Annotated in this window: 48 protein-coding genes (1 of these 48 cut by a window edge); 34 read left to right on the forward strand and 14 right to left on the reverse strand. The window is 62.3% G+C overall.

From position 1 onward, the window contains the following. Positions 1-524: 524 nt before the first annotated feature. Entirely contained in the window at positions 525-2,384 is a 1,860-nt protein-coding gene (locus AC07SI_RS16235) for a sigma-54-dependent Fis family transcriptional regulator (RefSeq protein ID WP_495006080.1), read from the reverse strand. Positions 2,385-2,693: 309 nt separating this feature from the next. Between AC07SI_RS16235 and AC07SI_RS16240 the strand changes: the two genes are divergently transcribed. Genes AC07SI_RS16240 through AC07SI_RS16250 form a run of 3 tightly spaced genes read left to right on the forward strand, consistent with a single transcriptional unit; the run spans position 2,694 to position 5,817 of the window. Then, on the forward strand, positions 2,694-3,671 hold the full coding sequence (locus tag AC07SI_RS16240) for a thiamine pyrophosphate-dependent dehydrogenase E1 component subunit alpha (RefSeq protein ID WP_495006081.1): 978 nt from the start codon (positions 2,694-2,696) through the stop codon (positions 3,669-3,671). Between the two features lie 26 nt (positions 3,672-3,697). Then, a complete protein-coding gene (locus AC07SI_RS16245) occupies positions 3,698-4,717 on the forward strand; it encodes an alpha-ketoacid dehydrogenase subunit beta (protein ID WP_495006082.1) in 1,020 nt (339 codons plus the stop codon). Then, complete coding sequence (locus AC07SI_RS16250) at positions 4,714-5,817, forward strand: acetoin dehydrogenase dihydrolipoyllysine-residue acetyltransferase subunit (protein ID WP_495006083.1); 1,104 nt, start codon at positions 4,714-4,716, stop codon at positions 5,815-5,817. Before AC07SI_RS16245 ends, AC07SI_RS16250 begins: the two co-directional genes overlap by 4 nt. Before the next feature lie 114 nt (positions 5,818-5,931). Here the strand turns inward: AC07SI_RS16250 and AC07SI_RS16255 are convergent, their stop codons facing one another. Further along, the gene (locus tag AC07SI_RS16255; protein ID WP_120448314.1) at positions 5,932-6,828 is read right to left on the reverse strand and encodes a helix-turn-helix domain-containing protein; all 897 of its coding nucleotides are present in this window, start codon (positions 6,826-6,828) and stop codon (positions 5,932-5,934) included. Positions 6,829-6,967: 139 nt separating this feature from the next. On the opposite strand from AC07SI_RS16255, the gene AC07SI_RS16260 reads away from it, so the two are divergent. Genes AC07SI_RS16260 through AC07SI_RS16270 form a run of 3 tightly spaced genes read left to right on the forward strand, consistent with a single transcriptional unit; the run spans position 6,968 to position 10,729 of the window. Further along, positions 6,968-8,326, forward strand: a complete 1,359-nt coding sequence (locus AC07SI_RS16260; protein ID WP_065906254.1) for a glutamine synthetase family protein — start codon at positions 6,968-6,970, stop codon at positions 8,324-8,326. 25 nt (positions 8,327-8,351) lie between these two features. Further along, entirely contained in the window at positions 8,352-9,440 is a 1,089-nt protein-coding gene (locus AC07SI_RS16265; protein ID WP_065906256.1) for a polyamine ABC transporter substrate-binding protein, read from the forward strand. After that, positions 9,437-10,729, forward strand: coding sequence for an NAD(P)/FAD-dependent oxidoreductase (locus AC07SI_RS16270; protein ID WP_495006084.1), 1,293 nt, complete (start codon positions 9,437-9,439; stop codon positions 10,727-10,729). Before AC07SI_RS16265 ends, AC07SI_RS16270 begins: the two co-directional genes overlap by 4 nt. Positions 10,730-10,897: 168 nt before the next feature. Here the strand turns inward: AC07SI_RS16270 and AC07SI_RS16275 are convergent, their stop codons facing one another. Beyond that, positions 10,898-11,794, reverse strand: coding sequence for a LysR substrate-binding domain-containing protein (locus AC07SI_RS16275; RefSeq protein WP_065906259.1), 897 nt, complete (start codon positions 11,792-11,794; stop codon positions 10,898-10,900). A gap of 113 nt (positions 11,795-11,907) precedes the next feature. Between AC07SI_RS16275 and AC07SI_RS16280 the strand changes: the two genes are divergently transcribed. Genes AC07SI_RS16280 through AC07SI_RS16290 form a run of 3 tightly spaced genes read left to right on the forward strand, consistent with a single transcriptional unit; the run spans position 11,908 to position 14,168 of the window. After that, positions 11,908-12,912 (forward strand): aldo/keto reductase, encoded by a 1,005-nt coding sequence (locus AC07SI_RS16280; RefSeq protein ID WP_495006085.1) that lies wholly within the window; start codon positions 11,908-11,910, stop codon positions 12,910-12,912. Between the two features lie 15 nt (positions 12,913-12,927). After that, positions 12,928-13,725, forward strand: coding sequence for an SDR family NAD(P)-dependent oxidoreductase (locus AC07SI_RS16285; RefSeq protein WP_120448318.1), 798 nt, complete (start codon positions 12,928-12,930; stop codon positions 13,723-13,725). 26 nt (positions 13,726-13,751) lie between these two features. Then, the gene (locus AC07SI_RS16290; RefSeq protein ID WP_065906262.1) at positions 13,752-14,168 is read left to right on the forward strand and encodes an SRPBCC family protein; all 417 of its coding nucleotides are present in this window, start codon (positions 13,752-13,754) and stop codon (positions 14,166-14,168) included. A gap of 139 nt (positions 14,169-14,307) precedes the next feature. Here the strand turns inward: AC07SI_RS16290 and AC07SI_RS16295 are convergent, their stop codons facing one another. After that, the gene (locus AC07SI_RS16295) at positions 14,308-15,702 is read right to left on the reverse strand and encodes a sensor histidine kinase (RefSeq protein ID WP_065906264.1); all 1,395 of its coding nucleotides are present in this window, start codon (positions 15,700-15,702) and stop codon (positions 14,308-14,310) included. Then, positions 15,680-16,363 carry a response regulator transcription factor gene (locus AC07SI_RS16300; protein ID WP_003219726.1) on the reverse strand — a complete coding sequence of 228 codons (684 nt, stop codon included), beginning with the start codon at positions 16,361-16,363 and terminating at the stop codon, positions 15,680-15,682. The genes AC07SI_RS16295 and AC07SI_RS16300 overlap by 23 nt, the downstream gene beginning before the upstream one ends. Positions 16,364-16,800: 437 nt before the next feature. Between AC07SI_RS16300 and AC07SI_RS16305 the strand changes: the two genes are divergently transcribed. Next, the gene (locus AC07SI_RS16305; protein ID WP_495006086.1) at positions 16,801-17,706 is read left to right on the forward strand and encodes a hypothetical protein; all 906 of its coding nucleotides are present in this window, start codon (positions 16,801-16,803) and stop codon (positions 17,704-17,706) included. A 153-nt stretch (positions 17,707-17,859) separates the two neighbouring features. On the opposite strand, the gene AC07SI_RS16310 is transcribed toward AC07SI_RS16305, so the two are convergent. Next, complete coding sequence (locus AC07SI_RS16310; protein WP_495006087.1) at positions 17,860-19,089, reverse strand: multidrug effflux MFS transporter; 1,230 nt, start codon at positions 19,087-19,089, stop codon at positions 17,860-17,862. 92 nt (positions 19,090-19,181) lie between these two features. Here AC07SI_RS16310 and pdxR (AC07SI_RS16315) point away from each other — a divergent pair, with 92 nt between their 5' ends. The 5 genes from pdxR (AC07SI_RS16315) (at position 19,182) to AC07SI_RS16335 (ending at position 26,602) form a co-directional block, all read left to right on the forward strand. Beyond that, positions 19,182-20,603, forward strand: coding sequence for a MocR-like pyridoxine biosynthesis transcription factor PdxR (gene pdxR / locus AC07SI_RS16315; RefSeq protein WP_495006088.1), 1,422 nt, complete (start codon positions 19,182-19,184; stop codon positions 20,601-20,603). A 26-nt stretch (positions 20,604-20,629) separates the two neighbouring features. Then, positions 20,630-20,968: a hypothetical protein gene (locus tag AC07SI_RS16320; RefSeq protein ID WP_495006089.1), complete on the forward strand. Its 339-nt coding sequence runs from the start codon at positions 20,630-20,632 to the stop codon at positions 20,966-20,968. A 96-nt stretch (positions 20,969-21,064) separates the two neighbouring features. Continuing rightward, positions 21,065-22,294: a TolC family protein gene (locus AC07SI_RS16325; RefSeq protein WP_495006090.1), complete on the forward strand. Its 1,230-nt coding sequence runs from the start codon at positions 21,065-21,067 to the stop codon at positions 22,292-22,294. Then, entirely contained in the window at positions 22,287-23,501 is a 1,215-nt protein-coding gene (locus AC07SI_RS16330; RefSeq protein WP_495006091.1) for an efflux RND transporter periplasmic adaptor subunit, read from the forward strand. The genes AC07SI_RS16325 and AC07SI_RS16330 overlap by 8 nt, the downstream gene beginning before the upstream one ends. Beyond that, a complete protein-coding gene (locus AC07SI_RS16335) occupies positions 23,498-26,602 on the forward strand; it encodes an efflux RND transporter permease subunit (RefSeq protein WP_495006092.1) in 3,105 nt (1,034 codons plus the stop codon). The genes AC07SI_RS16330 and AC07SI_RS16335 overlap by 4 nt, the downstream gene beginning before the upstream one ends. A gap of 244 nt (positions 26,603-26,846) precedes the next feature. On the opposite strand, the gene AC07SI_RS16340 is transcribed toward AC07SI_RS16335, so the two are convergent. Continuing rightward, entirely contained in the window at positions 26,847-27,755 is a 909-nt protein-coding gene (locus AC07SI_RS16340; RefSeq protein ID WP_065906283.1) for a MurR/RpiR family transcriptional regulator, read from the reverse strand. 284 nt (positions 27,756-28,039) lie between these two features. Between AC07SI_RS16340 and AC07SI_RS16345 the strand changes: the two genes are divergently transcribed. The 14 genes from AC07SI_RS16345 to AC07SI_RS16410 all read left to right on the forward strand — a co-directional run bounded on the left by AC07SI_RS16345 (position 28,040) and on the right by AC07SI_RS16410 (position 43,766). After that, positions 28,040-29,977 (forward strand): bifunctional 5-dehydro-2-deoxygluconokinase/5-dehydro-2-deoxyphosphogluconate aldolase, encoded by a 1,938-nt coding sequence (locus AC07SI_RS16345; protein ID WP_495006093.1) that lies wholly within the window; start codon positions 28,040-28,042, stop codon positions 29,975-29,977. 161 nt (positions 29,978-30,138) lie between these two features. Continuing rightward, complete coding sequence (gene iolE, locus AC07SI_RS16350) at positions 30,139-31,032, forward strand: myo-inosose-2 dehydratase (RefSeq protein ID WP_495006094.1); 894 nt, start codon at positions 30,139-30,141, stop codon at positions 31,030-31,032. Further along, positions 31,029-31,817: a 5-deoxy-glucuronate isomerase gene (iolB, locus tag AC07SI_RS16355; protein ID WP_065906288.1), complete on the forward strand. Its 789-nt coding sequence runs from the start codon at positions 31,029-31,031 to the stop codon at positions 31,815-31,817. Before iolE ends, iolB begins: the two co-directional genes overlap by 4 nt. 25 nt (positions 31,818-31,842) lie before the next feature. Next, on the forward strand, positions 31,843-32,664 hold the full coding sequence (locus AC07SI_RS16360; RefSeq protein WP_495006095.1) for a TIM barrel protein: 822 nt from the start codon (positions 31,843-31,845) through the stop codon (positions 32,662-32,664). A 148-nt stretch (positions 32,665-32,812) separates the two neighbouring features. After that, a complete protein-coding gene (gene iolD / locus AC07SI_RS16365; protein ID WP_213550752.1) occupies positions 32,813-34,744 on the forward strand; it encodes a 3D-(3,5/4)-trihydroxycyclohexane-1,2-dione acylhydrolase (decyclizing) in 1,932 nt (643 codons plus the stop codon). Positions 34,745-34,763: 19 nt separating this feature from the next. Continuing rightward, entirely contained in the window at positions 34,764-35,774 is a 1,011-nt protein-coding gene (gene iolG, locus AC07SI_RS16370; RefSeq protein ID WP_106804222.1) for a bifunctional inositol 2-dehydrogenase/D-chiro-inositol 1-dehydrogenase, read from the forward strand. 136 nt (positions 35,775-35,910) lie between these two features. Then, complete coding sequence (locus tag AC07SI_RS16375; protein ID WP_495006096.1) at positions 35,911-36,939, forward strand: Gfo/Idh/MocA family protein; 1,029 nt, start codon at positions 35,911-35,913, stop codon at positions 36,937-36,939. 128 nt (positions 36,940-37,067) lie between these two features. After that, positions 37,068-37,247, forward strand: coding sequence for a hypothetical protein (locus tag AC07SI_RS16380; protein ID WP_083221446.1), 180 nt, complete (start codon positions 37,068-37,070; stop codon positions 37,245-37,247). Positions 37,248-37,295: 48 nt separating this feature from the next. Continuing rightward, positions 37,296-38,225 carry a sugar ABC transporter substrate-binding protein gene (locus AC07SI_RS16385; protein ID WP_065906304.1) on the forward strand — a complete coding sequence of 310 codons (930 nt, stop codon included), beginning with the start codon at positions 37,296-37,298 and terminating at the stop codon, positions 38,223-38,225. Between the two features lie 65 nt (positions 38,226-38,290). Further along, positions 38,291-39,844, forward strand: a complete 1,554-nt coding sequence (locus tag AC07SI_RS16390; protein ID WP_065906305.1) for a sugar ABC transporter ATP-binding protein — start codon at positions 38,291-38,293, stop codon at positions 39,842-39,844. A gap of 59 nt (positions 39,845-39,903) precedes the next feature. Continuing rightward, complete coding sequence (locus tag AC07SI_RS16395; protein ID WP_065906306.1) at positions 39,904-40,926, forward strand: ABC transporter permease; 1,023 nt, start codon at positions 39,904-39,906, stop codon at positions 40,924-40,926. A gap of 338 nt (positions 40,927-41,264) precedes the next feature. Next, entirely contained in the window at positions 41,265-41,669 is a 405-nt protein-coding gene (locus AC07SI_RS16400; RefSeq protein WP_010564800.1) for a TraR/DksA family transcriptional regulator, read from the forward strand. Positions 41,670-42,214: 545 nt separating this feature from the next. Continuing rightward, positions 42,215-43,447: a methyl-accepting chemotaxis protein gene (locus tag AC07SI_RS16405; protein WP_495006190.1), complete on the forward strand. Its 1,233-nt coding sequence runs from the start codon at positions 42,215-42,217 to the stop codon at positions 43,445-43,447. A gap of 115 nt (positions 43,448-43,562) precedes the next feature. Then, complete coding sequence (locus AC07SI_RS16410) at positions 43,563-43,766, forward strand: hypothetical protein (protein ID WP_065906309.1); 204 nt, start codon at positions 43,563-43,565, stop codon at positions 43,764-43,766. Between the two features lie 7 nt (positions 43,767-43,773). Here AC07SI_RS16410 and AC07SI_RS16415 read toward each other — a convergent pair whose 3' ends face one another. The 3 genes from AC07SI_RS16415 to AC07SI_RS16425 all read right to left on the reverse strand — a co-directional run bounded on the left by AC07SI_RS16415 (position 43,774) and on the right by AC07SI_RS16425 (position 44,695). Then, complete coding sequence (locus AC07SI_RS16415; protein WP_065906311.1) at positions 43,774-44,010, reverse strand: DUF2789 domain-containing protein; 237 nt, start codon at positions 44,008-44,010, stop codon at positions 43,774-43,776. Between the two features lie 69 nt (positions 44,011-44,079). Continuing rightward, positions 44,080-44,310 (reverse strand): hypothetical protein, encoded by a 231-nt coding sequence (locus AC07SI_RS16420; protein WP_034104424.1) that lies wholly within the window; start codon positions 44,308-44,310, stop codon positions 44,080-44,082. 112 nt (positions 44,311-44,422) lie between these two features. Next, positions 44,423-44,695: a hypothetical protein gene (locus AC07SI_RS16425; RefSeq protein WP_083221447.1), complete on the reverse strand. Its 273-nt coding sequence runs from the start codon at positions 44,693-44,695 to the stop codon at positions 44,423-44,425. A 418-nt stretch (positions 44,696-45,113) separates the two neighbouring features. Between AC07SI_RS16425 and AC07SI_RS16430 the strand changes: the two genes are divergently transcribed. Beyond that, on the forward strand, positions 45,114-45,563 hold the full coding sequence (locus tag AC07SI_RS16430; protein WP_065906313.1) for a hypothetical protein: 450 nt from the start codon (positions 45,114-45,116) through the stop codon (positions 45,561-45,563). A gap of 133 nt (positions 45,564-45,696) precedes the next feature. Further along, positions 45,697-46,713, forward strand: a complete 1,017-nt coding sequence (locus AC07SI_RS16435; RefSeq protein WP_495006097.1) for an ABC transporter substrate-binding protein — start codon at positions 45,697-45,699, stop codon at positions 46,711-46,713. Between the two features lie 250 nt (positions 46,714-46,963). On the opposite strand, the gene AC07SI_RS16440 is transcribed toward AC07SI_RS16435, so the two are convergent. The 3 genes from AC07SI_RS16440 to AC07SI_RS16450 form a co-directional block, all read right to left on the reverse strand. Then, complete coding sequence (locus AC07SI_RS16440) at positions 46,964-47,911, reverse strand: IS110 family RNA-guided transposase (protein WP_495006098.1); 948 nt, start codon at positions 47,909-47,911, stop codon at positions 46,964-46,966. Positions 47,912-48,489: 578 nt separating this feature from the next. Further along, a complete protein-coding gene (locus tag AC07SI_RS16445; RefSeq protein ID WP_495006099.1) occupies positions 48,490-50,616 on the reverse strand; it encodes a TonB-dependent receptor in 2,127 nt (708 codons plus the stop codon). 93 nt (positions 50,617-50,709) lie between these two features. After that, entirely contained in the window at positions 50,710-51,099 is a 390-nt protein-coding gene (locus AC07SI_RS16450) for a DUF2946 domain-containing protein (protein ID WP_065906318.1), read from the reverse strand. Positions 51,100-51,191: 92 nt separating this feature from the next. Here AC07SI_RS16450 and AC07SI_RS16455 point away from each other — a divergent pair, with 92 nt between their 5' ends. Both AC07SI_RS16455 and AC07SI_RS16460 read left to right on the forward strand, forming a co-directional pair. Further along, positions 51,192-51,629: a DUF3995 domain-containing protein gene (locus tag AC07SI_RS16455; protein WP_065906320.1), complete on the forward strand. Its 438-nt coding sequence runs from the start codon at positions 51,192-51,194 to the stop codon at positions 51,627-51,629. A gap of 1,166 nt (positions 51,630-52,795) precedes the next feature. Next, complete coding sequence (locus tag AC07SI_RS16460; RefSeq protein WP_495006100.1) at positions 52,796-55,294, forward strand: TonB-dependent siderophore receptor; 2,499 nt, start codon at positions 52,796-52,798, stop codon at positions 55,292-55,294. A gap of 70 nt (positions 55,295-55,364) precedes the next feature. Here AC07SI_RS16460 and pdxR (AC07SI_RS16465) read toward each other — a convergent pair whose 3' ends face one another. Further along, positions 55,365-56,750, reverse strand: a complete 1,386-nt coding sequence (pdxR, locus tag AC07SI_RS16465) for a MocR-like pyridoxine biosynthesis transcription factor PdxR (protein WP_495006101.1) — start codon at positions 56,748-56,750, stop codon at positions 55,365-55,367. Between the two features lie 183 nt (positions 56,751-56,933). Between pdxR (AC07SI_RS16465) and AC07SI_RS16470 the strand changes: the two genes are divergently transcribed. Continuing rightward, positions 56,934-57,017 carry the beginning of a carboxymuconolactone decarboxylase family protein gene (locus AC07SI_RS16470; RefSeq protein ID WP_065906326.1) on the forward strand. Its footprint extends 357 nt past the window's final position, so the window shows 84 of its 441 coding nt (coding positions 1-84); its start codon is at positions 56,934-56,936; the stop codon falls past the right edge of the window.

The following is a 57,017-nucleotide window of genomic DNA, read 5'->3' on the forward strand; positions in this document are numbered from 1 at the left end:
AGTTTTGGAGGGACTGGACTGAATCTTGTGCCTGGCGCAGTTCCCACAGATTTTGGAGGGGGTAGCCTGATTCCTGTGTCTGACACAGTTCCACTGTGGGAGCGGGCTTGCTCGCGAAAGCGGTGTATCAGTCAACCATGATGCAGCTGACCCACCGCCTTCGCAGGCAAGCCAGCTCCCACACTGATTTGCGGTTGGACTGAATCCTGTGCCTGGCTCAGTTCCCACAGTTTTGGAGGGACTGGACTGAATCTTGTGCCTGGCGCAGTTCCCACAGATTTTGGAGGGGGTAGCCTGATTCCTGTGCCTGACACAGTTCCACTGTGGGAGCGGGCTTGCCCGCGAAAGCGCAGTGTCAGTCAACCATAATGTGGCTGATCCACCGCCATCGCAGGCAAGCCAGCTCCCACACTGATTTGTGGCTGGACTGATACTATGCCTGGCTCAGTTCCCACAGTTTTTGGAAGGGCTGGACTGATTCTTTGCCTGCCACAATTCCACTGTGCGGGCTCGCTCCCACAGGTTCACTGTTTACCAGGCATATCGATGCCCAGTTGGTTGACGCGACGGTACAGCGTCGCCCGTGAAATCCCCAGCGCCTGCGCCGTCGGCGATGGCTTCCAGCGATGTCGGATCAGCGCATCCAGCACCACCTGGCGCTCCGGGCTCAGCTGAACCTGTGCCTGCAGCGCAACCTGTTCCCCACGCACTTCCACCGGCAAATCCGCCAGTTGCAGGATGCCGCCTTCGCACACCGCACAGGCATACGCCAGCACGTGCCGCAGTTGCCGCACATTGCCCGGCCAGGCGTAGCCCAACAGCATTTCCAGCGCCGCCTGGCTGATGCCAGCCGCGATGCCACTGTGGCGGGCCTCCTGTTCCAGCAGCCGATTGATCAGGGCCAGTTTGTCGGTGCGTTCGCGCAGCGGCGGCAGGCAGAAACGCGCGCAGCCGAGGCGAAAGTACAGGTCTTCGCGAAAGCGTCCTTCACTCACCAGTGCCGCCAGGTCGCGGTGGCTGGCGCAGATCACCTGGATATCCACTGCACGGGTTTTCGCCGCACCCAGGGGCGCCACTTCACCTTCGGCCATCACCCGCAGCAGGCGCGTCTGCAGGGCCAGCGGCATGTCGCCGATTTCATCGAGGAACAGCGTGCCGCCATCGGCCTGCACCAACAGCCCCGGCATGCCCTTGCTGGATGCGCCGGTAAACGCCCCGGCGACATAGCCGAACAGCTCGCTTTCGATCAGGTTTTCCGGGATCGCCGCGCAGTTAACCGCCACGAACGGCCCCTCGCGCCGGGCGCTGCGCTCATGCAATTGGCGCGCGAAGACTTCCTTGCCGGCACCGGTCTCACCTTGCACCAGCACCGGCAGGTTACGGTCCTTGACCCGCACCGCCAGGCGCAGGTGTTCATCCACACGCGGGTCGACCTGGGTGATCGCAACCGCGCGCGCGGGCGTGCGACGCGGCGTGTTGACGCGCACGTGCAGCACGCCGGGTTCGCCCAGCCATTGCAGGTGCTGGGACGATTGATCAGTGACTGCACGCAGGGCATCCAGGTCGAATACCTCGCCGATATGCTCCGGCACCTGGCCAAAGCGCCGACGCAGCGCCAGGCGTGCCTTGCTGTTCAGGGCCTGCAGGCGACCGTCCTGGTCCCAGGCCAGCAGCAGGTCGGGCTGGCTGTCGACATAGCCCGGCGTGCTGTGGGCCTGCAGCACCCAGTGCTGGCGAGCGCTGTGCATGAAGAAGGCGTTTTCGATGGCCTGCGCGCTCTGCGCCACCATCTGCCGCACCAGGTGCTGGCTGCGCCGGTCATCCGGGGACTTGAGCGCCGAGGCATCCAGCACCCCCAGCAGGTTGCCCTGCGGGTCGAACATCGGTGCGGCCGAGCAGGTCAGGTCGATGAAGGCCGCGCGAAAGTGATCGCGCTTGTGCACCGTGACCGCCGCCTTGCTGGTCAGCACCGTGGCCACGCCGCAGGTGCCTTCTTCGGCTTCCGACCAGCACGTGCCCAGGTACAGGCCGGCCTTGCGGCAGTCGCTGCGAATGGCGGTGTCCACGCGGTGGTCGATGGTTTGGCCCTGGGCGTCGGTGAGCATCACGCAGTAGTCGGCGTGGCGCACGCGGTGGTGCAGTTGCCCGACGGCTTCGCCGGCGATGCGCATGAACAGTTCGGCGCGCTCACGGCATTCCTTGAGCAGGGGTTCGCTGAGGATGCGCGGCCCCTGCAGGGAGCCGGGGTCCAGGTGATGTTGCTCCATGGAGCGGCGCCAGGAGTCGAAAATCAGCGACGGCACCGGCGCCTGGGGCAGGCGATCGGCATTGCGGACCACGCGACTGACGCAGTCGACGTGCTCTCTGGAGTTCGCGGCGAGCATAAGGCCTCCGGTTCTCGATCTTTGTTGTTATGCCGGCCATTAAGCGCCTATGGGCGCAGGCGGACAAGGGCGGCCTGACCAACAGCCGGGCGTGAGACGCAGCGTCTCACCAGGCCTGAGACGCAGCCTGCAGGCTGCAATGGCGCGTCTCATTCTGCGCAGGCATCGCGCCCCGGTACAACCGCACGGCACTGCTCTGGATCAAGGCTTTGCCAGGTTTTTTCGCGCCTTGGCACAGGCTGTGCTGAACCGCTTGCAGCTGGCCGACGCCAGCCTTTTGTGTGTCGAGACAACCTGGAGAACAACAAGATGTCCACTCACCTGTCCACCGATCAATTGCTGCATGCCTACACCGTGATGCGCACCATCCGTGATTTCGAAGAGCGCTTGCACGTGGAATTCGCCACCGGCGAGATCCCCGGTTTCGTGCACCTGTACGCCGGCCAGGAAGCCAGCGCTGCCGGGGTCATGGCCCACCTCAACGATGAAGATTGCATCGCCTCCAACCACCGTGGCCACGGCCATTGCATCGCCAAGGGCGTGGATGTGTTCGGCATGATGGCCGAGATCTACGGCAAGAAAACCGGCGTGTGCGGCGGCAAGGGCGGCTCCATGCACATCGCCGACCAGGAGAAGGGCATGCTCGGCGCCAACGGCATTGTCGGCGCCGGTGCACCGCTGGCCGCAGGCGCGGCGCTGGCCTCCAAGCTCAAGGGTAGCCAAGGCGTGGCCGTGGCGTTTTTTGGCGACGGTGGCTCCAACGAAGGCGCGGTCTTCGAGGCCATGAACCTGGCCGCGATCATGAAACTGCCGTGTCTGTTCGTCGCCGAGAACAACGGCTATGCCGAGGCCACCGGGTCCGGCTGGTCGGTGGCGTGCAAGGACATTGCCGAGCGCGCCGTGGGCTTTGGCATGCCGGGGCTGATTGTCGATGGCAATGATTTCTTCGCCGTGCATGCGGCGCTTGGCGTCGCGGTGGAGCGGGCACGCAAGGGCGAGGGGCCGACGCTGGTGGAGGTCAAGCTGAGCCGTTTCTACGGCCACTTCGAGGGCGATGCGCAAACCTATCGCGGCCCGGATGAAGTGAAGAACCTGCGCGAATCCCACGATTGCCTGGCGTTGTTCCGCCAGCGGTGCAGCGCCGAAGGCTGGCTCGATGCCGCGCAGTTCGAGCGTATCGACGGCGAGGTCGCACAGTTGATCGAAGACGCCGTGCGCCTGGCCAAGTCCGATCCCAAGCCCCAGGCCGCCGATCTGTTGAGTGACGTGTACGTCGCCTACCGCTAATAACAACAATACTCGGAGAGAATTTCATGGCTCGCAAAATCAGCTATCAGCACGCAATCAACGAAGCCCTGGCCCAGGAAATGCGCCGCGACCAGAGCGTGTTCATCATCGGCCAGGACGTCTCCGGCGGTACCGGCTCACCGGGCGAGCAGGACGCCTGGGGCGGTGTGCTGGGGGTCACCAAGGGCCTGTACCCCGAATTTCCCGAGCGGGTCCTCGATGCGCCGTTGTCCGAAGTCGGCTACGTGGGCATGGCCGTCGGCGCCGCGACCCGAGGGATGCGCCCGGTGTGCGAGTTGATGTTCGTCGACTTTATCGGCTGCTGCCTCGACCAGTTGCTCAACCAGGCCGCCAAGTTCCGCTACATGTTTGGCGGCAAGACCACCACGCCGCTGGTGGTGCGCGCCATGTACGGCGCCGGCCTGCGCGCTGCGGCCCAGCACTCGCAGATGCTCACCTCGATGTGGACGCACATCCCCGGCCTCAAGGTGGTGTGCCCGGCCACGCCGTATGACGCCAAGGGCATGCTGATCCAGGCTATCCGCGACAACGACCCGGTGATTTTCCTTGAGCACAAACTGCTCTACAGCCTGCAGGGCGAGGTGCCGGAAGAGCTGTACACGGTGCCGTTCGGCGAGGCCAACTTTGTCCGCGAAGGCCGCGACGTGACCCTGGTGACTTACGGGCGCATGGTGCATGTCGCCCTCGAAGCCGCCGCCAACCTGGCCCGCCAGGGGATTGACTGCGAAGTGCTGGACCTGCGCACCACCAGCCCGCTGGACGAAGACAGCATCCTTGAAAGCGTGGAGAAAACCGGGCGCCTGGTGGTGATCGACGAGTCCAACCCACGTTGCTCCATCGCCACCGACATCAGCGCACTGGTGGCCCAGCAGGGGTTCTCGTTCCTGCGCGCGCCGATCGAGATGGTCACCGCGCCGCACACGCCGGTGCCGTTTTCCGATGCACTGGAAGACCTGTACATCCCCAACGCGGCGAAGATCGAGGCTGCCGTGCTGAAGATCGCCGACAAGAGGAATGCCGCATGATCCATACCTTGACCATGCCCAAATGGGGCCTGTCGATGACCGAAGGCCGCCTCGATGTCTGGCTCAAACAACCGGGCGACCGGGTGGAGAAGGGCGAGGAAGTGCTGGATGTGGAGACCGACAAAATCTCCAGCAGTGTCGAGGCGCCGTTCAGTGGTGTGCTGCGCCGGGTGCTGGCGCTGAGTGACGAGACCCTGCCGGTGGGCGCGCTGCTGGCGATTGTGGTGGAGGGCGAAGCCACCGAAGAGGAGATCGATGCGGTGGTGGCGCGTTTCAATGCGGGGTTCGTCTCAAGCAACGCCGAAGCCGAAGCGTCGGGACCGAGTGCGCAGAAGGTCGAGGTTGGCGGGCGTTTGCTGCGTTACCTCGACCTGGGTGAAGGCGGCACGCCGCTGGTGCTGGTGCATGGCTTTGGCGGCGACTTGAACAACTGGCTGTTCAACCAACCGGCGTTGGCGGCCGAGCGGCGCGTGATCGCGCTGGATTTGCCGGGGCATGGCGAGTCGGGCAAACACCTGCACAACGGCGATGCCGACGAGTTGAGCCAGGCCGTGTTGGCCTTGCTCGATCACCTCGGGCTCGACCGCGTGCACCTGGCCGGCCACTCCATGGGCGGGCTGGTTGCGCTGACGATTGCCGACCAGGCCCCCGCGCGTGTTGCCTCACTCAGCCTGATCGCCAGCGCCGGCCTGGGGGCGGACATCAACGGCGATTACCTGCAAGGGTTCACCGAGGCCAACAACCGCAACGCGCTCAAGCCGCAGCTGGTGCAACTGTTCAGCGACCCGGCGCTGGTGACGCGGCAAATGCTCGAGGACATGCTCAAGTTCAAGCGACTGGAAGGCGTGGACCAGGCCCTGCGACAACTGAATGCGCAGCTGTTTGATGGGGGGCGGCAGCAACGGGATTTGCGCAGCGTGGTGGGTCGCCAGCCGAGCCTGGTGATCTGGGGCAGTGACGATGCAATCATCCCGGCCAGCCATGCCGAGGGGTTGCAGGCCCAGGTGGAGATTGTGCCGGGGCAGGGGCATATGGTGCAGTTGGAGGCGGCGGAGCAGGTGAATCAGTTGCTGAGTCTGTTCCTCAAATCTCAAGCCTGATAGCAATCAAATGTGGGGGCGGGCTTGCTCGCGAATACCGTGGCTCAGTCAGACATTGATTGCCTGACACAGCGCTTTCGCGAGCAAGCCCGCTCCCACGGGGTTAACCGTGTATCAACCATGACGCTTGAGGGTTTCGCTGGGCAGTTCCTTGAACAACGCCCGATAACTGTTGGAAAACCGCCCCAGGTGCCAGAACGACCAGTTCATCGCTACCTCCGCGACGGTGGAACCCGCTGAGCTCAACAGTTCGCGCCGCGCACCATTCAACCGACGCAACCGCAACCACTGCGCCGGGCTCATCCCGGTGTAGGTCTTGAAGCCCTGCTGCAGCTGACGCAGCGGCACGCCGGCAATCTGGGCCAGCTCCAGCAGGTTGATGGTCTCATCCGGCGCATCCGCCGCCCACTCGCCAATGCGTGCCATCAACCGGCGTTCTTCGCTGCGCCGCTGCAACGAGCTGCGGTCCAGGCACACGCAGGCGTTGTCGAGAATAAACAGGCAATCGTCGAGCAATTGCTGGGTCAGGGCATCGCGGCTGATCGGGTCGATCACCGTGGCCAGGCGCGTGAGCGTGCCACTGAGCCAGCGGGTGAACAGCGCATTCTGCTGGCAGGTCAGCGGCGCCATGAACAAGCCTTCGAGTTTCGCCACGTCCAGGCCATGGCGCTGCACGAACTGCGGGCCGAACACCACCGCCACTTCACGGTAGTTTTCCGGGGTGATCCAGGTGTTGCGGCTCTCGCCATTGAGCATGTACAGCGCGTTGTCGCTGCCATCGAAACAGAACGCCAGCGAGCCCGGTGGCGCGTTGAAGTGCTGCTCCACGCGGGTGTTCATGCACTCTTCGTAGACCTCGACGCCCTGCAGGTCGAGGTAGCGGATCTGCCCGGCAAAATGCCCCGGGGACATCTGCTGGTACTGCTGCACCCAGCCGGGTGTCGCACTGCATTGAGCGGCCACATCACCGGTGGTGAAGGCCTGTACGCGCAAAGCTGTTGCCTGTGTCATGGGTGATCCGTGCGCACTCTATTGGTGCGTTGTGGTTCGTGCAAAGTGGATAGATGGCCTGTGAAGGCTGGCCCAAGATAGACCTCAATGCGCCAGGAGTACAAGCCGGCGCATGCACCCAACCCATGACGAGGTCCTTATGAACGCCCCCTTCGATCAGCTGTCCGCCTGGCTGAAAGAACACAAGATTACCGAAGTCGAATGCGTGATCAGTGATTTGACTGGCATCGCCCGCGGCAAGATTGCACCCACCAACAAGTTCCTGCATGAGCGAGGCATGCGCCTGCCGGAAAGTGTGTTGCTGCAAACGGTAACCGGGGACTTTGTCGACGACGATATCTACTACGACCTGCTCGACCCGGCCGACATCGACATGATCTGCCGCCCGGTATCCAACGCCACTTACGTGGTGCCCTGGGCCATCGAACCCACCGCGATCGTGATCCACGACACCTTCGACAAGCAGGGCAATCCTATCGAGTTGTCGCCGCGCAACGTGTTGAAAAAGGTCCTGCAGCTCTACACCGACCAGGGCTGGCAGCCGATCGTGGCGCCGGAAATGGAGTTCTACCTGACCCAGCGCTGCGAGGACCCGGACCTGCCATTGAAGACCCCGATTGGCCGTTCCGGTCGCGCCGAAACCGGGCGCCAGTCATTTTCCATCGACGCCGCCAACGAGTTCGACCCGCTGTTCGAAGACGTCTATGACTGGTGCGAAGCACAGGGCCTGGACCTCGATACGCTGATCCACGAAGACGGCCCGGCGCAGATGGAAATCAACTTCCGCCACGGCGACGCCCTCGACCTCGCCGACCAGATCACCGTATTCAAGCGCACCCTGCGCGAAGCCGCACTCAAGCACAACGTGGCCGCGACCTTCATGGCCAAGCCAGTGGCCGACGAGCCGGGCAGCGCCATGCACCTGCACCAGAGCGTGGTCGACATCGCCACCGGCAAGCCGGTGTTTGTCGACGCCGACGGCAGCATGAGCCAGCTGTTCCTGCACCATATCGGCGGCCTGCAGAAATACATCCCCAAGCTGTTGCCGATGTTCGCGCCGAACGTCAATTCGTTCCGCCGCTTCCTGCCGGACACCTCGGCGCCGGTCAACGTGGAATGGGGTGAAGAGAACCGCACCGTCGGCCTGCGCGTGCCGACCTCGAGCCCCGACGCGATGCGCGTGGAAAACCGCCTGCCGGGCGCCGATGCCAATCCTTACCTGGCGATTGCGGCTAGTCTGCTGTGTGGCTACCTGGGCATGATCGAGCAGATCGAACCCAGTGCGCCGGTCGAAGGCCGTGCCTATGAGCGCCGCAACCTGCGCTTGCCGTTCACCCTCGAAGACGCCCTGGCGCGCATGGAGGATTGCGACACGGTCAAGCAGTACCTGGGCGAAAAGTTTGTGCGCGGCTACGTCGCGGTCAAGCGCGCCGAGCACGAGAATTTCAAGCGGGTGATCAGTTCCTGGGAACGTGAGTTCCTGTTGCTGAGCGTCTAAAAAAACCAAAAAAAGGGGTGTCGATATGCGTCTCGTGAAAAAGCTTCTCCCGCTGGCCCTGGTGGCCGCGTTCAGCAGTGCCAGCCAGGCCGCGCCGACGGTGAGCGTCTACAACTGGACCGACTACATCGGCGAGACCACCTTGGCCGATTTCCAGGCCAAGACCGGGATCAAGGTGATCTACGACGTGTTCGACTCCAACGAAACCCTGGAGGGCAAGTTGCTCGCGGGGCGCACCGGCTATGACGTGGTGGTGCCGTCCAACCACTTCCTGGCACGCCAGGTGAAGGCCGGCGCGTTCCTCAAGCTCGACCGTGCGCAGCTGCCCAACTTCAAGAACCTCGACCCCAAGCTGCTCAAGCTGCTGGAGAAAAACGACCCGGGCAATGCGCACTCGGTGCCGTACCTGTGGGGCACCAATGGCATCGGCTACAACGTCGACAAGGTCAAGCAAGTGCTCGGTATCGACCATATCGATTCGTGGGCGGTGCTGTTCGAGCCAGAGAACATCAAGAAGCTCAACCAGTGCGGCGTGGCGTTCCTCGACTCGGCAGATGAGCTGTTCCCGGCAATCCTCAACTACATGGGCAAGGACCCACGCAGCGAGAATCCCAAGGACTATCAGGAAGCTGAAGCCAAGTTGCTGACGCTGCGTCCCTACATCACCTACTTCCATTCCTCCAAGTACATCTCGGATCTGGCCAACGGCGATATTTGCGTGGCCTTCGGTTACTCCGGCGACGTCTTCCAGGCCGCCAACCGCGCCAAGGAAGCCAAGAACGGCGTGAACATTGCCTACTCGATTCCCAAGGAAGGTTCCAACCTGTGGTTCGACCTGCTGGCGATTCCCGCCGATGCCAGCAACCCAAAAGAGGCCCATGCCTTCATCAACTATCTGCTCGACCCCGAAGTGATCGCCAAGGTCAGTGCCTCGGTCGGCTATGCCAACGCCAACCCCGCGGCCAAGGCGTTCATGGACCCGGAACTGGTGAACAACCCTGAGGTGTACCCGTCCCAGGAAGTGCTCGACAAACTCTACATTTCCACCACGCCGACCCCGGCGACCATGCGCCTGATGACCCGCGCCTGGAGCAAAGTGAAGACCAATAAATGATCCCATCCAGTGACCACGCCCGTTCCTACTACCGCGCCTCGGCCAACACCCTGCCGGCGCGCCCGTCGCTGGGCGCCGACCTGACGGCCGATGTGTGTGTGATCGGCGGCGGTTTCACCGGCGTCAACACCGCCATCGAGTTGGCCCAGCGCGGGCTCTCGGTGATCCTGCTGGAGGCCCGGCGCATTGGCTGGGGCGCCAGCGGGCGTAACGGCGGGCAGTTGATTCGCGGGATTGGTCATGACGTCTCGGGGTTTGCCAAGTACGTGGGCGAGGAGGGCGTGCGTTACCTGGAGCGCGCGGGCATCGAGTCGGTGGCGTTGGTCGGCGAGCGGATTCGCACGCACGGCATCGACTGCGACCTGCGCTGGGGCTTTTGTGAGTTGGCGAATACGCCGGCACAGTTCGCCGCGTTCAAGGGCGAACAGGCGCACCTGGCAGCGCTGGGATATACCCATGAAACACGCCTGGTCGGCCCTGGGGATATGCAGCAAGTGGTCGGCTCAACGCTGTATGCCGGGGGCCTGGTGGACATGGGCTCCGGGCATTTGCACCCGTTGAACCTGGTGCTGGGCGAGGCGCATGTGGCCGAGTCCCTCGGCGTGCGGATTTTCGAGCACACTGAAGTGCTGGAACTGCTCCACGGCGACACGGTGCAGGTGCGCTGTGCCGGCGGCACCGTGCGCGCCGCCAACCTGGTGCTGGCGTGCAATGCGCACCTGGACGAATTGGAGCCGCGCCTGAGCGGCAAGGTACTGCCGGCGGGCAGCTACATCATCGCCACCGAGCCGTTGTCGGAGGACATGACCAACCAGTTGATCCCGCAGAACCTGGCGCTGTGCGACCAGAAAGTCGGCCTGGATTACTACCGGTTGTCCGCCGACCGCCGCCTGCTGTTCGGCGGCGCCTGTCACTATTCCGGACGCGACCCAGCGGACATTGCCGCCTATATGCAGCCGAAAATGCTCAAGGTATTCCCGCAACTGGCCAACACGGCCATCGAGTTTCAGTGGGGCGGCAAGATCGGCATCACGGCCAATCGTTTTCCCCAGGTCGGGCGCTTGCAGCAGTACCCGAATGTGTTCTATGCCCAGGGCTATTCCGGGCATGGGCTCAACGTCACTCACTGGTGCGCACGGCTGCTGGCCGAAGGTATCCACGCCGGCCACAGCAAGGGGCTGGATATCTTCAGCCAGGTGCCGCACATGACCTTCCCCGGCGGCAAGGCCTTGCGTTCGCCACTGCTGGCGTTGGGGATGCTGTGGTATCGCCTGAAGGAATGGATCTAGCCGACGCCGCCCTCCAAATGTGGGAGCGGGCTTGCTCGCGAATACGGTCTGTCAGTCACCGCATGTATTGGCTGGACCAACCCTTCGCGAGCAAGCCCGCTCCCACATTTTGCATGTATGCAGGGCTCAGGTTTGGCGTCGTGGCTGAAGGTGTTGACGGTTGGAGTCCTATTCGCCCGTGGGTTCGGTGAGTACCTTGCGGAACGTTTCCACCAGCGGGCGCAGGTTGATCCGGTGCCACGCCGCCCACAGTGGCGTGGTGTAGGTCAGCCAGGGCAGTTCGCGCAACACCACGCCCGGCGGTGCATTGCGGCTCAGGCCTTTTTGCACCATCGCCACCCCCAACCCGGAGGCGACCAGGCCCAAGGCGGTGAACGGCTCGCTGGCTTCCATGGGAATCTGCGGGGTGAAACCGGCGCGGATGCAGGCGGCGACAAAGTCATCGGCGGGGTTGGCGCCGGGTTTGCGCTGCACGCCAATCCACTCCTGATCGGCCAGGTGCTCGGGCAGCAGTTCAGTCTGCCTGGCCAGCGGGTGATGCTCGGGCAGGGCCAGGAGCATCGGGTCGTCCAGCACTTGCAGGGCAGTCAGGTCCGGGTCATCGGCCGCCGGTGGTTCCGCCACCAGGGCGATGTCCAGGCTGCGCTGGCGCAGGCCTTCGAGTTGTTCGAGGGAGGGCAGGTTGTACAGCTTGATGTGCACGGTGGGCCGGTCGTCGCGCAGGATGCGCAAGGCATTCGGCAGCACGCCAGCGTGCATGGCGTTCTCGATGTAGCCGATGCACAGGCCACCTTCTTCACCACGGCCGAGGCGCTTGCCCAGGGATTCGAGGCGATTGGCGTGGGTCAGCAGGGCCTTGGTCTCGGCGAGAAAAGTCTGCCCGTCGCGGGTCAGACGGATGCGTTGCTGGCTGCGTTCGAACAGGGTCAGGCCCAGGCGTTCTTCGAGCTGGGCAATCTGCCGGCTCAACGGCGACTGCGAGATATGCAGGCGCTCGGCGGCGCGGCCAACGTGTTCTTCTTCAGCGACCACTTCGAAGTAGCGCAACTGGCGTAGATCAATCATGTAAGACCTCTTGGGACTCAAGTTGGTCGCAGTATGTCTTGGACGGTCCGATCTAGGCAATCTACGATCTGCTCAACGGTCACAGCGACCCTGAACCCGATTGAGGATCCACCATGAGCTTGAAAGACAAATTGCCCGGCCAACTGGGCTTTGGCACGGCCCCGCTGGGCAACATGTTCCGCGCCATTCCTGAGGAAGAAGCGCAGGCCACCGTCGAGGCCGCCTGGAACCAGGGCGTGCGCTACTTCGATACCGCGCCGTTCTACGGTTCGGGTCTGTCGGAAATCCGCCTGGGCCAGGCCCTGTCGCAATACCGTCGCGACGACTTCGTGCTCAGCACCAAGGTCGGTCGCCTGATCCTCGACGAAGTCGAAGAAAGCGCGCGTGATCTCGGTGAAAAAAGCGGCGTGTTCGAACACGGTCGCCCGAACAAGATGGTCAACGACTACAGCGCCGATGCCACCTTGCGCTCCATCGAAGACAGCCTGAACCGCCTGCAGACCGATCGCCTGGATATCGTCTGGATTCACGACATCGCCCAGGACTTCTACGGCGACCAGTGGCTGGACTACTTCAACCAGGCCCGCACCGGCGCCTTCAAGGTGCTGACCCGCCTGCGTGAAGAGGGCGTGATCAAGGCCTGGGGCCTGGGCGTGAATCGCGTCGAGCCTTGCGAGCTGACCCTGGACCTTGCCGAAGCCCAACCCGACGGTTTCCTGCTGGCCGGCCGCTACACCTTGCTGGACCACGACCGCGCCCTGCAGCGCTTGATGGACGCCGCCCTGGCGCAGCAGGTCGAAATCGTCGTCGGTGGCCCGTACAGCTCGGGGATCCTCGCCGGGGGCGCGCACTTCGAATACCAGCCAGCGAGCCCGGCGATCATCCACAAGGTCGAGCAGTTCAAGGCGATTGCCCAGGCCTTTGGCGTGAGCGTGAAGGCGGCGGCGCTGCAGTTCTCCCTGGCGCATCCTGCCGTGGCGGCGGTCATTCCGGGCGCCAGTCGTCCGGGGCGGATTGCCGAAGACGTCGCGGCGTTGTCAGAGAAGATTCCTGCAGCCTTCTGGCAGGCCCTGCGCGATGCCCACTTGGTGTCGGACCGCGCACCACTGCCGCTCTAATACGAGGATTCAAGCATGAAGATTGATGTAAGCGGCAAAGTAGCCATCGTCAGCGGCAGCACGGCAGGCATTGGCCTGGGTATCAGCCAGGCCCTGGCAGCGTCCGGCGCCACCGTGGTGGTGATCGGGCGCGAAGCGGGCAAGGTCGATGACGCACTGGCGAGCATTCGCCAGGCGGTGCCCGGCGCCAACCTGCGCGGGCTGGTGGCGGACCTGGGCACCGCTGAAGGCGCCGACACACTGTTCGCCGCCGAACCGCGTGCCGACATCCTGGTCAACAACCTGGGCATCTTCAACGATGTGGACTTCTTCGAAGCGCCGGACAGCGAATGGACACGCTTCTACGAGGTCAACGTGATCTCCGGTGTGCGCCTGGCGCGGCACTACGTGCCGGGCATGGTCGAGCAGGGCTGGGGGCGGGTGATTTTCCTGTCCTCGGAATCCGGGGTGGCAACGCCGGCGGACATGATCAACTACGGTGTGACCAAGAGCGCCAACCTGGCCGTGTCCCACGGCCTGGCCAAGCGCCTGGCCGGCACTGGGGTGACCGTCAACGCGGTGCTGCCGGGCCCGACTTTCACCGACGGCCTGGAGCAGATGCTCAAGGACGCCACCGCGAAGTCCGGGCGCAGCGCACGGGACGAGGCCGATGTGTTTGTGCGAAACGCGCGACCCACCTCGATCATCCAGCGCGCAGCGAATGTGGATGAAGTGGCGAACCTGGTGGCGTACATTGCTTCACCCCTGTCCTCCGCGACCACCGGTGCCGCGTTGCGGGTCGATGGTGGTGTCGTCGATAGCATGGCGATCTGAATTTTTTACCTTCTGGAGTATTTATCGTGGCAACAGCGTCTTCTGTGATTGAAATTCCGGTGTCGGCCGATCAGGTCTGGCAATTGGTGGGCGGCTTCAACAGCCTGCCGGACTGGCTGCCGTTCATCGTCAAGAGCGAGCCCAGCGATGGCGGCCGCGTGCGGCACCTGCAGACTGCCGACGGCGGCGTGGTGGTCGAGCGCCTGCAGGCCTTCGATAACGTCGGGCGCACTTACAGCTACACCATTGAGCAATCGCCGTTTCCGGTGAGTGCTTACCTCGCGACCTTGCAGGTCGAGGCGCTCGGCGAATCGTCGGCGAAAGTGACCTGGTCCGGCGTGTTCACGCCGGCGGCGGGGACCACGGACGCGGCGGTGGAAGAGCTGTTTGCCGGGGTGTACAGCGGCGGGCTTGAAGCGCTGCGGGCCAATTTCCCGGCCTGACTCGATCAGCCAGGCAACACCATTCCAATGTGGGAGCGGGCTTGCTCGCGAATGCGGTGGATCAGTCGATACTGTTGGTGACTGACAGACCGCTTTCGCGAGCAAGCCCGCTCCCACATTTATTGACCCGGGGGAGTACTCAGGCTTCCGGCATCAGTTGCTGGCGGCATTCGAGAATCAGGCGGGCGCCGCCTTGCTCGCTGCTGCCGACTTCGAGCTTGAACCCGTGCAGGTTGATGATCGCCGCCACAATCGACAAGCCCAAGCCAAACCCGCCTTGCTGGTCGCCTTCATCCACGCGGTAGAAGCGCTGGAACACCGCATCACGTTCGGCGGCCGGGATGCCCGGGCCGGAGTCGTGGACTTCGATGCGCGTGCTGCCGGCATCGTTGAGACCCCGCAGGATCACCTCGCCACCCGGTGGGGAAAACTTGATCGAGTTGCTCAGCAGGTTGGCCAACGCTTCAAACAACAGTGCGCGATCGCCGGTGATCCACGGCAAGGACTCGGGGACTTCAAGGCGCAGCTGCAATTCGCCTTCTTCCGCCAGGGGCAGGTAGAAGTCATGCAGTTCGCGCAGCAGTGGCAGCGGGTCCATCACCAGGAAGCCTGAGCGGCGCTGATGGTCCTCCAATTCCGAGATCCGCAGCAGCCCGCGAAAGCGTGCCATCAGGGTGTCAGTCTCGGTAATCGCATCGTCGAGTTTTACCGCGTAGTGCGAGTCGGCCTCCGCTTCCTGGCGGATGCGGTAGAGCTGCGCCCGCAGGCGGGTCAGCGGCGTGCGCAAGTCGTGGGCGATGTTGTCGCACACGCCCTTGACTTCGTTCATCAGCTTCTCGATGCGGTCGAGCATGGCGTTGACGATGGCCGCGAGCATGTCCAGCTCATCACGACGGTTGGACAGCGGCAGGCGGTGAGTGAGGTCGCCGGCGACGATGGCTTCGGCGCTGGCCTGGATCCCACGGATCCGGCGCAACGGGCGGCGGCGCAGCAAATGCCAGCCAGCGGCGCCGGGAATGATCGTCAGCGACAGCGCCCACAACAGCGCGTGCCAGATGATCCGCGTCACGCCAAACAACGAGCCGTTGGCCCGCACCAGCACCAGCCAGCGGCCGTCGTCGGTGTGGGTGGCCACGGCGTCGCAGCTGTCCTTGGGCAGTTTGGGGTCGTCGGAATCGACGCAGTTGGCCAGGGCGTGGATCTTGCCGTCCAGCGGCAAGTCGGGCGGAATCGCGCGGATCGGCCCGCTCAAGGGGCGAAACTGCTCGTCGAACAGGCCGTAGGCGTCCACGCCCTTCATGTCGAAGGTCATGCTGGTGGTCAGGGCTTCCACCAGTTCCTCGCCGTCGAAACGCTGGAACAAATGTTGGCGCTGCATCAGCGAATGGCGCGACAGATCACCCAGGTAACCCGACACTTCGTAGTACAGCACCCCCATGAGGATGCAGCTCCAAGCCACGAACAACGAGCTGTACAGCGCCAGCAGGCGGCTGCTGGAGGAACGCCAGCCCTTAGAGGGGTTCAGCAATGACATAACCGGAACCTCGTACCGTGCGGATCAGCGGCGTGAGGCCCGGTGGATCGATTTTCTTGCGCAGGCGACCGATGTGCACATCGATCAGGTTGGTGCCCGGGTCGAAGTGATACCCCCAGACTTCCTCGAAGATCATCATCCGCGACAGGATCTGCCCGGTGTTGCGCATCAGGAATTCGAGCAGTTTGTATTCGGTCGGCAGCAGGCTCAGCGGCTGTTCGGCACGGCTGGCTTCGCGGCTGATCAGGTTGAGTTCCAGGTCGGCCACGCGCAGGGCGGTCTCGAATTCCTTGACCGTGCTTTTACGCCGCAGCAGCACTTCGACGCGGGCGGCCATTTCATCCGAGGCGAAAGGCTTGGTCAGGTAGTCATCGCCGCCGGCGCGCAGGCCGCGCACGCGCTCGTCGACGTCGGAGAGGGCGCTGATCATCAGGATCGGCGTGGACACGCCGATGGTGCGCAGGGTGGTGACGATGGCCAGGCCATCGAGTTCGGGCAGCATGCGGTCGAGGGTGATCAGATCGTAATCACCGCTCACGGCACGGACCAGGCCTTCGCGGCCGTTGTCCACCCAATCTACGTCCAGTCCATGGCTACTCAGCTCGGCGACGATCTCGCGGGCCGTTACGGCGTCATCCTCGATGGTCAAAATACGGGTCATGGGATTACCTTTCACACAGGAAAACCGCAATCGCCGGCAAGCCGGCGCCTACAGAAGTGGGAGCATTTTGCCAATAAATGGCTGAACGCTTCCTAAATAAAACGTCATGTTGGCAAAACTGACAAAAATTTCATCACTTGGCATGCGATCCGGCAGGCGCCGGCTTGCTGGCGATAGGGGGGCGTCCGTCAGCGCTGCTGGCGCCGGGAATCGCGCTATCGCTGGCAAGCCGGCGCCTACAGGTGAGTGTTCAGCCTGGGATTGCATAACGCCCGCCTTGTTCGGTCATTTCTTGCAAGTTGCATGGTTCAAATTAGTTCAATTTAGTTAACTTGTTGAAATATAAGGATTTTAAATTTTCGAGCGACTGGCACGCTGCCTGCACTGTCCCTTTTGAGAGTTGTAACACTATTTTTCCTGCCGGGAGCAAAACAACAATGATCACATCCTCATCCACGCTGCAAGAGTCGAGCGCACTCTCCGGGGTTTCCTGGGGGGCGATTTTTGCCGGGGCCGCAGCCGCGGCTGCACTGTCACTGATTCTGGTACTGCTGGGTTTCGGCCTGGGCTTTTCGGCGGTGTCGCCGTGGGCCGATAGCGGCATCAGCGCCAAGGGGCTTGGCATTTCCACCATTATCTGGCTGGCGTTTACCCAGATCGTCGCGTCCGGACTGGGCGGTTACATCGCCGGCCGGTTGCGCGTGAAATGGGCCAATATGCACGGCGATGAGGTGTACTTTCGCGACACCGCCCATGGCTTCCTGGCCTGGGCCGTGGCCACGTTGATTACCGCGACCCTGGTGGTCGGCTCGGTCAGCAGCGTGGTCAGCGGTGGCGTGCAAGCAGGTGCCAGTGTGGCGTCCAGTGCTGCCAGCGGTGTCACCCAGGCTGCCGGCAGTGCGGCCAAAGGTGCCAACGGCCAGGACTTTGGCTACTACGTCGACAGCCTGTTCCGGGACGACCGCCCAGCCGCCGTCAGTGATGACGCGGTCCACGGCGTGGTTGCGCGCATCTTTGCCCGCACCCTGAGCAACGACGGCCAACTGGCTCCTGAAGACCGTGCCTACCTGGCCCAGTTGATCAGCCAGCGCACCAACCTCAGCCAGGCTGACGCCGAGGCGCGCATCGACAAGGTCTACGGTGACGCCCGTAAAGCCCTCGAAGACGCCAAGCTCAAAGCCAAGCAAGCCGCTGACACCGCCGCCAAAGTCGCTGCCTGGACGTCGCTGTGGATGTTCGTGGCCCTGCTGATCGGTGCGTTTTTCGCCAGCTTCGCTGCAACCTTCGGCGGTCGTCGCCGGGATGCGGTGGTGTATGTCGAAACTGAACACTTCGTTCGTTAATTCAAGGAGAACAACATGCGCTCATTACTGCTTTGGTTCCTCGGTGTGCCTATTCCGGTGATCATCCTGATCGCGATCTTTATGCACTGATTGCCGTCTTAATCGGTAAATACGTGGGAGCGGGCTTGTTGGCGAATGCGCGGTATCAGTGACTCATGAGTTGACTGACACAACGTTTTCGCCGGCAAGCCCGCTCCCACGTTTGTTTGTGCGCAGGGCCAGCCAACTGGTCAGCAGCAAGCCGCTCGCCAGCGCGGTCATGATGACCAGGGGCCGCGAGGTGCCGTTGGACAGCAGGCCGGTAACCCAGCTGCTCAGCGCCGTCAGGAACATCTGGGTAAAGAAGAACAGGCCTGACGCCGTCCCGGCGATTTCGCCGTAGGGCTGCAGCACCGACAGCTGGCACGCCGGAATGACCATCCCCACCGACACCATGTTCACCACCATCGGCAGCACAATCGCCAGCCATTGCTGTGGCAACGCCAAGGTGGCGAGTGCGAGCAGCAGGCTGCCCAGCACATTCAGGGCAATCGCCGCGTTGATCAGGCGATCCGGTTCGAATCGCTGCACCAGCCGACGGAACAGGTTGGCACCGAGCATGTAGCCACTGATGGTGGCGGCGAACACCAGCGCATAGGCGGTCGCCGTCAAGTGAAAGCCACGTTGCAGCAGCGCCGACGACTCGCTGATGAAGGGGAAATAGGTGCTGTACACGCAGCCGATCGCCAGGGAATAGCGCAGGAAGTAGCGATCGCGCAGCAGTTGGGCATAAATCCGCAGCAGGTTGCTCGGCGGCGCGGCGGCCACCTCCGACGGGCGGGTTTCGGGCAGGCGGCGATACACCACCAGGTACAGCACCGCGCCGATGAGGCCGAGCAGCACGAATAGCCCGCGCCAATTCACCAGCGGCAACAGCAGGCTGCCCAGCACCGGCGCGGCCATTGGCGAGACGGCCATGGCCATGGAGATCAGGCCCAGCAGCCGCGCCTGTTCATGGCGGCCGAAGTAGTCGCGCACGATCACCCGGCCAATGACCGTGGTGCAGCACCCGCCCAAGGCCTGGAACAACCGGGCAATGATCAGCACGCCGAGGCTGTCGGCCAGCGCACACGCGACGGTGGCGACCACGTACGTGAACAAGCCCGCCAGCAACACCGGGCGGTGGCCGAAGCGATCCGTCAGCGGACCGCTGACCAGCAGGGAAATCGCCGAGCCAAGGGTGTACAGGGTGAGGATCAGCTGCAACTGGCTGTCGCGGGTGTGGAAATAGTCGGCCATGGCGGGCAGGGCCGGCAGGTGCATGTCGAGGGTGATGCGGGGCAGGCCGATCAGCACGGTGAGCAGCACCAGCCAGAACCTGAAGGAGAGGGCGCGTTGGGTCATGGCACGCTTCTTTGCAATGAGTAGAGCCCGGACTCTAGCGGCTTTGTGGTTTAATCCTGTGGGCCATTTATGCCTGGAAAGAGTGGACCACTATGAGCCGAGGAAAAGCTGCTTCCGCCCTGGACCTGCCTCGTCCCGATGGCCTCGATGCCAGCAAGCAACAAGGTGCCTACGCGGCGTTGCGGGGTGCGATCCTCAATCGGCAGTTGCCGGCAGGCAGTCGCTTGCCGTCCACGCGCAGCCTGGCCGAGCGCTGGCAGGTGTCGCGTGGCACCCTGGAAGCGGCATTCGAACGCCTGCACAGCGAAGGCTATGTGCAGCGGGTGGCCGGCTCCGGCACGCGGGTCTGCGCGGTGATCCCCGAACAATTCATGGCCGCGCCGACGGTGACGCAGGCGCCGCGTCGCGCCGTGGTGCCGGATCAGCCGGACGCCGGCGTGCAGAGCCACGTGCCTTTTGTCGCGCGGCGACCGGACGCGAGCCTGTTCGACCTGAAAACCTGGGCCCGCTGTATTTCCCGTGGGCTGCTGTCTGTGGGCCCCGGCGTGCTTGAAGCCGCGCACCCTGCGGGCCTGCCGCAGCTGCGCGCGCAGATCGCCGATTACCTGCGCAGCTACCGTGGCCTGCAGTGCGAGGCCGACGAGGTGATCGTCACCACCGGCATTCGCCATGCGCTCGACCTGATCGCCCGCACGCTGCTCAAATCCGGCGACACCGCCTGTGTCGAGGACCCTGGCTACCCGCCGGCGCGCCGCCTGTTCAGCCTGGCAGGTGCGCATATCCACGCGGTGCCGGTGACCGCCGAAGGCCTCGACACCGACCAACTCCCCGACACGGCGCGCCTGGCCTATGTGACCCCGGCGCACCAGGCCCCGCTGGGCATGACCCTGTCGGTGTCGCGCCGCCTGGCGCTGCTGGACTGGGCCGCCCGTGCCGAGGCGTGGGTGGTCGAAGACGATTACGACAGCGAGTACAACTACAACGCCGCGCCCCTGGCCGCGCTCAAGTCCCTGGACTCCAGCGAGCGGGTGATCTACTGCGGCAGCTTCAACAAGAACCTGTTCCCCGGCCTGCGCGTGGGCTTCATGGTGGTGCCCAAGGCGCTGCGCCCAGCGCTGCTGCGCACGCTGCAACTCACCGGGCATTCGGTGGGGGCGGGCGATCAGTCGGGGTTGGTGGAATTCCTCGGCAGCGGCGCGTTCGTGCGTCACCTGCGGGCGTCGCGCCAGGCTTACCAGGCGCGGCGCGATGCGCTGTTGGAATGCCTGGGCGGGCAGTTCAGGGTCAGCGGCCAGCAGGCGGGCCTGCACTTTGTACTGTGGTTGCCGGCGGGGGTCGAAGAGCCAGACTTCTGCACCCGTGCCGCCGCTGTCGGCCTGACCTTGCAGCCCCTGGGCACGTTCTGCCGAGACGCGCGCCTGCCGCCGGCGGTGATCATCGGCTACACCGCGTTGACCCTCGCGCAGATCCGCTTCCATGGCCGCGCGTTGGCGAAATTGTTAATGGCGGCTTAACGCCCGCTTGGCTAGACTCGCGCCCCATGAGCCGCCTTCTGCGTTTGATCCTGGTCCTGCTGTTAAGCCTCACGCTTCCCCTGACCGGGATGGCGGGCGTGCCGTCGAGCACCGAGCCTTGCCCGATGAAGATGGCGGACATGCCGATGATGTCCGACATGACCCCGGACTGCTGCCAGGACGGCGTGGATCATGGCAAGGCCTGCAAGCCCGGCCAGGAGTGCAAGACCGGCGGCCTGTTGCAACTGTCGGTGCCGCTGCTCAAGGCGCCTGTGACCCTGGCGTCGGCGCAGCTTTTCAGCACCCCCTCGGACTTTATCCCCGACCGCACGCCGTCCGGCGTCTGGCGCCCACCCCGCTACTGATTCCTGTTGCACCTGAAGTCTCATCCCGCCTTCGGGATGGCCTTGCTGTGCGCCGCATAACCCGGCGCGCGGTGGAACAGAACAGGAATCTTCAGCATGAATTCCCTCTACATGCGCGCCCTGGCGGTGGGCGTGCTGGCGTGGCCGCTGTTGGCGTCCGCGCTGACCCTGGATGACGCCCTGCGCCTGGCGCAAACCACCGCGCCGTCGCTCGCGGCCGAGTCGGCCAAGCTGCAGGCGGCGACGCAGGCGGCGATTCCGGCCGGTGAATTGCCCGACCCGAAACTCGTCGTAGGCCTACAAAACTTCCCCATCGGCGGGCCCGATCGCGGCACGTTGTATGGCGATGACATGACCGAGCAAATGGTCGGTATCCAGCAACAGGTGCCCAGCCGTGACAAGCGCAAGGCGCGAGTCGAACTGGCCGACGCCACCGTGGCGCGCACGGCGGCCGAAGGGCGCGTCGAGCGCCTCAATGTGCGCCAGGCCACTGCCCAGGCGTGGATTCGCGCTTATGCGGTGGAGCGCAAGGACGCCTTGTTCCAGGACTTCTACCAACAGAATCGCCTGCTGCAGGACAGCGTCCGCGCCCAGTTGGCCGGCGGCCGTGGCCAGCCCTCGGATGTAGTCATCCCGCGCCAGGAGGCGGCTGAACTGGCCGAGCGCGAGGACGCGTTGACCGAACAGCGCGCCCAGGCCCGCGCCGCCCTCAAGCGCTGGATCGGTGCGGCGGCGAGCGAAGCCCCCAGCGGGCAATGGCCGAATTGGCCACTCGCCCATCCCTACAACCTGCACCAGCACCCCGAACTGCAAGCCTTTGCGCCGCGCACCCGCGAGGCCGAGGCACGGCTGCGCGAAGCCAAGGCGCAAAAGACCTCGGACTGGAGTTGGGAGGTGGATTACCAGCATCGCGGTCGCGAGTACGGCGACATGGTCAGCCTGCAATTGAGCTTCGACCTGCCGATTTTCCCCGGCCGCCGGCAAAACCCCGGGATTGCCGCCCGGCAGGCCGAGCTGGACCAACTGGATGCCGAACGCGAAGCCGCCACCCGCGAACACACCCAGGTGCTCGACGACGACCTGGCCACCTATCAGCGCCTCGACCGCGCCGTGCAGCGTAGCCAAGACAGCCTGGTGCCGCTGGCCGAGGAGAAGGTCGCCTTGAGCCTGGCCGGCTATCGCGCCGGCAAGACCGAGTTGATGGCGCTGGTCAGTGCCCGTCGCGAACTGGTCGACGCGCGTTTCAAGCAGATTGATGTCATCGAACAGCGTGCCCTGGTGGGTGCGCAGTTGTATTTTGCCTATGGGGAACCCGCCAATGATTAATCGATTGCTCGCTGTGGTGCTGCTGGCCGCAGGCGTGGGGGCGGGCTATTGGCTGGCGCAGAAACCTGCCGCCGCCCTGCCGGATAAAGCCGCGCTGTACTGGTATGACCCGATGTACCCGCAGCAGAAATTCGACAAGCCCGGCAAGTCGCCCTTCATGGACATGCAGCTGGTGCCGCGCTATGCCGAGAGCACCGCCGACAACCATGCCGTGCAGATTGACCCTCGGGTGGCGCAGAACCTCGGTGTGCGCCTGGCGACGGTCAGCCGGGGCGTGCTCACACCGACGCTGGAGCTGTCCGCCATCCTCGCGTTCAACGAGCGGGAAGTGGCCGTGGTGCAGGCGCGTGCGACGGGTTTTGTCGAGCGCGTTTACGCCCGCGCGCCGGGTGATGTGCTCCAGGCTGGCGCGCCGTTGGCGGATCTGCTGATCCCCGAGTGGGCGGCTGCCCAGGAGGAGTTCCTGGCCGTGCGCCGCAGCGGTGATGCCAGTTGGTTGGCCGCTGCGCGCCAGCGCCTGCGCCTGAGCGGCATGCCCGCCGACGTGATCACGCGCATGGAACGCAGCGGCCGGGTGCAATCGGTGTTGACCATCACCAGCCCGTTGGCCGGTGCGTTGCAGACCCTGGACGTGCGCGAAGGCATGACGGTCGCGGCCGGGCAGACCCTGGCACGCATCAACGGCGTGGACCCGGTCTGGCTGCAAGTCGCGGTGCCGCAGGCCCAGGCGGCGGGAGTGGCGGTGGGACAACCCGTGCAGAGTCGATTTGTCGGGTGGCCGGGCAAGACCTTCAACGGCAGCGTCAGCGCGATCCTGCCAGCCACCGCCGCAGACAGCCGTACCGTGCAGGTGCGCGTCGAGCTGCGCAACCCCGACGGTGCCTTGCGCCCAGGCATGACCGCGCAGGTACGCCTGGCGCAATCTTCCACACAATCGGTGTTGCGCGTGCCGAGCGAGGCGCTGATCCGCACCGGCAAGCGCGTGTTGGTGATGCTGGCCGAGGAGGGCGGGCACTATCGACCGGTCGAAGTCGAGGTCGGCTCAGAAAGCCAGGACCAGAGCGTTATCATCAGCGGATTGCAGGAAGGCCAGCAGGTGGTCGCTTCCGGCCAATTCCTGCTGGATTCCGAGGCCAGCTTGCGCGGGATAAGTGCCCCCTCGTCCGGCCCTTCTGACATGAGCCTGCAACCGGGGAGCCAGCCATGATCGCGCGGTTGATTCGCTGGTCGGTGGCCAACCGTTTCCTGGTCCTGCTCGCCACGCTGTTTGTCACCGCGTGGGGCCTGTGGGCGGTGCAGAGCACGCCGGTGGATGCACTGCCGGACCTCTCGGATGTGCAGGTGATCATCCGCACGCCGTACCCGGGCCAGGCGCCGCAGATCGTCGAAAACCAGGTCACCTACCCGATGACCACGACGATGCTTTCGGTACCGGGTGCGAGGACCGTGCGCGGCTTTTCGTTTTTTGGCGACAGCTACGTGTATGTGTTGTTTGACGAAGGCACCGACCTGTACTGGGCGCGTTCGCGGGTGCTGGAATATCTCAGCCAATTGCAGGCACGCTTGCCGGCGTCGGCCAAGCCCGCGTTGGGCCCGGACGCCACCGGCGTGGGGTGGATCTACCAGTACGCGCTGGTGGATCGCAGCGGTCGGCACGACCTGGCACAACTGCGCGCGCTGCAGGACTGGTTCCTCAAGTTCGAACTCAAGACCCTGCCCAATGTGGCGGAAGTCGCGACCATCGGCGGCCAGGTCAAGCAATACCAGGTGCAGCTCGACCCGTTGGCCCTGGCCAATCGCGGCATCACCCAGGCACAGGTCACGGAGGCGATCGGCAAGGCCAACCAGGAAACCGGCGGCTCGGTGCTGAACATGGGCGAGTCCGAATACATGGTGCGCGCCTCCGGCTACCTGAAAAGCCTGGCGGATTTTCGCGCGATTCCGTTGCGCCTGGGCACCGACAACGTACCGGTGACCCTCGGCGACGTGGCGAGCATTCAACTCGGCCCGGACCTGCGCCGCGGCGTCAGTGAACTGGACGGCGAGGGTGAAGCCGTGGGCGGCGTGGTGATCCTGCGCAGCGGCAAGAATGCCCGCGCAGCCATCGCCGCCGTCAAGACCAAGCTGGAGCAACTGAAAAGCAGCCTGCCGCCCGGCGTGGAGATCGTCACCACGTACGACCGCAGCAAATTGATCGACCGCGCCGTGGACAACCTCAGCCACAAGCTGCTGGAGGAGTTCCTGGTGGTGGCGCTGGTGTGCGGGATATTCCTCTGGCACCTGCGCTCGTCGCTGGTGGCGATCATCTCGCTGCCGGTGGGGGTATTGATCGCTTTTATCGTCATGCAGGTGCAGGGAATCAACGCCAACATCATGTCCCTGGGCGGCATTGCGATTGCCATTGGTGCGATGGTGGATGCGGCGGTGGTGATGATCGAGAACGCCCACAAGAAGATCGAGGCCTGGCACCACGCCCATCCGGGGCGGGTGCTCAAGGGCGAGGAGCATTGGCAGGTCATGACCGAGGCCGCCGTGGAGGTCGGGCCGGCGCTGTTTTTCTGCCTGCTGATCATCACGTTGTCGTTTATCCCGGTGTTCACCCTGCAAGCCCAGGAAGGTCGCCTGTTCGGCCCGCTGGCCTACACCAAGACCTACGCCATGGCGGCGGCGGCCGGGTTGTCGGTGACCTTGATCCCGGTGCTGATGGGCTACTGGATTCGCGGGCGCATTCCCGATGAACAGCGCAACCCGCTCAATCGCGGGCTGATCAAGCTCTACCAACCGGCCCTCGATGCAGTGCTGCACCGGCCGCGCCTGACCCTGCTGGTGGCTTTGCTGGTGGTGGCCAGTGCGTTGTGGCCGCTGTCGAGGCTTGGCGGCGAATTCCTGCCACCGCTGGATGAAGGCGACCTGCTCTACATGCCCTCGGCCCTGCCGGGGTTGTCGACGCAAACCGCTGGCGAGCTGCTGCAACGCACCGACCGCCTGATCAAGAGTGTGCCCGAGGTTGCCCATGTGTTCGGCAAGGCCGGGCGCGCCGAAACCGCCACCGACCCGGCACCGCTGGAGATGTTCGAGACTACCATCGAGTTCAAGCCCAGGGATCAATGGCGCCCCGGCATGACTCCGGACGCACTGGTCAAGGAGCTGGACCGCGTGGTGCAGGTGCCGGGGCTGACCAATATCTGGATTGCGCCGATCCGCAACCGCATCGACATGCTCGCCACCGGGGTCAAAAGCCCGATTGGCGTCAAGGTCGCGGGTACGAGCCTGATGCAGATCGATGCGGTGACCCAGGCGGTGGAGAAGGTCGCCAAAACGCTGCCCGGCGTCAGTTCGGCACTGGCTGAGCGCTTGACCGGCGGGCGCTATATCGACGTGGACATCGACCGCGTGGCTGCGGCGCAATATGGGCTGAACATCGCGGATGTGCAGGCGATCGTGTCCGGCGCAGTGGGCGGCGAGACCATCGGCGAAACCGTGGAAGGCCTGGCGCGCTTCCCGATCAGCCTGCGCTATCCGAAGGCATGGCGTGACTCGCTGGAGGCGCTGCGCAATCTGCCGATCTACACGCCGTTGGGCAGCCAGATCACGCTCGGCACTGTCGCGCAGGTCAAGGTGAACGATGGTCCGCCGATGCTCAAGAGCGAAAACGCGCGGCCTTCGGGCTGGGTCTACATCGACGTGCGTGACCGCGACCTGGCGTCGGTGGTGAAGGACCTGCGTGCGGCAATCGACCAGCAGGTGCAACTGCAGCCGGGGATGAGCCTGAGCTACTCGGGGCAGTTCGAATTCCTCGAGCGCGCCAACCAACGCCTGAAACTGGTGGTGCCGGCCACGCTGCTGATCATCTTCGTGTTGCTGTACCTGACGTTCCGGCGGGTCGACGAGGCGCTCCTGATCATCGCCACCTTGCCCTTCGCGCTGACCGGCGGCGTGTGGTTGCTGTATGCGCTGGGCTACAACCTCTCGGTGGCTACCGGGGTGGGGTTTATCGCGCTGGCGGGGGTGTCGGCGGAGTTCGGCGTGATCATGCTGCTGTACCTGAAAAACGCCTGGGCCGAGCGCCAGGACCATGACCTGCTGGCCGCGATCACCGAAGGCGCGGTCATGCGCGTGCGCCCCAAGGCCATGACTGTGGCGGTCATCATCGCCGGGCTATTGCCGATTCTGCTCGGCGGCGGCACTGGCAGCGAAGTCATGAGCCGCATCGCCGCGCCGATGATCGGCGGCATGCTCACTGCGCCGTTGCTCTCGCTGTTTGTCATTCCTGCGGCGTACCGCCTGATGCGCCGAAATCAGCGATAAGCACACCCACTATGGCTGCGGAGCGCTGGCCGGTTGTGGGAATCGGTTTTTGTGGCGAGCGGGCTTGCCCCGCGTTGGGCTGCGTAGCAGCCCCAAAACGGATCACCAAGGTATATACCTGGCACACCGCATTCTGCTTGATAAGGGCTGCTACGCAGCCCAACGCGGGGCAAGCCCGCTCGCCACAACAGGCCCGCTCACCACGACAAGCCCGGTTTCCAGCACAATCCCCGTGCCGTTGGGATCAGTCATCAAACCCGACCTGCTCGTGGATCTCATCCACCTTCAATTCCAACCGGTACGCCACTGCAATAAACAAGGCCTGGCACAGGCACAGGGTGGCGCTCAACGAGCGGAACGCAAACGACGACCCCTCATTCACCAACAGTACCGCGTTCGCCCGCTTGGCCAGCGGCGACAAGTTGCTGTCGGTGATGATCAGGGTCTTGGCCTGGTGATGCTGGGCAATGCGCAGGCAGTGCTGGGTCTCTTTGCCGTAGGGCGTGAAGCTGATCGCAATCACCAGGTCATTGGCGCGCACGCTGCGCATCTGCTCGCGGTAACTGCCGCCCAGCCCGGAGATCAAGTGGATGCGCTTGTTGGTGTGCTGCAGGTTGTAGACCAGGTAGTCGGCGACCGCAAAGGAACGGCGCACGCCAACCACGTAGATATTGTCGGCGTTGACCACCAGGTCCACGGCTTTCTCGAAGGCCGTGTCATCCAGCTCCAGCCCCAGGCGCTCGATGCCCGACAGCGTGGCATTCACGCATTCACGCGCCAGGTCGCCGCCGCTGGCCTTCTGCGACTTGTTGGCGATCATGCTGCGGATGCGCTGCTGGTAGTTCTGTACCGGCGTGGTCTTGTGGGTGTAGGCCTCGCGAAACAGCGCCTGCATCTCACTGAACCCGCTGAAGCCGAAACGCTGGGAAAACCGCACGATGGCCGACGGATGCACTTCGCATTCACGGGCGATATCACTGATGCGGTCGACCATGATCCGGTCGCTCTGCTGGCTCATGTAGCTGGCGATGCGCTTGAGCTGGCGCGGCAGGCTTTCGTATTCGTCGGTGATCAGCTGCAACAGGCGTTCGGCATTGATCGGAGGGCTGGCGATGGTTCCTTCCAGGGTGGTCTCGGGATCGGTGCGGGACATGGGCAATCCTTCTGGCGTGTTCTTCTGATGCGCTGATGGGTGGCGCAAGTCTACAGGGTAGGCGCAAAAAAATACCCCGGCATCACGGCCCCGCTGGCCTGCTGAAACGATGCACGGGGGCTGGCGTGCCCCTATGCTGGCGTATTGGAAAAAATATTCCACTAAAAATAATTATGGAATAAATATTGATTGCGGCCGCCGGACGTTCTAGTCTGCTCCCACCAAGAGCGTTTGCCGTCGCCACGGCGGCACAACGCAGGCTGATAAAAATAACAGGAGCCAGCATGGGCCAGACTCGTTTTGCCAGTGGGCGTCAATTGGATCTGATTTGCCTCGGGCGCCTGGGCGTCGACCTCTATGCACAGCAAGTCGGTGCACGGCTTGAGGACGTGTCCAGCTTTGCCAAATACCTCGGCGGTTCCTCCGCCAACATCGCCTTCGGCACTGCCAGGCTTGGGCTCAAGTCAGCGATGCTGAGCCGGGTCGGGGACGACCACATGGGCCGCTTCCTGGTGGAATCCCTGGCCCGCGAGGGCTGCGATGTCAGCGGCATCAAGGTCGACCCGGAGCGCCTCACCGCCCTGGTGCTGCTCGGCCTCAAGGACCGCGAAACCTTCCCCCTGGTGTTCTACCGCGAAAATTGCGCCGACATGGCGTTGCGTGCCGAAGACATCAACGAAGCCTTTATCGCCTCCAGCAAGGCCCTGCTGATTACCGGCACGCATTTCTCCACCGACGGCGTCTACAAGGCCAGCATCCAGGCTCTCGACTACGCGGCCAAGCACAACGTCAAGCGCGTGCTGGATATCGACTACCGCCCGGTGCTGTGGGGCCTGGCGGGCAAGGCCGATGGCGAGACCCGGTTTGTCGCCGACCAGAATGTCAGCCAGCACGTGCAGAAAATCCTGCCGCGTTTTGACCTGATCGTCGGCACCGAAGAAGAATTCCTCATCGCCGGCGGCAGTGAAGACCTGCTCACGGCATTGCGTACCGTACGTGACCTGACCCCGGCGACCCTGGTGGTCAAGCTCGGTCCGCAGGGGTGCACGGTGATCCACGGCGCTATCCCCGCGCGCCTGGAGGACGGTGCGATTTATCCCGGCGTGCGCGTTGAAGTGCTCAACGTACTCGGCGCCGGCGATGCCTTTATGTCCGGCTTCCTCAGCGGTTGGCTGAAGGATGCCAGCGATGAACGCTGCAGCCAGTTGGCCAATGCCTGCGGTGGCCTGGTGGTGTCCCGGCACGCCTGCGCCCCGGCAATGCCGACCCCGGCGGAGCTGGAATACCTGTTCAACAGCCCGGTGCCGATTACCCGCCCGGACCAGGACGTGACCCTGCAACGCCTGCACCGTGTCAGCGTGCCGCGCAAGACCTGGAAGCAGCTGTTCGTGTTTGCCTTCGACCACCGCTGGCAACTGGTGGACCTGGCGCAACGCGGTGGCCAGGACCCGAGCCGGATCAGTGACATCAAGCAGCTGTTTATCCAGGCCATTGAACGCGTGGAACACAAGCTTGCCGAGCAAGGTATCGAGGCCGATGTGGGCCTGCTGGCCGACCAGCGCTTCGGCCAGGACGCGCTCAACGCCGCCAGTGGCCGTGGCTGGTGGATCGCACGCCCGGTGGAAGTGCAGAACTCGCGCCCGCTGGCGTTCGAGCACGGCCGTTCGGTCGGCAGCAACCTGATCGCCTGGCCGCAGGAACAGATCATCAAGTGCCTGGTGCAATTCCACCCCGACGACGAGCCGCTGCTGCGCCTGGAACAGGAGGCGCAACTCAAGGCGGTGTACGAGGCCTCGCTGGTCAGCGGGCATGAACTGCTGCTGGAAGTCATCCCGCCCAAGGATCACCCGTCCACGTACCCGGATGTGCTCTACCGCAGCCTCAAGCGTTTGTACAACCTGGGGATCTACCCGGCGTGGTGGAAGATCGAGGCGCAGTCGGCCGCGACCTGGAAAAAGCTCGACGAGCTGATCCAGGAGCGCGACCCGTACTGCCGTGGTGTGGTGCTGCTGGGCCTGAACGCTTCGGCCGAGTTTCTCGCCGATGGCTTCCAGCAAGCCAGCCACAGCACCACCTGCCGGGGCTTCGCCGTGGGTCGCACGATCTTCCAGGAGCCAAGCCGCGCGTGGATGGCGGGGGAGATCGACGATGAAACGCTGATCCAACAAGTGCAGGCCACCTTCGAACAACTGATCAACGCCTGGCGCAGTGCCAGGGGCTGAACCCAGCCGCCCATTTGAAATGCAGTCCAATGTGGGGGCTGGCTGGCCTGCGAAGGCATCAACTCGGTGTATCTGAAGGCCCGAGTTGCCCGTATCGCCGGCAAGCCAGCTCCCACATTAAGCAGATCTCAGTGATACCTGAAAATAATAAAGGTGCAGCCATGCCCGCAATCCGAATTGGCATCAACCCGATCTCCTGGAGTAACGACGACCTGCCGGCCCTGGGCGGAGAAACGCCCCTGAGCACCGCCCTGAGCGAAGGCAAGGACATCGGCTACGAAGGTTTTGAACTCAACGGCAAATTCCCCAAGGATGCCAAGGGCGTTGGCGATGTGCTGCGCCCCTACGACCTGGCGCTGGTCTCCGGCTGGTACTCCAGCCGCCTGGCCCGCCGCTCGGTGGCTGAAGAAATCGAAGCCATCGCCGGGCATGTCGAGTTGCTCAAACTCAATGGCGCCAAGGTGCTGGTGTACGGTGAAGTCGCCGACTCGATCCAGGGCTCACGCATTCGCCTGATCGAACGCCCGCGTTTTCACAGCGAGCAGGCCTGGCAGGACTATGCCGACAAACTCACCGAGCTGGCACGCTTTACCCTGTCCCAGGGCGTGCGCCTGGCCTACCACCATCATATGGGCGCCTACGTCGAGTCCCCGCAAGACATCGACCAATTGATGCAACGCACCGGCCCGGAAGTCGGCCTGTTGTTCGATTCGGGGCACTGCTACATGGGCGGCGGCGAACCCCTCGAGGTGCTGCGCAAGCACATCGACCGCGTCTGCCACGTGCACTTCAAGGATGTGCGCAAACCCGTGGTGCAACTGGCGCGTAACCAGATGTGGAGCTTCCCCGACTGCATCGTCAACGGCACCTTCACCGTGCCCGGCGACGGTGATATCGACTTCGCGCCGTTGCTCGATGAGCTGCTGGCCGCGAAGTACGAGGGCTGGCTGGTGGTGGAGGCCGAGCAGGACCCGGCCGTGGCGCCCAGCTATATCTATGCGAAAAAGGGTTACGACACCTTGCGCGCACTTCTGAGCGAGAGGACTGCACCATGAGCTTGCTGGTCAAAAGCAGTAAACGCGGACAAACCATGGTTGCCCTGGAAGAGGGCCGCCTGGAGTACGTGGGCTTTGCCGCCTACCGCCTGAGCCTGGGCGAAACCCTGCCGGTCACCGCCGGCGACCAGGAGTTGTGCCTGGTGCTGCTCAGCGGGCGGGTGAACATTGAAGGCGAGGGCTTCAGCTGGCAGAACCTCGGCGATCGCCAGTCGGTGTTCGAAGACAAGTCCCCGTTCGCCGCCTACCTGCCGCCGGGCACCGACGCCCAGGTCACCGCCCTGAGCGATGTGCAGATCGCGGTGTGCGCCGCGCCGGGTGCCAGCGGCTACACCCCGCGCCTGATTCGGCCTGAAGACTGCAAGCGCAGCGTGCGCGGCAAGGCTGCCAATACTCGCTATGTGTGCGACATCCTGCCCGACAGCGAGCCGGCCCATTCGCTGCTGGTGGTGGAAGTGCGCACGCCGTCCGGGCACTCGTCGAGCTACCCGCCGCACAAGCACGATACCGATGACCTGCCGCACCAGAGCTTCCTGGAAGAAACCTACTACCACCAGATCAACCCGCCCCAGGGCTTCGTGTTCCAGCGCGTGTACACCGACGATCGCAGCATCGACCAGGCCATGGCCGTGGAAAACAGCGACCTGGTGGTGGTGCCCAAGGGGTATCACCCGGTCAGCGTGCCGTATGGCTATGAATCGTATTACCTGAACGTGATGGCCGGCCCCAAGCGCGCCTGGCATTTCCATAACGACCCGCAGCACAGCTGGCTGCTGGATCTCTAATCGGTTTGAGCGGAGAACAACAATAATGAAGTCGCCTCTACGTTTTGCCCTGAATCGCATGGTTGCGCCCAACCTGTCCCTGCCGGATTTCATCCAGTTGGCGGCGTCCCTCAAGTGCGATGCCATCGAGATCCGCAACGACCTCAAGGGCCACGACATCGAATACGGCACCCCGGCCAGTCGCGTGCGTGAACTCTGCGCGGTGCAGGGCATCACCGTGCTGTCGATCAACGCGCTGTACCCCTTTGATGTGTGGAACGACGAGCGCCGCGCCCAGGCGATCACGCTCGCCACCTATGCCCGCGAATGCGGCGCCCAGGGCCTGGTAATGTGCCCATTGAATGAGCGCGGCGATAGCCGCAACGACGCCCAGCGCGCTGCCGGGTTGCGCACCGCATTGAGCGAACTGGCGCCGATCCTGCGTGAGTACGGCATCCTCGGTTTTATCGAGCCGCTGGGTTTTGAAGAGTGTGCGCTGCGCCGCAAACGCGTGGCGGTGGACGCGATCCAGTCCATCGGCGGGCTGGATGTATTCCGCCTGGTGCACGACACCTTTCACCATCACCTGGCGAGCGAGCAGGAATTCTTCCCGCAGTTGACCGGCCTGGTGCATATCTCCGGGGTGGAGGATGCCGAGGCCCCGCTGAATTCGATCCGTGACGGCCACCGCGTGCTGGTGGGCGAGGGCGACATCCTCGGCAATGCGGCGCAGATCGACACCTTGCTCAGCAGCGGTTACAGCGGCTACCTGTCGTTCGAGCCGTTTGCCGAAAGCGTGCATGCATTGGCGGATATCCAGCAGGCGCTGGGCGCGAGCATCGCCCACTTGCAAAGCTCCCGGACCTGACGCCGACAGAACGGTGGGAGCGGGCTTGCTCGCGAAGGCGGTGTATCAGTCAAGGATTGTGTATCTGACACACCGCATTCACGAGCAAGCCCGCTCCCACATTGGATCACTGTTGATCGACAGATTTGCATTCATACAAGGTGCGAACATGAGTACAACACGATTGACCATGGCCCAGGCCCTGGTGAAGTTTCTGGATAACCAATACATCGAAGTCGATGGCGTACAGAGCAAGTTCGTGGCCGGCGTGTTCACGATTTTCGGCCACGGCAATGTGCTGGGCCTCGGCCAGGCGCTGGAGCAGGACAGCGGTGACCTGGTAGTGCACCAGGGCCGCAACGAGCAGGGCATGGCCCACGCCGCCATCGGGTTCGCCAAGCAGCACCTGCGTCGCAAGATCTACGCGTGCACCGCGTCCGTAGGGCCGGGCGCGGCAAACATGCTGACTGCCGCCGCGACCGCCACGGCCAACCGCATCCCGCTGCTGCTGTTGCCCGGCGATGTCTACGCCAGCCGCCAGCCCGACCCGGTGCTGCAACAGATCGAGCAATTCCACGACCTGAGCATCAGCACCAACGATGCCTTCCGTTCGGTGAGCAAATACTGGGACCGCATCAACCGCCCCGAGCAGCTGATGACCGCGGCGATCCACGCCATGCGCGTGCTCACCGACCCGGCGGAAACCGGCGCGGTCACCCTGGCCCTGCCGCAGGATGTGCAGGCTGAAGCCTGGGATTATCCGGATTATTTCCTGCAGAAACGCGTGCACCGTATCGACCGCCGTCCGGCGACCACGGCGATGATCGGCGATGCGCTGGCGGCTTTCCGGGGCAAACGCAAACCGCTGATCATCTGCGGGGGCGGGGTCAAGTATTCCGGCGCGAATGCCGCGCTGCAGGCGTTTGCCGAACGCTTTGACATTCCCTTCGCCGAAACCCAGGCCGGCAAGAGCGCGGTGGTCTCCAGCCATCCGCTGAACGTCGGCGGCATCGGTGAAACCGGCTGCCTGGCCGCCAACCTGCTGGCGCCCGAGGCGGACCTGATCATCGGCATCGGCACCCGTTACACCGACTTCACCACTTCGTCGAAGTCGCTGTTCAAGCACGCCGACGTGAAGTTTCTCAACCTCAATATCAGCCCCTGCGACGCGGTGAAACTCGACGGCGTGCAAGTGCTGGCCGACGCCAAGGTCGGCCTCGAAGCCCTGGCCCAGGCCCTCGGTGATTACCGTTCCGGCTGGGGCGAGCAAGTACGCGACGCCAAGGCCCAGCTGGACGCCGAAGTCGATCGTGTGCACCAGGTCGAATACCAGGGCGACGACTTCGTGCCCGAAGTGGATGACCACCTGGACCGCGCCGTGCTGCGCGAGTTTATCGAGCTGACCGGCTCATGCCTGACCCAGAGCCGCGTGCTCGGCGTGCTCAACCAGCACCTGGCCGACGACGCAATCATCGTCGCCGCCGCCGGCAGCCTGCCCGGTGACCTGCAGCGCGCCTGGCGCAGCAAGGGTGTGAACACCTATCACGTCGAATACGGCTACTCGTGCATGGGCTACGAGATCAACGCAGCCCTGGGGGTGAAACTGGCCGAGCCGAGCAAAGAGGTGTATGCGCTGGTCGGCGATGGCTCCTACATGATGCTGCACTCGGAGTTGGCCACCTCGATTCAGGAGCGGCGCAAGATCAATGTGGTGCTGCTCGACAACATGGCGTTCGGGTGCATCAACAACCTGCAGATCGGCAATGGCATGGACAGCTTCGGCACCGAATTCCGCTACCGCAACCCCGAGAGCGGCAAGCTCGATGGCGGCCTGGTGCCGGTGGATTTCGCCATGAGCGCGGCGGCCTATGGCTGCAAGACGTACAAGGTCAGCAGCGTCGAACAACTGGAAGCGGCCCTGGCCGATGCCCGCACGCAAAGCGTGTCGACACTGATCGATATCAAGGTCCTGCCCAAGACCATGGTCCACGGCTACCTGTCGTGGTGGCGCGTCGGCGTGGCGCAGGTGTCGACCAGCGAACGCACGAACGCGGCGGCGAAAAAACTCAATGAACACCTGGCGAAGGCCCGGCAGTACTAATAACAAGAGGAGTGTTTGCATGTCTTTGAAGCTTGGAGTGATCGGTACCGGCGCCATTGGCCGCGACCATATTCGCCGTTGCAGCCAGACCCTGCTCAACAGCCAGGTGGTGGCGGTGACCGACATCAACCTGGAGCAGGCCGCCAAAGTGGTCGCGGAGCTGAAGCTTACCGCCGAGGTGTACCCGGACGGCCTTGCGTTGATCAACTCGCCGCAGGTCGAGGCGGTGCTGGTGACTTCCTGGGGCCCGAGCCACGAAGCGTTTGTGCTCGCCGCCATCGCCGCCGGCAAGCCGGTGTTCTGCGAAAAACCGCTGGCGGTGACTGCCGAAGGCTGCCGCAAGATCGTCGATGCCGAGGTCGCCTACGGCAAACGCCTGGTGCAAGTCGGCTTCATGCGCCCGTATGACGAAGGCTACCGCGCCCTTAAAGCCGTGATCGACAGCGGCCAGATCGGTGAGCCGTTGATGCTGCATTGCGCGCACCGCAACCCGACGGTGGGCGAGAACTACAAGACCGACATGGCGATTACCGACACCTTGATCCATGAGCTGGATGTGTTGCGCTGGTTGCTCAACGACGACTACGTGTCGGTCCAAGTGGTGTTCCCACGCAAGACCAGCAAGGCCCTGGCCCACCTGCGCGACCCGCAGATCGTGTTGCTGGAGACGGTCAAGGGCACGCGCATCGACGTCGAAGTGTTCGTCAACTGCCAGTACGGCTACGACATCCAGTGCGAAGTGGTGGGGGAGACCGGCATCGCCAAATTGCCGGAGCCGTCCCAGGTGCAACTGCGCAGTGGCGCCAAGCTGTCGAATGCAATTCTGATGGATTGGAAGGACCGATTTATCGGCGCGTATGACGTCGAGTTGCAGGCCTTTATCGACAGCGTGCGGGCGGGGCATGTCGGCGGGCCGTCGGCGTGGGATGGTTTTGCTGCCGCCGTGGCGGCGGATGCGTGTATCGAGGCCCAGGGCAGTGAGCAGATCGTCAAGGTCAGCCTGCCGGATCGCCCAGCGTTCTACGGCTAACACTCGGTCAATGTGGGAGGGGGCTTGCCCCCGATAGCGGTGGGTCAGATAACAACTGGTTGACTGACACTCCGCCATCGGGGGCAAGCCCCCTCCCACAGTTGATTGGGTTTGCACTTCAATCAAGGAGTTGATCATGCGAATCGGACTAGTCGGCTACGGCCATGGAGGGCGCTTCTTTCATGCGCCGCTGATTGCCACGCTGCCAGGCGCCACCTTTGTCGGCGTGGTGACGCGCTCACCCGAGCGCCGCCAGCAATTGAGCACTGACCATCCAGGTGTGAAGGCCTTCGACAGCATCGGCCAGATCGTCGAAGCCGGTGTCGACGCGCTGGTGATTTCCACCACCCTCAAAGGCCGCCCGGCGCTGGTGCTCGAAGCCATCGAGCACGGTGTCGCGGTGGTCAGCGACAAACCCTTTGCCAGCAATGCCGAACAGGCCCAGGCGCTGATCACCGCCGCCGAGCGCCAGGGCGTGCTGCTCAGCGTCTATCAGAACCGGCGTTGGGACTCGGACTACCTGACCCTGCGCAAGCTGATCGACGCCGGCGCCCTGGGCGCGATCACCCGCTTCGAATCCCGCATCGAACGCTACAGCCCGCAGGCAGTCGGCAACGCCAGCGGGGGCGGCTGGCTGCGTGATCTCGGCAGCCATCTGGTGGACCAGGCATTGCAGTTGTTCGGCCCGGTGGGCCGGGTCTTCGCGCAATTGCAGTTCAGCCCGGAATATCCCAGCCTCGACCACGGTTTCTTCGTGTCCCTGACCCATGCCAATGGCGTGGTCTCCCACCTGTGGGGCAACGCCCTGCAAAACAGCCAGGCCCCGCGTTTTCGCGTCAGCGGGACGTTGGGCTGCTACACCGTCGAAGGCCTCGACGGCCAGGAAGAAGCGCTGATGGCGGGCAAATCGCCGAAGACCGAAGGCGAGCACTGGGGCGCCGAGGAGCATCGGCGCTGGGGCTGGTTCGAGCAGGGTGAGGAGCGCGAGCGCGTGCCCTCGGAGAAGGGCTGCTGGACCCAGTTCTATCGCCAGTTGCAAGCCGCCGTGCAAGGGCAGGGGCCATTGCCCGTGGATGCCTATGACGCGTTGGAAAGCACCCGTATATTGGATGCTGCACGCCTGAGCGCCGAGCGCCAGCAGGTGGTTTCAACAAAAATAGAATAAAATTCTAAAACAGGTTGATATGGAAATTATTTTCCAATAAAGTCTTTTCCAGGTTGCATAAAGTACGTCTCGAACCCGCTTCGGACGACTCGACAAAAACAAGATCAAAAACAACCAGGTACCGTCAGATGAAAATCTTCAACGCTGTACTGCGAGTTTTACGCCCTGCCCACACGCCACGCGGCCTGCCCCGCGCCCGGCCGTTTTACTTCTCCTTCCTCAATGTGCTGTGCGTCGAGAACAAAGGCGCGCTGGTCTGCTGCATTCCGGGTGCACCGATCGTTCGATTGCCGTCATCCTCGCTCTGATAAACGCAACGTCCAAAAAACCAACAAGAAAGTGGAGACAGACCGTTCATGAAGACCCCGATCCGTTATACCGCGCTGGCCTTGTCCATGCTGCTCGCCAGTGGTTTCGCCAGCGCTGCCGATATCAAGGTGGGCGTGAGCATGTCGGCGTTCGATGACACCTTCCTGACGTACCTGCGCGAGGACATGGACAAGCAAGCCAAGTCCTACCCCAAGGGTGACGGCGTGCAGCTGCAATTCGAAGACGCCCGTGCCGACGTGGTCAAGCAATTGAGCCAGGTCGAGAACTTTATCAGCCAGAAAGTCGACGCGATCATCGTCAACCCGGTCGACACCGCCTCGACCGGCAACATCATCAAGGCCGCCACGGCGGCGAAAATCCCGCTGGTGTTCGTCAACCGCCGCCCTGACAGCCCAACGTTGGCCCCAGGTGTCGCGGCAGTGACCTCCGACGACGTCGAGGCCGGCAAGCTGCAGATGCAGTACATCGCGGAAAAACTCGGCGGCAAGGGCAACATTGTGATCCTGCTGGGTGACCTGGCGAACAACTCCACCACCAACCGTACCAAGGGCGTGAAGGAGGTCCTGACCAAGTACCCAGGCATCAAGGTCGAACAGGAGCAGACCGGGATCTGGCTGCGTGACAAGGGCATGACCCTGGTCAACGACTGGCTGACCCAGGGTCGCGACTTCCAGGCGGTGCTGTCGAACAACGATGAGATGGCCATCGGCGCCGCCATGGCCTTGAAGTCGGCAGGTAAGAAGGGCGTGTTGATCGCCGGTGTAGACGGCACGCCGGACGGTTTGAATGCGATCACCAAGGGTGACATGACCGTGTCGGCCTTCCAGGATGCCAAGGGCCAGGCGGACAAGTCGGTGGAGACGGCGCGCAAGATGGCCAGGAACGAGCCGATCGAGCAGAACGTGGTGATCCCGTTCCAGCTGATCACCCCGGACAACGTCAAAGACTTCAAGTAGCCCTGACATAACAACAATAAGCCGGCAGGGCGGCGTTGGCCGCCCTGCAGATGGAGTACCTCCCTATGCTTGCTCAAGCCACTGTCGTGCAGCCGCCCGGTCTCCAGCCCCTGCTGCCGGAAGAACCCTACCTGCTGGAAATCCTCAATATCAGCAAAGGCTTTCCCGGCGTCGTGGCCCTGGCCGATGTGCAATTGCGCGTCCGCCCAGGTTCGGTGCTGGCGCTGATGGGCGAGAACGGTGCGGGCAAGTCGACGTTGATGAAGATCATCGCCGGCATCTACCAGCCCGACGCCGGGGAAATCCGCCTGCGTGGCAAGCCGATCGTGTTTGAAACACCGCTGGCGGCACAGAAGGCGGGGATCGCGATGATCCACCAGGAACTCAACCTGATGCCGCACATGAGCATCGCCGAAAATATCTGGATCGGCCGCGAGCAGCTCAACAGCCTGCACATGGTCAACCACCGCGAAATGCACCGCTGCACCGCCGAGTTGCTGGCGCGTCTGCGCATCAACCTGGACCCTGAGGAACAGGTGGGCAACCTGAGCATCGCCGAGCGGCAGATGGTCGAGATTGCCAAGGCCGTGTCCTATGACTCCGACATCCTGATCATGGATGAACCGACTTCAGCCATTACCGAAAAGGAAGTGGCCCACCTGTTTTCGATCATTGCCGACCTCAAGTCCCAGGGCAAAGGCATTGTCTACATCACGCATAAAATGAATGAAGTGTTCGCCATCGCCGATGAAGTCGCGGTGTTCCGCGACGGCCAGTACATCGGCCTGCAACGCGCCGATAGCATGAACAGCGACAGCCTGATCTCGATGATGGTGGGGCGCGAGCTGAGCCAGCTGTTCCCGGTGCGCGAGACGCCCATCGGCGAGCTGCTGCTGTCGGTGCGCGACCTGCGCCTGGATGGCGTGTTCAAGGACGTGTCCTTCGACTTGCATGCCGGCGAGATTCTCGGCATCGCCGGGCTGATGGGCTCGGGCCGCACCAATGTGGCGGAAACCATTTTCGGCATCACCCCAAGCGACGGCGGGCAGATTGAACTCGACGGCAAGCCGGTGCGCATCAGCGACCCGCACATGGCCATCGAAAAAGGCTTCGCGCTGTTGACCGAGGACCGCAAGCTCAGTGGTCTGTTCCCGTGCCTGTCGGTGCTGGAGAACATGGAAATGGCCGTGCTGCCACATTATTCGGGCAACGGTTTTATCCAGCAGAAAGCCCTGCGTGCGCTGTGCGAAGACATGTGCAAGAAGCTGCGGGTGAAGACGCCGTCCCTGGAGCAGTGCATCGACACGCTGTCGGGCGGCAACCAGCAGAAAGCCTTGCTGGCGCGCTGGCTGATGACCAACCCACGGCTGTTGATCCTCGACGAGCCGACCCGCGGCATCGACGTCGGTGCCAAGGCCGAGATTTATCGCTTGATCTCTTTCCTCGCCAGCGAAGGCATGGCGGTGATCATGATTTCCTCCGAGCTGCCTGAAGTGCTGGGCATGAGCGACCGGGTGATGGTGATGCACGAAGGTGAACTGATGGGCACCCTGGACCGCGCCGAAGCGACCCAGGAAAAAGTCATGCAGCTGGCCTCCGGTATGACGGCGGTCCACTGAAGCATAGCCAGCGCGGGCCTGCGGTTGGCCCGTGCCACAGAATAAGAAGGTGATGGGTGATGAACGCGATAACAGATAACAAGCCTGCGACGGTCCCGACCAAGCATCGTCGGCGGCTGCCGACCGAACTGAGCATCTTCCTGGTGCTGATCGGTATCGGCCTGGTGTTTGAACTGTTCGGCTGGATCGTGCGTGACCAAAGCTTCCTGATGAACTCCCAGCGCCTGGTGCTGATGATCCTGCAGGTATCGATCATCGGTCTGCTCGCGATTGGCGTGACCCAGGTGATCATCACCACGGGGATCGACTTGTCCTCGGGCTCGGTGCTGGCGCTGTCGGCGATGATTGCCGCCAGTTTGGCGCAGACTTCCGACTTTTCCCGCGCGGTGTTCCCTTCGCTGACCGATTTGCCGGTGTGGATTCCGGTGGCAATGGGCCTGGGCGTGGGGCTGCTGGCGGGTGCGATCAACGGCAGCATCATTGCCGTCACCGGTATCCCGCCCTTTATTGCCACCCTCGGCATGATGGTCTCGGCCCGTGGCCTGGCGCGTTACTACACCGAAGGCCAGCCGGTGAGCATGCTCTCGGATTCGTACACGGCCATTGGTCACGGGGCGATGCCGGTGATTATCTTCCTGGTGGTGGCGGTGATTTTCCATATCGCCCTGCGCTACACCAAGTACGGCAAGTACACCTACGCCATCGGCGGCAACATGCAGGCGGCGCGCACCTCGGGGATCAACGTCAAGCGCCACCTGATCATCGTCTACAGCATTGCCGGGTTGCTCGCAGGCCTGGCTGGCGTGGTCGCCTCGGCGCGCGCCGCCACCGGCCAGGCCGGCATGGGCATGTCCTATGAGCTGGATGCGATCGCCGCCGCGGTGATCGGCGGCACCAGCCTGGCGGGCGGGGTAGGGCGCATCACCGGCACCGTGATCGGCGCGCTGATCCTCGGGGTGATGGCCAGCGGGTTTACCTTTGTCGGGGTGGACGCGTACATCCAGGACATCATCAAGGGCCTGATCATCGTGGTCGCGGTGGTGATCGACCAGTACCGCAACAAGCGCAAACTCAAACGCTGAACGGCGCTTACCAGCGATAAGTCGCACGCTGCCAGTTGAATGAGCCTTACAGCTTGTCGCTTGCAGCTTGCGGCTTATAGCTGCTTTATGAAATTTCCTGCTATAAACGCACTCCGATAACCATTCGCCAAGCCCGTCCTGGTGCCTTTTGGGGTTATATCGGAAAAAATGCCTGTCATTTCAGTTGCTGAGCCCTCAAGTCGGCCTTAGACTGCCGCCCCTCGTAAATTGAGTGCCGGGTGGCGCTTGAAATGGACGGCGCCTTTCCGAGACCTGCACAGGCCTTCCGGAACGCTCCCTTATTCGCCTTAATGCACGTATTTTTTATAGAGAAATCAATGACAAAGGAAAAGTTGCTGGCCATGCCGGCGGATGACTACATGAATGCCGAACAGCACGCTTTTTTCGAGCAGCTGCTGCAAGACATGAAAGTGGAACACCACGAGCGCATTGAACAGAACCGTATCGCCATTGAAAGCCTGGACACCCCGGCCGACCCGGCTGACGCCGCTTCTGTAGAAGAAGAGCGTACCTGGCTGGTAAACGCCATTGACCGCGACCAGCGCATGCTGCCGCAGCTTGAGCGTGCCCTGGAACGCATCAAGGAAGATTCCTTCGGCTGGTGTGATGACAGCGGCGAGCCTATCGGCCTCAAGCGCCTGCTGATCAGCCCGACCACCAAGTACTGCATCGAAGCGCAAGAGCGCCACGAGCAGATCGACAAGCACCAGCGCCAAGCCTGATGCGTTGAAGCGGGGGATCGCCTGCGCGGTTCCCCGGAGAAAGACCCGTTACGCCCCGTCTATTGATCTGCTGCAAGCCACCCCACTAAAGGCCCATGGATAATGGCCCGATAGTGGCGTTTAATGCAGCGACAATAACGACAAGCAGTGGGGTAACGAAGATGGCTGGAGACGGATCTCTGATGGGCGCAGCAGTGCCACCCCACACGGTGGTGCGCGGGTTGCCCGGCTGGCTGACGCCACTTTTGCAGAGCGCCGCCCTGGTGCTGGTACTGCTGGGCCTGACGTTCGCCAGCCTGCCGATCTACCTCTGCCTGGCATTGGCGCTGCTGGTGATCTGGCTGCCGAGCCTGAAAAAACGTACACCCCAGGTGGCCACGGCCGACGCCATCGATGCAATGGCCGAGCTGACGCGCGACCTGTCCTACACCACCAGCCATAACGCACTCTCCGCAGCCGGCGTGGCCTATTCGGTCAAGCAACTGGCGGCGCGCCTGCAGTCGCAACTGGGCGCGGCCAAGCAGATTGTCAGCAGTGCCGAAGTGATGATCGGCACCGAAAAGCTCACTTCGCAACTCAGCCGCGAAGCCCTCGGGGCGGCCAGCCAGGCCCATCAACGCAGCACTGAAGGCCGGGAAGTATTGGCCGAGTCGATCACCCGCATGCACCAGCTCAGCCAGCGCGCGAATGCCAGCCGCGAGCTGATCGAAGCCTTGAGCCAGCGCAGCGAGGAAATCCAGCGGGTGACCCTGGTGATTCAGTCCATCGCCAGCCAGACCAACCTGCTGGCGCTCAACGCGGCCATCGAAGCCGCGCGGGCCGGTGAACATGGGCGCGGGTTCGCGGTGGTGGCGGATGAAGTGCGCGGGCTCGCCGGTCGCACGGCGACGGCGACTGATGAGGTCGGGGTGATGGTGGCCGATATCCAGCAACGCACGGCCCAGGTGGTAGAACAGATTCGCCAGCTGTCGGCGGATTTGCACACCGGCGTCGAGCAGGTGGAACATGCTGGCGAGCATTTGCACACCATTGCCAGCCTGGCCGCCAGTGTCGAAGGCCAGGTCAATGAAATCGCCCAGGGCACCGACACCAACCGCACCCAGCTCGACAGCCTGTTCCATGCCGTGGAGCAGATGCGCAGCGACTTGGCCGTGAGCGACCAGCAAACCCGTCAACTGGCCGAGGCCGCCGTGCAGATGGAAGGCCAGGCCGAAACCATCAGCGAACGCCTGGCGGAAGTCGGGCTGGATGACTATCACCAGCGCATCTACGACCTGGCGCGCGAAGGCGCCAGCCGGATTGCCGCGCAATTCGAGGCTGATGTGCAGCAGAACCGTATCAGCCTGGATGACCTGTTCGACCGCAGCTACACGCTGATTCCCAACACCCAGCCAAGCAAGTACCACAGCCGTTTCGATGGCTACACCGACCAAGTGTTGCCGGCAATCCAGGAGGCGTTGCTGCCACGTCATGAAGGCCTGGTATTCGCCATTGCGTGTACGCCGCAAGGCTATGTGCCGACGCACAACAAGGCGTTTTCCCAGGCGCTGACCGGCGATGTCCAAGTGGATGCGGTGCAGAATCGCACCAAGCGGAAATTCGAGGACCGCACCGGGATTCGCTGCGGCAGCCATCAGCAGGCGGTCTTGCTGCAGACTTACACCCGCGATACCGGTGAGCTGATGCATGACCTGTCGGTGCCGATCATGGTCAAGGGCCGGCATTGGGGCGGCTTGCGCCTGGGTTATAAACCCGAGGGCGTGAAGGGCGGGCGTTGAGGATTATTGCGGTTTATGCAAGGGAGCTATTCCGGGGATAGCTTTTTCCTACTGGAAGAAAACCGTAGCATGGCCAACATTGTTAGCCAGCTAACTAATATTGCGGAGAAACTCCATGCAAACCAAAGTCGATGTCGCCGTGATGATTGGCAGTGGCGTACCGCCGACCCTGCGGGCACTGGGTCAGAAAGCCTGCTGGGTGGTATTGCTCAACGGTGAGCAGCGCGGCACGGCGTTCGCCAGCCGTGATGAAGCCGAGGAATGCAGGGCGGCCTGGCAGGCGCTGTTGCGCCTGGAGCAGTCCGACAGCCTGCATTGATCTGCGCTTAGTGAGGTTGATGCAGGCGTTGATTCAGCTCATCCACCGCGATCGCCCATTCGGCGTCATCGCGCAGCTCTTCCTTGAGGAATGCCGCTTGCTGGGGCGTCCAGAAGGGAGCATCGATCAGTTTCACGTCCTCGGGCAACGGGTTGCTGGCAATGAACGTATCGATGGCTTCTGGGGATGAATCCAGGCCCAGTTGATCAAACAGGGTTTCAAGTGTTGGGATTGGCGCGTCCATATCGTTCTCCATGCAGGGTGGTCGTTATGCATGGGAGGTTCGTGGCGCGGCGGAGTTCGAATTTGTTGCTCAGGAGTTCAGCGCACCGGCATCGACTGCGCTCTTGAGCGCCTTGGCGGCGTCCTTGGCAGCAATGGCGGCGGCATCCACGGTTTTGAACCAGCGGTCTTTTTCCACCTGGTGGGTGGTGACAGTGGTCAGCGGTGGCTTGGCCCGCATCACGATCACCGCTTGAAACTCACCGTCTACCTCTCGTGCATCGCCATGGATGAAAAATTCGCCGATATCAAATTCCGTCACGTATAGCCTTCCCTTGGAGATAACTGCACTGGTGAAACCTGGCCCGGAGGGACAAAGTTCAGTGGACGGGCCAGTATGGCAGTTGTTGCGGGTCGGCGGCGCAGTAAAGTCATCAAGGTGACGAAACGATGCCTCCATGCGGCTGATGCAGGACGGCCTCGAGCTCTTTGGCCAGTTCGCACGCCTTGATATGGTTACTGCGAAAGCCTCTGATCCGACCGCTGAGCACTTCTCGGATATGAAAGAAGTTGCGGCCGGCCGGTACCACTTGGTAAAGAACTGAATCCGAGTACCCGTCGTAGCCGCGCAAGCGGTAGTATTGCGCCTCGTCCTGGCATGATGAACGAGTGTTCGAGGACAGAGTGTCGTAGGTTGGTCGTTGCATGGACTGTTCCTTTCGATCAATTCGGTTGACCCATCTGCAGCGTTTTGAGTAGTTTTGATCGGTGCAGCTGTTTTAGTATTGTCGTCGGCAGCTGGCGCGCGGTTCCATGCCAGGTATGTATTTTTGTGTTGGGTGTCGGAAAACTGCATTTTTAACTGGGTTATCTTCTGAAGTTGGTCGGTCCGTATTCTCGGGCCGTGGAACCTGTGATCTCCTGTGGTGCCTGATGACCTTGCACAAGGTCCATCGCGTACGTCTGTACTAGTCTTATGGCGCGACAGCAGGATCTTCTTCAGTTTTTTCAATGTGAATGTGTTGTATGCACGCGCCGTGATGGCCGTTTTTTTGTGCTGCCCGCTCTGGCGGACAGCGCTCTTTTCGATGTGGGGGCGTTTCCTTGGCAGTCAGTAATCTGGATATGCACGCGTTATTTGTGCTGGGTGATTTGCGCGCAAAGTTGGTCAAGCAGTTTCAATCCCGTTTTGTCTACATCACTGAACAGACGCCGGAAGGCATCTACATCGCCGAAATCGATACCGAAGCGGCGATGGTGGTGGATGACAAGCCCCGCCTGGAACTCAAAGTGGGTGATCATTTCCGTGCGGCGGTATTGCCCAGTCGTGAAGGCGGCAAGTTTGAATTGAAGTTTCGCGACATCAAGTTGACGGTGTATGGCCTGGGCGACTATGCCTTTGTTTCTTCGGCCGACGGCCAGGGCATCGTCTTCAAGGAAGGCCACAGCGTGATGCTGGTGTTTGCCGCGAATGAGCAACTGCAGGAAGGCTTGACCAAAACCCTGAAGGCCGTGACCGGCAAGGCCGCCAAGTGGCGCAAGGGTGAACTGGTGACCTTCAAGGCCAGCGAGTAATCCGCCCATACCACGAACATCCGATGTCTCCCGGAACCTCTACTACAGTTGAGTTGACTTAACTATTCAGAGGCTTCGCGCATAGTCAGCAAAGCCGCCCGCTGGTTGCTGCATTATCGCGAGGTGCGAAGGCATGAAAGGATTGAAAACGTTGTTGGCTGCATCCCTGACGACCCTCGGCCTGTCCGTGGCGGCGTTGCCGGTATCCGCAGCCGAGGCGCCGATACATTTCGCCGACCTGAACTGGGAAAGCGGCAGCCTGATTACCGAAGTACTGCGGGTAATTGTCGAAAAGGGCTACGACTTGCCTACCGACACCTTGCCTGGCACGACCATCACCCTGGAAACCGCGCTGGCCAAGAATGATATCCAGGTCATCGGCGAAGAGTGGGCCGGCCGCAGCCCGGTGTGGGTCAAGGCCGAGGCCGAAGGCAAAGTGGTGGGCCTGGGAGATACGGTCAAAGGAGCCACCGAAGGCTGGTGGGTGCCGGAATACGTGGTCAAGGGCGACCCGGCCAAGGGCATCAAGCCGCTGGCGCCGGGCCTCAAGAGCGTGAAGGACCTGGCGCAATACAAGGACGTGTTCAAGGACCCGGAATCCCCGGGCAAGGGACGCTTTCTCAACAGCCCCATCGGCTGGACCTCGGAAGTGGTCAACAAGCAGAAACTCAAGGCCTACGGCCTGGATGACAGCTACGTGAACTTCCGCAGCGGCTCCGGCGCAGCGCTGGATGCCGAGATTGCCTCGTCTATTCGGCGTGGCAAACCGGTGCTGTTCTACTACTGGTCACCGACGCCGTTGATGGGGCGCTACAAGCTGATCCAGTTGGAAGAGCCACCGTTTGACGCCGAGGCGTGGAAGACGCTGACGGATGCGGACAACCCTGATCCCAAACCGACTCGCTCGCTGGCTTCCAAATTGAGTATCGGCGTGTCCACGCCATTCCAGAAGGAACATCCGCAGATTGCCAGCTTTTTCGAGAAGGTCGAGTTCCCGATTGACCCGCTGAACAAAGCCCTGGCAACCATGAGCGAAAATCACACCGCGCCTCGAGAAGTTGCGCAGGTGTTCCTCAAGGAACACCCGGAAGTGTGGAAGGCGTGGCTGCCCGAGAATGTGGCACAGAAGGTCGAGGCTAGTCTCAAGTAGACTTCGGGCCTCAAGTCCTGAGAATGATCGACAATGTGGGAGCGGGGTTGCTTGCGAAGGGGGTGTGTCAGGTGCTGAAGGTAGTGGCTGACCCACCGTCTTCGCAGGCAAGCCAGCTCCCACATTTTGCAATGTATTTCAAGGTTGGAACCGGGTTGTACCTGCAACTCAAATGCCAGTGCAGCACCGCGACTCCCAAGCCCGAACAACGATCAAAACTGTGGGAGATTCTATGGTTGAGGGGCAACCCTCAACCAACCTTCGGTTGGTATTCGTTTTGTCCTTTCAGCAAGGCAAATACCACCCGGGCGAGCTTGCGAGCCAGCATTACCAACACCTGAGTTGTGCTATATCCCCGTGCTCGCTGCGCTTGGTAAAACTCTTTCCATGCTGCTGTCCGGCTGGCAGCCATTGCTGCGTTATGCAGAAGGCGCCGTGCTTCTGAGTCGCCGCGCTTGCTCAAGCTGCGGCGATTATCTTTCTGCCCTGACTTAGAAACGCGCAAATCCATGCCCAGGAAGGCAATAAAAGCGTCCGCGTTTCTAAAATCACCTCGCTGAAAGGTTGTAATCAAACGGGCGCCAGTCAAAAAACCGATACCTTCAACTTTCATGCAGCGTTTGAGTTGGGCCAGCAACCCGGCCTCTTTCAGGCGATCACCGATCATTTTTTCTATCAGCCCTTCAAGTCTTTGCATCGACTTCATTTGCTCAGCGAAAGAGGCCTTCAACTGCGGCTCGTTCGCCCAGCTTTGCGTTAGGCTGACGCGAGCTTGAACCAAAGCGGCACGACGACGGAAAAGGCTCAAAAGTTGGCGATAAAGAGGAGACGGTGGAGTCCAGGGGTGAAGTTCGTCGGCTTCTTTTCTCAAATACCGCGCCAGTAATTGGGCATCCAAAGCGTCGGTTTTAGCCCGAACCTTCACACCTTTGCGGTAATGGCTGAGTTCATAACCACCGACCATGTAAATAACGCAGCCGGCCTCATAGGCCAGGTCAGCGAACTCCAAGTGGTAGGTATTAGTCGCCTCAATTGCGATCGCTATGGCGCCCGGTAAAGCCTTCAACCACTTTTTGATGGCGGCTTTGTTGTTCGGGATCGTTTCCAGCAGATCGAGCTCGGCGTGATAAATCACCAACTCATTTTTTGCGACATCAATACCAACGATTGGCTTTGAGACGGGAACTGGCATTGCCATAGTGACGTCCTCCGGGCTAAGGTTTTAAGCACTTGAAGGGCTCACCCAGGGGCGCAGGCTTGTTCCTATCGTCGGTCATAGCCAGATGCATTCTTTATCGGCGCTTGGGTGAAAGGAGGAGGGGCGAAATCTCCCACGGTCTGTACTGCTCTAACAGTCAGAATCGGGCTTTGTCCCTCCTCCTCCCTTCAAGTCCTAGCATACAAGCGGGCTTGCTCGCGAAAGCGGTGCGTCAGTCGCTGGAGAGGCTGACTGGTCCACCGCCTTCGCGAGCAAGCCCGCTCCCACTTTTGGGATGTATTCCAAGGTTGGAACCGGCTTGTGCCGACCGCTCAAATGCCGGTGCAGCACCGCGACTCCCAAGCCCGAACAACGATCAAAACTGTGGGAGCGGACTTGCTCGCGAAAGCGGTGTGTCAGTCGCTGAAGGTAGTGGCTGACCCACCGCTATCGCAGGCAAGCCAGCTCCCACATTTTGCAGGTATTCCAAGGTCGGAACCGGGTTGTGCCGTCGGTGAAAATGTCGGTGCAGCACCGCTGGCCCAAGCCCGCTCCCACATTTGGGGTGTATTCCAAGGCTAGAACTTGGTCTGTACTGCCAGCTCAAACGTGCGCGGAGCGCCCAGGTAGTACGCCGGGGAGACATGGGCAAACTCGGCATAGACCTCATTCGTCAGGTTACGCACGCGACCGGTGATCGAGGTGTGTGCGTCGACCTTGTAGCGCAGGAACGTCCCGAACAGCGTGTAAGCCGGCACTGTCTGGGTATTGGCGTTATCCGCGTACACCTGCGCCACGTACCGCGCATCCACGCCGCCTTGCCAATCCTCGGCAAAATCATACGTCAGCCACACATTGCCCACGCGCTTGGGCACGTTGGTGGGCGTATTGCCCTTGCGCGAGACCACCGCGCCGCTGGCGATTTTCTCGTTGAACTCGTCGTACTCGGCATCTACCCAGGCGAAGTTGCCTTCTGCCAGCAGCCTTGGCGTGATGCGCAAGGAGCTGGCCAGTTCGATGCCTCTGGACGACTGCGCGCCGACCGGAATGCTGCTGGTGGGGTCTTGCGGATCGGTAACCGCAAAGTCCTTGCGCTCGATTTTGTAGGCCGCCACAGTGGCTGAGCCCCGGCCGTCCAGATAATCGAACTTGCTGCCCACTTCCCACTGTTTGCCCGTCGATACATCGAACACTTGCGTGGTGGTACTCGGTTGCTCGGCAGCGGTGCTGTATTGCACATAGACGTTGGCCGAGGGGATGAACTGGTACGTCAAGCCCACACGGCCGGTCACCGGCTCCCAGCTGCGGGTGAAATGCCGTGGGTTGCTGGCGGTCACCGCGCGGTGATTGGTGACATCCAGGTCGATGGCGTCATAACGCAGACCGGTCAGCAGCGACAATTTGTCAGTCAAACCCAGGCGATTCTCCACGAACAGCGCCTTGGTGGTGACTTCGCTGGTCTTGTCCTTGCCGAAGCTTTCCCGGGTGCGTGGGATGTCGTAGAAGTGCCCTGGATCGAAGTTGTTCGGATCCACCGTGCTGTTGCCCGGCACATTCAGCGGGGTGTTGGTGGTGCTGTTGACCTTGTACTCAAAGCCGCCGGACCAGGTGGTCGACAAGCCGAAGAGGCTGTCTTCGTGGCGCAGTTCGAACTGGTTGCCGTGCTGTTCACCCTGATGACGCACCTGATAGGCAGTAGAGCGGTTCACCGCGCTGTTGTCGGCGTTGTACTGGTAGGTTTCCAGGTTGCGGTAATCGCGCTGACTGTCCAGGTGGTAGAGCGTGTTCTTCAGCGTGGTGCTGTCGTTGATACGGTAGTCGATGATCGAGCGCGCCCAGATCGTGCGTTGCTCGTAACGGCCATCGGCGACGTTGTAGTTGTTGAAACGATTGTGCTTGTCGATCTTCAGCTCGCCGGCCTTGGGGTTGAGCACCGGCGTGCCCCAATAGGGGCTGTCCTCGTGTTCATCCTGATATTCCAGGGCCAGCGTATGCGAAAGGTTGGGAGTGAGATCACTGAGCAGGGAAAACGCCAGGCTCCAGGCGTCGCGCTGGTCGCGATCGATGTAGCTGTGGTTGGTATTGCGGCTCACATCCAGGCGCGCATAGTGCTGGACGTCGGCGCCAGGGTCGGTGAGCGCGTGGTTGACCCCCAAGGCCATGCCGACGGTGTCGTAGCTGCCGTAGGTCAGTTGGCCCTCGGCGGCCTGTTCCTCACGGGTGGCCAACTTGGTCACGTAGTTGAGCGAACCCCCCACGGAGCCGGCGCCGTTGATCAGGGAGGAGGGGCCGCCGACTAATTCCACCCGGTCATAAATCCAGGCATCCACCGGTCGGGCCAGGCCCGTGGCGACGTTGATGCCATTGAACATCTGGGTGATCTGGTTGCTGGTGAAGCCACGATACGACACAAATCCGCCAAACCCCGGCGGCGCGCTGGCGTTGACGCCGGGCAGGGTGTTGGCCGCATCACGGAAGGTCTTCGCCCCATGGCGCTCGATATCGTTGCGATTGGCAATCGCCACCGACGCCGGGGTTTCCCGCACGCTCAAGCCCAGCCGCGAAGCGACGCCGCTGGATTGGTCCAGGGCCAGGCCGGGCTCGGCGGTTTGTTCGCCATCAACGGTGGTAGGCGCCAGTTCAATGGCCCAGGTGCAGACAGGCAGGCAGCCGAAAAGGCCCGCCAACAGAGGTAAATGTTTCATGTTGAATCCTGAAAAACTTGGCTCGAAAACAACGCACGGCCGCCCGTCCTTCCTTGCGGAAACGGTGGTCAGTGCAGATCGGAACGCGAAGGATCAGGCGAGGGCGGGTGGCGCACGCGGATGGGCCGTGGGCCAGGTGAAACGGGCAGGGATGTCAGCGGCAGCAACGATCGCCGGCGGTGGCGCATGGGGTTGCGGCAACACCGCCACATTCAGGCTGGAATTGAGCGCCGGGCCCATGCCGCCGGTCGAGCACAACGGGCAACCAAACGCCTTGGACAGCGTCGGCAACTGCTCATCGGCGGAGTTGGACGGCTTGGGTGCCTGGGTACGCGGGTCGACGGTACAGAACTGCCCGCCGATGCCGTTGAGTTGCATCCCGACCATCTGCCCATGACCAATACTGCAGGCGAACACATTGAACAGGACGCAGCAATACAGCATCCAGGCAATGAGCGAGCGGTCGGCACGGGCGATTTTCATGGGGCGGCACTTTACCATCAGCCGCCGACGAAATGCCTGCAAAAAATCTCAGGGCGACTATCCTGTCTCGCATCTTTTCAGGGAGAACCGTCATGAGCTTTGTCATCGCACGATGGATCGTCGGCGTATTTACCTGTATCAGCATGGTGCACCTGTACTGGGCTGCCGGCGGCAAACTCGGCAGTCTCGCCGCCATCCCCCAGCTACCCGGTGAATTCGCCAGCGGCCCACGCCCGGCGTTCAAACCCTCGGCGCTGGGGACCTTTCTGGTAGCGATGGGGCTGGTGGCGATCGCGCTGTTGGTGTGCCTGCGAGCGGGCTTGTACTTCTCGGCGGTGTCCCATGGGGCGTTGCAATGGGGAATCAGCGCGATTGCCGTGGTGATGTTTGCCAGGGCGATTGGGGATTCGGAGTTGGTGGGGTTCTTCAAGAAAGTCGGCGGGTCGAGGTTTGCCCGACTGGATACGTATTTTTATTCGCCGTTGTGTCTGGTGTTGGGCGTAGGGTTGTTGGTGGTGGCGTGGGGGTGAACTTGGCTCAGTTAGCTTAAGCCCAACTTACACAGTCATGGTCGTCCATGTAAATCAAGAACGACAAACTTATGTCCGTCATCCTAAATGGATATCCCGTTGTTTCAGATAAAATACGTTCAAGTTGTCGGGGGGTTTCGATCGGTCGGGAAAGTCGCACCCGGCGGCGTAAAAAGTTTCGCAAAGAGATATTATTAATACCTTCAACTCATCGGTATTAAGTTTTCTGTTTTTGATCCATAGCTTCTCTAAGGCTTCATCAATCTCTGTTTCTAAGTAATTCATTGAGTAACACCAACTCTAGAGCGGCTTGCGCGGAGTGGTTTAATCAAAAATGGCATTGGGTGAGGGGGCGAATACAGGCTGGCCATGGGGGGATGGGAAGCCCATCATGTATTTATGAACTCAAAAAATAATCATCAGCTCCGTTTATATAAATATTTGGGTCGCAAGTCGATATGTATTTGGCCTTGAATTCAATTGATGCATTTTTGTTGATTGCTTGAAAGTAAAACTGATCCTCATTGGGTGTGATGTTCAAGAAAAACACTTCTCGAATGTCTAGGTTTTGTATTTTCAAGTCGCGAATGCCATGGCAATCAATCCCCATTCTGCAAGTGCTATAGCCTCTGCCCTCCTATTTAGTCGGTAATGTGTCTGGGAAGTCGGGGATAGCGAATCCTAATGACGGTCTATCATTTTCTGCAAAGAAAATAATGCGATTATTCCAATCTCTACAGGTTTGATGAATAACTTCTCGAAGACTATATTTCTCTCTAGTTCATTCCAGTATTTCATTCTTATCCTGAAATCGTAATGTTCCTTGGCTCTGCGTAGGGTGCGAAAACAAAGCGTCCAGTTGTTGCGCAGAACCATCGCCCTGCACCCGTAGTTGATAGCATCCGTGACGTCTCGGTAAAGGACAAGGCGTCGGATTCTGCCGCAGGAAAAAACCGCCGGATGAGCGGTTCAAAAAATCAGAAAAGGTCCACCCATCGAGGGAAAAAGCCCTAAGAAAACACTCCCCGAAGCCACACAAAAAAGCGCCGCAGCTGATTGCAGCTGCGCTGGCAGAATGAATCTCAAATAAAAACTTCTCTCATTACTACCCGATTTTCGGACATGGCCGTCATGGTTTATAGAACCTCTCCTACACAGGATTTCCCATGTCGCGCCTCGCTCGTCCTTTGCATCCACTGGCCCTTTCAGTGGCGATAGCCTTTGCCGCCGTGCCGTTGCTGACCGTCCAGACCTCCTTCGCCGAAGAAAGCCGCGCGGTGCGTGGCTTCCAGATTCCGGCTGGCGACTTGAGCCAGGCTCTCAATAGCCTGGCCGAGCAGGCGGGCCTGGTGCTGGCATTCGACGCAAGCCTGACGCGGGGTAAGCACAGCAACGGCCTGAGCGGGCAATACGATATCGACGTGGCGCTGACCCAGTTGCTCGCCGGCAGCGGCCTGCAGGCCCTGAAGCTCTCCGCCGATCGCTACCGCCTGGAGGCCATCGCGCAGAGCGGCGGCGCCATGGAGTTGCAGGCCACCACCATCAGCGGCGCGTACCAGAGCGAAAGCCCCACCGGGCCGGTCTCCGGTTATGTCGCGACGCGCAGTTTGTCGGGGACCAAGACCGACACCGCGGTGATCGAGACCCCACAGTCGATCTCGATTGTCACCAAAGACCAGATGCGCGCGCAGAATGCCGAGAGCCTCAACCAGATCCTGCGCTACAGCGCCGCCGTGATCCCGGAAACCCGTGGCGCCACCGCGTCGCGCCTGGACCAACTGACCATTCGCGGCTTTGCCCCGGCCACCTACCTGGACGGCTTGCGGATGCCATCGAGCCGTGACGCCTTGCCACAAAAAGACGCGTTCGACCTGGAGCGCGTCGAAGTGCTGCGCGGCCCGGCCTCGGTGCTGTACGGGCAGGGCACGCCGAGCGGGGTGGTCAACATGGTCAGCAAGCGCCCGCTGGATACACCGTTCCACGAAGTGGGCGTTGAATACGGCACGTTCAACAAGAAACGCACCACCTTCGACCTGAGCGGCCCGATCGATGACCAAGGCGTGTATTCCTACCGCGTCGCCGGCCTTTTCGATGATGCGGACGGCCAGGTCGAACACACCGAGACTCGCCGCCAGTCGCTGTCCAGCGCATTCACCTGGCGCCCGGATGAGGACACCTCGCTGACCTTGCTCGGGCATTTCCAGAAGGACCCCAAGGGCGCGTCCTACGGTTCGGTCCCGGCGTTGGGCTCGGTGCTGCATAGCCCGACCGGGCGCAAGATCGATGTGGATTTCTACGACGGCGAGAAGAATTTCGAAAAAAGCGACCGCGAGTATTACTCGCTCGGTTATGCGTTCGAACATCACTTCAACGATGTGTGGACGGTGCGCCAGAACGCCCGTTACCTGCGCACCGAGGGCCAGTACCGCAGCCTCTACAGCAACTACCTGTTGACGGACTACCGCACCATCCGACGCTCGACCATCGCCAGTGACGTCGACATGGATGCCTACACCCTCGACAACCAGCTGCAGGCCAAGTTTGACACCGGGCCGTTGCAGCACACGCTGTTGATGGGCCTCGATTACCAGAACACCAGCACCGACACCAAGTCCGGTTCGGGCGTTTACACCGCCGGGCCGACCCTCGACATTTTCGACCCGGTCTATGGCGCGGCCGTCCCGGTACCGGCGTACACCACGGATGGCACCTCGCGCAGCGAACAGACCGGGGTGTATCTGCAAGAGCAGATGAAGTGGGACAAGTGGGTGCTGCTGCTGGGTGGTCGCTATGACTGGGCAAGCACCGACAACAGCACGCAGACCCTGAGTACCCGTGCCAAGACCAAGTCTTCCCTGGACAGCAAGGCGTTTACCGGCCGGGTCGGCCTGGTCTACCTGTTCGACAATGGCCTGGCGCCATATGCCAGCTATGCGGAGTCGTTCAACCCGCAGTCGGGCACCGGGTATGGTGGTTCGGTGTTCAAGCCGACGGAAGGCAAGCAGTACGAAATCGGCATCAAGTACCAGCCTCCGGGCAGCAACAGCTTTATCACCGCGGCGATTTTCGATCTGCGCCAGACCAATGTACTCACGACCGACCCGGATCCGACTCACCTGTGCGGTTCCGGTCGCTGCCAGAGCCAGGACGGCGAAGTGCAGTCGCGAGGCTTTGAACTCGAAGGCAAGGCCAGCCTCAACGACAACCTGGATATCACCGCGGCCTATGCCTACCTGGATAACCGTATCAGTAAGTCCAACAGCACCGTGCGCTATGCACCGATCAGCGACATCGGCGTAGGCCCCGCCATCGACGCCGAAGGCACCACCACCTACGCGGTACCGCGCCACACCGCTTCGGCGTGGGCCGACTACACCTTCCACGACGGCCACCTCAAGGGCTTCGGCGTCGGCGCCGGCGCGCGCTATGTCGGTTCGTCCTGGGGCGATACCGCCAACACCCTGAAGGTGCCGGGCTACACGCTGTTCGACGCGGCGGTGCACTACGACATCCCGAATATCGCCAACCTCAAGGACAACCTGCGCCTGGCGCTCAACGCCACTAACCTGGCGGACAAAGAGTACGTCGCCTCCTGCTACTCGTACTCGTGGTGCTGGTATGGCTCGCAGCGCACGGTGCAGGCGAGCGCGACCTACCAGTGGTGATCTGAACAAAGGCCTTGGCGAACACGTACGCGAGCAGCATCGCCAAGGCTTGTCAGTGCGCGCGTGAACGCTAGCCCGTAAGGCATTCGAGGAGACGTCGACCCAAGGCCTCGGCGCTGGCCTGGGAGTCGATATTGGCAAAGCCCAGCAGCAGGCCGGGGCCGGTTTGCTGCACCATGCTCCATTCGCTCAAGGCCTCGGCAAAAATGCCTGCGTCGGCCAGCTTCTTCACCAGCAAACGGTCCGATAGTGGAGCCTTGAGCCGCAGGACCAGGTGCATCCCGCCCGGCTGCGCATCGATGCAAATACGCTCGCCCAACACCTTGCGCAAGCCGTTGGCGGTGGCGTCGCGGCGTTCGCCATAGAGCTTGCGCATGCGCTGGATATGGCGGGCGAAATGCCCCTCGGCGATAAAGCTGGCGACGATCGCCTGGGTCAGTTCCGGGCAATGGCCGAGAAAGCTCTGGCTCACCTGCGCAAAGTGCGCAACCTGGGAGGAGGGCACCACCAGGTAGGCCAGGCGAATGCCGGGGAACAGCACTTTGCTGAACGTGCCGGCGTACAGCACGCGACCCTCGCGGTCCAGGCTCTTGAGGGCAGGCAGCGGGCGGCTGACATAACGGTATTCGCCGTCATAATCGTCTTCGATGATCCACGCCTGCTGGCGCGTGGCCCATTCCAGCAACTCCAGGCGACGCGGCAGCGACAGCGACACGCACAGCGGGCTCTGGTGGGCGGGGGTGACGATCACCGCACGGGCGTCGCCGGCCTGGCGCACGCACAGGCCATCGGCGTCTACCGGGAGCGGCACGGTGTTGATGTGCAGGTACTCGAGCAGGGAGCGTGTCGGCGGGTAGCCCGGGTCTTCCACCAGCACCCGGTCGCCGGGCTTGAGCAATGCGTGGGTGATCAAGCTCAAGGTGTTGCGATAGCCCGAGGTGACAAACACCTGCTCCGGCGTGCAGTTGATACCCCGCGCCACCTGCAAATAGCTGGCGATGGCGGTCCGCAGCGCGGGCAGGCCCTGGACCGGCGGGTTGGCCATGTCGGCCAGTTGCGTGGCACGCACGCAGCGGGCGGCGATTTTCGACCAGATCTTGCGCGGGAAGGCATCCAGCGCGGGCAGGCCCATCTGGAAGGGCAGCACCGGCTGCTGACGGCGCACCGCGTGGTAGGGCGCGGCCACCACGCGCGTGGGCAGGGCGGCCTCGATACCCTGGGCCACCACCGTTCCGGCCTGGCCGCGCGACTCCAGGTAGCCCTCGGCGGTGAGCAATGAGTAGGTGCTGTCGATGGTGCCGCGCGCCAGCCCCAGCTCCTTGGCCAGGGCCCGCGCCGCCGGTACGCGCTCGCCCGGCTTGAGCAGCCCTTCGGCAATGGCACTGCGAAAGCGCCAGTAAAGCTGGCGGTAGATCGGTTCGGCGTCGGTGAGATCCGGCGGGGGCAGGGTGTACATGGGGCCTGGCTCCAGGTCGTGGCTGATCTCACTTTACCGGGGCCATGACCCATTCCCAAGTGCCATAAATGCACTAAATGACCAGGCCATCATGGTCTATGCATCAGCGCCATTCTTGGCTCTTCAGAGGTGAGCCATGGCGCCGCAAGATGGCCCCTTCACTCAACTGCAACAGGATTTACCATGACCACTCGCCTCGATTACACCCAAGCATCCCCGGAAGGTTACAAGGCTTTCGGCGGCGTCTACGTCTACCTGCAGAACAGC

Source organism: Pseudomonas sp. GW821-FHT05D12 (assembly GCF_059419825.1).

Excerpts from the sequence above, each read along its gene's own strand:
- AC07SI_RS16235 (WP_495006080.1), bottom strand. The coding sequence starts at position 2,384 with ATGCTCGCCGCGAACTCCAGAGAGCACGTCGACTGCGTCAGTCGCGTG.
- AC07SI_RS16240 (WP_495006081.1), top strand. The coding sequence starts at position 2,694 with ATGTCCACTCACCTGTCCACCGATCAATTGCTGCATGCCTACACCGTG.
- AC07SI_RS16245 (WP_495006082.1), top strand. The coding sequence starts at position 3,698 with ATGGCTCGCAAAATCAGCTATCAGCACGCAATCAACGAAGCCCTGGCC.
- AC07SI_RS16250 (WP_495006083.1), top strand. The coding sequence starts at position 4,714 with ATGATCCATACCTTGACCATGCCCAAATGGGGCCTGTCGATGACCGAA.
- AC07SI_RS16255 (WP_120448314.1), bottom strand. The coding sequence starts at position 6,828 with ATGACACAGGCAACAGCTTTGCGCGTACAGGCCTTCACCACCGGTGAT.
- AC07SI_RS16260 (WP_065906254.1), top strand. The coding sequence starts at position 6,968 with ATGAACGCCCCCTTCGATCAGCTGTCCGCCTGGCTGAAAGAACACAAG.
- AC07SI_RS16265 (WP_065906256.1), top strand. The coding sequence starts at position 8,352 with ATGCGTCTCGTGAAAAAGCTTCTCCCGCTGGCCCTGGTGGCCGCGTTC.
- AC07SI_RS16270 (WP_495006084.1), top strand. The coding sequence starts at position 9,437 with ATGATCCCATCCAGTGACCACGCCCGTTCCTACTACCGCGCCTCGGCC.
- AC07SI_RS16275 (WP_065906259.1), bottom strand. The coding sequence starts at position 11,794 with ATGATTGATCTACGCCAGTTGCGCTACTTCGAAGTGGTCGCTGAAGAA.
- AC07SI_RS16280 (WP_495006085.1), top strand. The coding sequence starts at position 11,908 with ATGAGCTTGAAAGACAAATTGCCCGGCCAACTGGGCTTTGGCACGGCC.
- AC07SI_RS16285 (WP_120448318.1), top strand. The coding sequence starts at position 12,928 with ATGAAGATTGATGTAAGCGGCAAAGTAGCCATCGTCAGCGGCAGCACG.
- AC07SI_RS16295 (WP_065906264.1), bottom strand. The coding sequence starts at position 15,702 with ATGTCATTGCTGAACCCCTCTAAGGGCTGGCGTTCCTCCAGCAGCCGC.
- AC07SI_RS16300 (WP_003219726.1), bottom strand. The coding sequence starts at position 16,363 with ATGACCCGTATTTTGACCATCGAGGATGACGCCGTAACGGCCCGCGAG.
- AC07SI_RS16305 (WP_495006086.1), top strand. The coding sequence starts at position 16,801 with ATGATCACATCCTCATCCACGCTGCAAGAGTCGAGCGCACTCTCCGGG.
- AC07SI_RS16310 (WP_495006087.1), bottom strand. The coding sequence starts at position 19,089 with ATGACCCAACGCGCCCTCTCCTTCAGGTTCTGGCTGGTGCTGCTCACC.
- pdxR (WP_495006088.1), top strand. The coding sequence starts at position 19,182 with ATGAGCCGAGGAAAAGCTGCTTCCGCCCTGGACCTGCCTCGTCCCGAT.
- AC07SI_RS16320 (WP_495006089.1), top strand. The coding sequence starts at position 20,630 with ATGAGCCGCCTTCTGCGTTTGATCCTGGTCCTGCTGTTAAGCCTCACG.
- AC07SI_RS16325 (WP_495006090.1), top strand. The coding sequence starts at position 21,065 with ATGAATTCCCTCTACATGCGCGCCCTGGCGGTGGGCGTGCTGGCGTGG.
- AC07SI_RS16330 (WP_495006091.1), top strand. The coding sequence starts at position 22,287 with ATGATTAATCGATTGCTCGCTGTGGTGCTGCTGGCCGCAGGCGTGGGG.
- AC07SI_RS16335 (WP_495006092.1), top strand. The coding sequence starts at position 23,498 with ATGATCGCGCGGTTGATTCGCTGGTCGGTGGCCAACCGTTTCCTGGTC.
- AC07SI_RS16340 (WP_065906283.1), bottom strand. The coding sequence starts at position 27,755 with ATGTCCCGCACCGATCCCGAGACCACCCTGGAAGGAACCATCGCCAGC.
- AC07SI_RS16345 (WP_495006093.1), top strand. The coding sequence starts at position 28,040 with ATGGGCCAGACTCGTTTTGCCAGTGGGCGTCAATTGGATCTGATTTGC.
- iolE (WP_495006094.1), top strand. The coding sequence starts at position 30,139 with ATGCCCGCAATCCGAATTGGCATCAACCCGATCTCCTGGAGTAACGAC.
- iolB (WP_065906288.1), top strand. The coding sequence starts at position 31,029 with ATGAGCTTGCTGGTCAAAAGCAGTAAACGCGGACAAACCATGGTTGCC.
- AC07SI_RS16360 (WP_495006095.1), top strand. The coding sequence starts at position 31,843 with ATGAAGTCGCCTCTACGTTTTGCCCTGAATCGCATGGTTGCGCCCAAC.
- iolD (WP_213550752.1), top strand. The coding sequence starts at position 32,813 with ATGAGTACAACACGATTGACCATGGCCCAGGCCCTGGTGAAGTTTCTG.
- iolG (WP_106804222.1), top strand. The coding sequence starts at position 34,764 with ATGTCTTTGAAGCTTGGAGTGATCGGTACCGGCGCCATTGGCCGCGAC.
- AC07SI_RS16375 (WP_495006096.1), top strand. The coding sequence starts at position 35,911 with ATGCGAATCGGACTAGTCGGCTACGGCCATGGAGGGCGCTTCTTTCAT.
- AC07SI_RS16380 (WP_083221446.1), top strand. The coding sequence starts at position 37,068 with ATGAAAATCTTCAACGCTGTACTGCGAGTTTTACGCCCTGCCCACACG.
- AC07SI_RS16385 (WP_065906304.1), top strand. The coding sequence starts at position 37,296 with ATGAAGACCCCGATCCGTTATACCGCGCTGGCCTTGTCCATGCTGCTC.
- AC07SI_RS16390 (WP_065906305.1), top strand. The coding sequence starts at position 38,291 with ATGCTTGCTCAAGCCACTGTCGTGCAGCCGCCCGGTCTCCAGCCCCTG.
- AC07SI_RS16395 (WP_065906306.1), top strand. The coding sequence starts at position 39,904 with ATGAACGCGATAACAGATAACAAGCCTGCGACGGTCCCGACCAAGCAT.
- AC07SI_RS16400 (WP_010564800.1), top strand. The coding sequence starts at position 41,265 with ATGACAAAGGAAAAGTTGCTGGCCATGCCGGCGGATGACTACATGAAT.
- AC07SI_RS16405 (WP_495006190.1), top strand. The coding sequence starts at position 42,215 with ATGATCGGCACCGAAAAGCTCACTTCGCAACTCAGCCGCGAAGCCCTC.
- AC07SI_RS16410 (WP_065906309.1), top strand. The coding sequence starts at position 43,563 with ATGCAAACCAAAGTCGATGTCGCCGTGATGATTGGCAGTGGCGTACCG.
- AC07SI_RS16415 (WP_065906311.1), bottom strand. The coding sequence starts at position 44,010 with ATGGACGCGCCAATCCCAACACTTGAAACCCTGTTTGATCAACTGGGC.
- AC07SI_RS16425 (WP_083221447.1), bottom strand. The coding sequence starts at position 44,695 with ATGCAACGACCAACCTACGACACTCTGTCCTCGAACACTCGTTCATCA.
- AC07SI_RS16430 (WP_065906313.1), top strand. The coding sequence starts at position 45,114 with ATGCACGCGTTATTTGTGCTGGGTGATTTGCGCGCAAAGTTGGTCAAG.
- AC07SI_RS16435 (WP_495006097.1), top strand. The coding sequence starts at position 45,697 with ATGAAAGGATTGAAAACGTTGTTGGCTGCATCCCTGACGACCCTCGGC.
- AC07SI_RS16440 (WP_495006098.1), bottom strand. The coding sequence starts at position 47,911 with ATGGCAATGCCAGTTCCCGTCTCAAAGCCAATCGTTGGTATTGATGTC.
- AC07SI_RS16445 (WP_495006099.1), bottom strand. The coding sequence starts at position 50,616 with ATGAAACATTTACCTCTGTTGGCGGGCCTTTTCGGCTGCCTGCCTGTC.
- AC07SI_RS16450 (WP_065906318.1), bottom strand. The coding sequence starts at position 51,099 with ATGAAAATCGCCCGTGCCGACCGCTCGCTCATTGCCTGGATGCTGTAT.
- AC07SI_RS16455 (WP_065906320.1), top strand. The coding sequence starts at position 51,192 with ATGAGCTTTGTCATCGCACGATGGATCGTCGGCGTATTTACCTGTATC.
- AC07SI_RS16460 (WP_495006100.1), top strand. The coding sequence starts at position 52,796 with ATGTCGCGCCTCGCTCGTCCTTTGCATCCACTGGCCCTTTCAGTGGCG.
- pdxR (WP_495006101.1), bottom strand. The coding sequence starts at position 56,750 with ATGTACACCCTGCCCCCGCCGGATCTCACCGACGCCGAACCGATCTAC.